At 41.6% G+C, this 49,276-nt stretch carries 57 protein-coding genes, 3 tRNA genes and 2 pseudogenes (1 of these 62 running past the window's edge); 41 read left to right on the forward strand and 21 right to left on the reverse strand.

Annotated features, from left to right (window positions below; translation table 11 throughout):
- Window positions 1–390, forward strand: partial view of a TonB-dependent siderophore receptor gene (locus MMO38_RS11410; RefSeq protein ID WP_241323625.1) — the 3' end only. It extends 1,695 nt beyond the left edge of the window; the window shows 390 of its 2,085 coding nt (coding positions 1,696–2,085); its start codon lies beyond the left edge, outside the window; the stop codon is at window positions 388–390.
- A 72-nt stretch (window positions 391–462) separates the two neighbouring features.
- Here MMO38_RS11410 and MMO38_RS11415 read toward each other — a convergent pair whose 3' ends face one another.
- The 6 genes from MMO38_RS11415 to MMO38_RS11440 form a co-directional block, all read right to left on the reverse strand.
- Complete coding sequence (locus MMO38_RS11415; protein WP_241323626.1) at window positions 463–1,407, reverse strand: metal-dependent hydrolase; 945 nt, start codon at window positions 1,405–1,407, stop codon at window positions 463–465.
- Window positions 1,408–1,683: 276 nt separating this feature from the next.
- A complete protein-coding gene (gene yihA, locus MMO38_RS11420) occupies window positions 1,684–2,460 on the reverse strand; it encodes a ribosome biogenesis GTP-binding protein YihA/YsxC (RefSeq protein WP_241323627.1) in 777 nt (258 codons plus the stop codon).
- Window positions 2,461–2,528: 68 nt separating this feature from the next.
- Window positions 2,529–2,987 carry an Rrf2 family transcriptional regulator gene (locus MMO38_RS11425; RefSeq protein WP_241323628.1) on the reverse strand — a complete coding sequence of 153 codons (459 nt, stop codon included), beginning with the start codon at window positions 2,985–2,987 and terminating at the stop codon, window positions 2,529–2,531.
- Between the two features lie 79 nt (window positions 2,988–3,066).
- A complete protein-coding gene (hmpA, locus tag MMO38_RS11430; RefSeq protein WP_241323629.1) occupies window positions 3,067–4,278 on the reverse strand; it encodes an NO-inducible flavohemoprotein in 1,212 nt (403 codons plus the stop codon).
- Window positions 4,279–4,418: 140 nt separating this feature from the next.
- Complete coding sequence (locus MMO38_RS11435) at window positions 4,419–5,966, reverse strand: helicase HerA-like domain-containing protein (protein ID WP_241323630.1); 1,548 nt, start codon at window positions 5,964–5,966, stop codon at window positions 4,419–4,421.
- 19 nt (window positions 5,967–5,985) lie between these two features.
- Window positions 5,986–7,179 carry a PLP-dependent transferase gene (locus tag MMO38_RS11440; RefSeq protein WP_241323631.1) on the reverse strand — a complete coding sequence of 398 codons (1,194 nt, stop codon included), beginning with the start codon at window positions 7,177–7,179 and terminating at the stop codon, window positions 5,986–5,988.
- A 168-nt stretch (window positions 7,180–7,347) separates the two neighbouring features.
- Here MMO38_RS11440 and MMO38_RS11445 point away from each other — a divergent pair, with 168 nt between their 5' ends.
- The 29 genes and pseudogenes from MMO38_RS11445 (at window position 7,348) to rplQ (ending at window position 21,852) form a co-directional block, all read left to right on the forward strand.
- Window positions 7,348–8,076: a type 1 glutamine amidotransferase gene (locus MMO38_RS11445; RefSeq protein WP_004673010.1), complete on the forward strand. Its 729-nt coding sequence runs from the start codon at window positions 7,348–7,350 to the stop codon at window positions 8,074–8,076.
- 227 nt (window positions 8,077–8,303) lie between these two features.
- On the forward strand, window positions 8,304–8,615 hold the full coding sequence (rpsJ, locus tag MMO38_RS11450; RefSeq protein WP_000070912.1) for a 30S ribosomal protein S10: 312 nt from the start codon (window positions 8,304–8,306) through the stop codon (window positions 8,613–8,615).
- Window positions 8,616–8,673: 58 nt separating this feature from the next.
- Window positions 8,674–9,312: a 50S ribosomal protein L3 gene (rplC, locus tag MMO38_RS11455; protein ID WP_004673009.1), complete on the forward strand. Its 639-nt coding sequence runs from the start codon at window positions 8,674–8,676 to the stop codon at window positions 9,310–9,312.
- An 11-nt stretch (window positions 9,313–9,323) separates the two neighbouring features.
- Window positions 9,324–9,926: a 50S ribosomal protein L4 gene (rplD, locus tag MMO38_RS11460; RefSeq protein ID WP_004673007.1), complete on the forward strand. Its 603-nt coding sequence runs from the start codon at window positions 9,324–9,326 to the stop codon at window positions 9,924–9,926.
- Window positions 9,923–10,243, forward strand: coding sequence for a 50S ribosomal protein L23 (gene rplW / locus MMO38_RS11465; protein WP_004673004.1), 321 nt, complete (start codon window positions 9,923–9,925; stop codon window positions 10,241–10,243). The genes rplD and rplW overlap by 4 nt, the downstream gene beginning before the upstream one ends.
- 11 nt (window positions 10,244–10,254) lie before the next feature.
- Window positions 10,255–11,079, forward strand: a complete 825-nt coding sequence (gene rplB, locus MMO38_RS11470) for a 50S ribosomal protein L2 (RefSeq protein WP_004673002.1) — start codon at window positions 10,255–10,257, stop codon at window positions 11,077–11,079.
- Window positions 11,080–11,091: 12 nt separating this feature from the next.
- Window positions 11,092–11,367, forward strand: a complete 276-nt coding sequence (gene rpsS, locus MMO38_RS11475; RefSeq protein WP_004673001.1) for a 30S ribosomal protein S19 — start codon at window positions 11,092–11,094, stop codon at window positions 11,365–11,367.
- 11 nt (window positions 11,368–11,378) lie between these two features.
- Window positions 11,379–11,708, forward strand: a complete 330-nt coding sequence (rplV, locus tag MMO38_RS11480; RefSeq protein ID WP_004672999.1) for a 50S ribosomal protein L22 — start codon at window positions 11,379–11,381, stop codon at window positions 11,706–11,708.
- A gap of 1 nt (window position 11,709) precedes the next feature.
- Window positions 11,710–12,526: pseudogene (gene rpsC / locus MMO38_RS11485) on the forward strand (30S ribosomal protein S3).
- Complete coding sequence (rplP, locus tag MMO38_RS11490) at window positions 12,466–12,879, forward strand: 50S ribosomal protein L16 (protein WP_004672996.1); 414 nt, start codon at window positions 12,466–12,468, stop codon at window positions 12,877–12,879. The pseudogene rpsC and the gene rplP overlap by 61 nt, the downstream one beginning before the upstream one ends.
- Window positions 12,879–13,076 carry a 50S ribosomal protein L29 gene (gene rpmC, locus MMO38_RS11495; protein ID WP_000849927.1) on the forward strand — a complete coding sequence of 66 codons (198 nt, stop codon included), beginning with the start codon at window positions 12,879–12,881 and terminating at the stop codon, window positions 13,074–13,076. The genes rplP and rpmC overlap by 1 nt, the downstream gene beginning before the upstream one ends.
- Window positions 13,073–13,330, forward strand: a complete 258-nt coding sequence (rpsQ, locus tag MMO38_RS11500) for a 30S ribosomal protein S17 (RefSeq protein ID WP_004672995.1) — start codon at window positions 13,073–13,075, stop codon at window positions 13,328–13,330. Before rpmC ends, rpsQ begins: the two co-directional genes overlap by 4 nt.
- Before the next feature lie 92 nt (window positions 13,331–13,422).
- The gene (gene rplN / locus MMO38_RS11505; protein WP_004657680.1) at window positions 13,423–13,791 is read left to right on the forward strand and encodes a 50S ribosomal protein L14; all 369 of its coding nucleotides are present in this window, start codon (window positions 13,423–13,425) and stop codon (window positions 13,789–13,791) included.
- A gap of 9 nt (window positions 13,792–13,800) precedes the next feature.
- Complete coding sequence (gene rplX / locus MMO38_RS11510) at window positions 13,801–14,118, forward strand: 50S ribosomal protein L24 (protein WP_004672994.1); 318 nt, start codon at window positions 13,801–13,803, stop codon at window positions 14,116–14,118.
- 15 nt (window positions 14,119–14,133) lie between these two features.
- Window positions 14,134–14,670, forward strand: a complete 537-nt coding sequence (gene rplE / locus MMO38_RS11515; RefSeq protein WP_004672992.1) for a 50S ribosomal protein L5 — start codon at window positions 14,134–14,136, stop codon at window positions 14,668–14,670.
- A 9-nt stretch (window positions 14,671–14,679) separates the two neighbouring features.
- A complete protein-coding gene (rpsN, locus tag MMO38_RS11520) occupies window positions 14,680–14,985 on the forward strand; it encodes a 30S ribosomal protein S14 (RefSeq protein ID WP_004672990.1) in 306 nt (101 codons plus the stop codon).
- 11 nt (window positions 14,986–14,996) lie between these two features.
- Entirely contained in the window at window positions 14,997–15,392 is a 396-nt protein-coding gene (gene rpsH, locus MMO38_RS11525; protein ID WP_004672989.1) for a 30S ribosomal protein S8, read from the forward strand.
- 13 nt (window positions 15,393–15,405) lie between these two features.
- On the forward strand, window positions 15,406–15,939 hold the full coding sequence (rplF, locus tag MMO38_RS11530) for a 50S ribosomal protein L6 (protein WP_004672987.1): 534 nt from the start codon (window positions 15,406–15,408) through the stop codon (window positions 15,937–15,939).
- 14 nt (window positions 15,940–15,953) lie between these two features.
- The gene (rplR, locus tag MMO38_RS11535; protein WP_004660364.1) at window positions 15,954–16,304 is read left to right on the forward strand and encodes a 50S ribosomal protein L18; all 351 of its coding nucleotides are present in this window, start codon (window positions 15,954–15,956) and stop codon (window positions 16,302–16,304) included.
- 2 nt (window positions 16,305–16,306) lie between these two features.
- Window positions 16,307–16,804, forward strand: coding sequence for a 30S ribosomal protein S5 (gene rpsE, locus MMO38_RS11540; RefSeq protein WP_001141025.1), 498 nt, complete (start codon window positions 16,307–16,309; stop codon window positions 16,802–16,804).
- Between the two features lie 6 nt (window positions 16,805–16,810).
- Window positions 16,811–16,987, forward strand: a complete 177-nt coding sequence (gene rpmD / locus MMO38_RS11545; protein WP_003653652.1) for a 50S ribosomal protein L30 — start codon at window positions 16,811–16,813, stop codon at window positions 16,985–16,987.
- 3 nt (window positions 16,988–16,990) lie between these two features.
- Entirely contained in the window at window positions 16,991–17,431 is a 441-nt protein-coding gene (rplO, locus tag MMO38_RS11550; protein WP_004672986.1) for a 50S ribosomal protein L15, read from the forward strand.
- A gap of 45 nt (window positions 17,432–17,476) precedes the next feature.
- Entirely contained in the window at window positions 17,477–18,796 is a 1,320-nt protein-coding gene (gene secY / locus MMO38_RS11555) for a preprotein translocase subunit SecY (protein WP_171063511.1), read from the forward strand.
- 20 nt (window positions 18,797–18,816) lie between these two features.
- Entirely contained in the window at window positions 18,817–18,933 is a 117-nt protein-coding gene (gene rpmJ, locus MMO38_RS11560; protein ID WP_000867907.1) for a 50S ribosomal protein L36, read from the forward strand.
- A gap of 107 nt (window positions 18,934–19,040) precedes the next feature.
- The gene (gene rpsM, locus MMO38_RS11565; RefSeq protein ID WP_004672984.1) at window positions 19,041–19,397 is read left to right on the forward strand and encodes a 30S ribosomal protein S13; all 357 of its coding nucleotides are present in this window, start codon (window positions 19,041–19,043) and stop codon (window positions 19,395–19,397) included.
- 19 nt (window positions 19,398–19,416) lie between these two features.
- On the forward strand, window positions 19,417–19,803 hold the full coding sequence (rpsK, locus tag MMO38_RS11570; RefSeq protein ID WP_001040166.1) for a 30S ribosomal protein S11: 387 nt from the start codon (window positions 19,417–19,419) through the stop codon (window positions 19,801–19,803).
- 12 nt (window positions 19,804–19,815) lie between these two features.
- A complete protein-coding gene (gene rpsD, locus MMO38_RS11575; protein ID WP_004672983.1) occupies window positions 19,816–20,442 on the forward strand; it encodes a 30S ribosomal protein S4 in 627 nt (208 codons plus the stop codon).
- An 18-nt stretch (window positions 20,443–20,460) separates the two neighbouring features.
- Entirely contained in the window at window positions 20,461–21,468 is a 1,008-nt protein-coding gene (gene rpoA / locus MMO38_RS11580; protein WP_004672981.1) for a DNA-directed RNA polymerase subunit alpha, read from the forward strand.
- Between the two features lie 18 nt (window positions 21,469–21,486).
- Entirely contained in the window at window positions 21,487–21,852 is a 366-nt protein-coding gene (gene rplQ, locus MMO38_RS11585) for a 50S ribosomal protein L17 (protein ID WP_004672979.1), read from the forward strand.
- 176 nt (window positions 21,853–22,028) lie between these two features.
- On the opposite strand, the gene MMO38_RS11590 is transcribed toward rplQ, so the two are convergent.
- The gene (locus tag MMO38_RS11590; RefSeq protein WP_241323632.1) at window positions 22,029–22,445 is read right to left on the reverse strand and encodes a hypothetical protein; all 417 of its coding nucleotides are present in this window, start codon (window positions 22,443–22,445) and stop codon (window positions 22,029–22,031) included.
- A gap of 440 nt (window positions 22,446–22,885) precedes the next feature.
- Here MMO38_RS11590 and MMO38_RS11595 point away from each other — a divergent pair, with 440 nt between their 5' ends.
- Window positions 22,886–24,376 (forward strand): NAD(P)/FAD-dependent oxidoreductase, encoded by a 1,491-nt coding sequence (locus MMO38_RS11595; RefSeq protein ID WP_004672977.1) that lies wholly within the window; start codon window positions 22,886–22,888, stop codon window positions 24,374–24,376.
- A 145-nt stretch (window positions 24,377–24,521) separates the two neighbouring features.
- Entirely contained in the window at window positions 24,522–25,022 is a 501-nt protein-coding gene (locus MMO38_RS11600; RefSeq protein ID WP_241323633.1) for a DUF2059 domain-containing protein, read from the forward strand.
- Between the two features lie 52 nt (window positions 25,023–25,074).
- Here MMO38_RS11600 and MMO38_RS11605 read toward each other — a convergent pair whose 3' ends face one another.
- Window positions 25,075–26,247 carry an acyl-CoA dehydrogenase family protein gene (locus MMO38_RS11605; protein ID WP_004672975.1) on the reverse strand — a complete coding sequence of 391 codons (1,173 nt, stop codon included), beginning with the start codon at window positions 26,245–26,247 and terminating at the stop codon, window positions 25,075–25,077.
- 189 nt (window positions 26,248–26,436) lie between these two features.
- Between MMO38_RS11605 and MMO38_RS11610 the strand changes: the two genes are divergently transcribed.
- From MMO38_RS11610 to MMO38_RS11635, 6 genes are all read left to right on the forward strand, one after another.
- A complete protein-coding gene (locus MMO38_RS11610) occupies window positions 26,437–26,694 on the forward strand; it encodes a succinate dehydrogenase assembly factor 2 (RefSeq protein WP_121928834.1) in 258 nt (85 codons plus the stop codon).
- On the forward strand, window positions 26,681–27,076 hold the full coding sequence (locus MMO38_RS11615; protein ID WP_241323634.1) for a hypothetical protein: 396 nt from the start codon (window positions 26,681–26,683) through the stop codon (window positions 27,074–27,076). The genes MMO38_RS11610 and MMO38_RS11615 overlap by 14 nt, the downstream gene beginning before the upstream one ends.
- Window positions 27,077–27,286: 210 nt before the next feature.
- A complete protein-coding gene (locus MMO38_RS11620; protein ID WP_171063509.1) occupies window positions 27,287–27,493 on the forward strand; it encodes a hypothetical protein in 207 nt (68 codons plus the stop codon).
- A 358-nt stretch (window positions 27,494–27,851) separates the two neighbouring features.
- Window positions 27,852–28,895, forward strand: a complete 1,044-nt coding sequence (locus MMO38_RS11625; protein WP_005193674.1) for a hypothetical protein — start codon at window positions 27,852–27,854, stop codon at window positions 28,893–28,895.
- A gap of 124 nt (window positions 28,896–29,019) precedes the next feature.
- On the forward strand, window positions 29,020–29,601 hold the full coding sequence (gene rrtA, locus MMO38_RS11630) for a rhombosortase (RefSeq protein ID WP_004672965.1): 582 nt from the start codon (window positions 29,020–29,022) through the stop codon (window positions 29,599–29,601).
- 179 nt (window positions 29,602–29,780) lie between these two features.
- Window positions 29,781–31,991, forward strand: a complete 2,211-nt coding sequence (locus MMO38_RS11635; protein ID WP_241323635.1) for a TRAP transporter large permease subunit — start codon at window positions 29,781–29,783, stop codon at window positions 31,989–31,991.
- Window positions 31,992–32,060: 69 nt separating this feature from the next.
- Here MMO38_RS11635 and MMO38_RS11640 read toward each other — a convergent pair.
- From MMO38_RS11640 to rnr, 7 genes and pseudogenes are all read right to left on the reverse strand, one after another.
- A pseudogene (locus MMO38_RS11640) lies at window positions 32,061–32,821 on the reverse strand (DUF2314 domain-containing protein).
- A gap of 74 nt (window positions 32,822–32,895) precedes the next feature.
- Window positions 32,896–33,768 carry a DMT family transporter gene (locus MMO38_RS11645; RefSeq protein WP_241323636.1) on the reverse strand — a complete coding sequence of 291 codons (873 nt, stop codon included), beginning with the start codon at window positions 33,766–33,768 and terminating at the stop codon, window positions 32,896–32,898.
- A gap of 60 nt (window positions 33,769–33,828) precedes the next feature.
- Complete coding sequence (locus tag MMO38_RS11650; protein ID WP_241323637.1) at window positions 33,829–34,281, reverse strand: hypothetical protein; 453 nt, start codon at window positions 34,279–34,281, stop codon at window positions 33,829–33,831.
- Between the two features lie 13 nt (window positions 34,282–34,294).
- On the reverse strand, window positions 34,295–34,501 hold the full coding sequence (locus MMO38_RS11655; RefSeq protein WP_004672960.1) for a YheV family putative metal-binding protein: 207 nt from the start codon (window positions 34,499–34,501) through the stop codon (window positions 34,295–34,297).
- A 38-nt stretch (window positions 34,502–34,539) separates the two neighbouring features.
- Window positions 34,540–36,579, reverse strand: coding sequence for a M3 family metallopeptidase (locus tag MMO38_RS11660; protein WP_241323638.1), 2,040 nt, complete (start codon window positions 36,577–36,579; stop codon window positions 34,540–34,542).
- A 155-nt stretch (window positions 36,580–36,734) separates the two neighbouring features.
- Entirely contained in the window at window positions 36,735–37,334 is a 600-nt protein-coding gene (locus MMO38_RS11665; protein WP_241323639.1) for a dihydrofolate reductase family protein, read from the reverse strand.
- Between the two features lie 21 nt (window positions 37,335–37,355).
- On the reverse strand, window positions 37,356–39,785 hold the full coding sequence (gene rnr, locus MMO38_RS11670; protein ID WP_241323640.1) for a ribonuclease R: 2,430 nt from the start codon (window positions 39,783–39,785) through the stop codon (window positions 37,356–37,358).
- A gap of 258 nt (window positions 39,786–40,043) precedes the next feature.
- Here rnr and MMO38_RS11675 point away from each other — a divergent pair.
- From MMO38_RS11675 to MMO38_RS11685, 3 genes are all read left to right on the forward strand, one after another.
- A tRNA-Ser gene (locus tag MMO38_RS11675) sits at window positions 40,044–40,133 on the forward strand.
- Window positions 40,134–40,146: 13 nt separating this feature from the next.
- A tRNA-Arg gene (locus MMO38_RS11680) sits at window positions 40,147–40,223 on the forward strand.
- Window positions 40,224–40,270: 47 nt separating this feature from the next.
- Window positions 40,271–40,347, forward strand: a tRNA-Arg gene (locus MMO38_RS11685).
- A 121-nt stretch (window positions 40,348–40,468) separates the two neighbouring features.
- Here MMO38_RS11685 and MMO38_RS11690 read toward each other — a convergent pair.
- From MMO38_RS11690 to MMO38_RS11715, 6 genes are all read right to left on the reverse strand, one after another.
- Window positions 40,469–41,506, reverse strand: a complete 1,038-nt coding sequence (locus MMO38_RS11690) for an AbrB family transcriptional regulator (RefSeq protein WP_241323641.1) — start codon at window positions 41,504–41,506, stop codon at window positions 40,469–40,471.
- A gap of 166 nt (window positions 41,507–41,672) precedes the next feature.
- Window positions 41,673–43,169 (reverse strand): tripartite tricarboxylate transporter permease, encoded by a 1,497-nt coding sequence (locus tag MMO38_RS11695; protein ID WP_004672953.1) that lies wholly within the window; start codon window positions 43,167–43,169, stop codon window positions 41,673–41,675.
- 14 nt (window positions 43,170–43,183) lie between these two features.
- A complete protein-coding gene (locus MMO38_RS11700) occupies window positions 43,184–43,627 on the reverse strand; it encodes a tripartite tricarboxylate transporter TctB family protein (protein WP_004672951.1) in 444 nt (147 codons plus the stop codon).
- 101 nt (window positions 43,628–43,728) lie between these two features.
- Window positions 43,729–44,724 carry a tripartite tricarboxylate transporter substrate binding protein gene (locus MMO38_RS11705; protein ID WP_241323642.1) on the reverse strand — a complete coding sequence of 332 codons (996 nt, stop codon included), beginning with the start codon at window positions 44,722–44,724 and terminating at the stop codon, window positions 43,729–43,731.
- 558 nt (window positions 44,725–45,282) lie between these two features.
- Complete coding sequence (locus MMO38_RS11710) at window positions 45,283–46,392, reverse strand: porin (RefSeq protein WP_241323643.1); 1,110 nt, start codon at window positions 46,390–46,392, stop codon at window positions 45,283–45,285.
- A 589-nt stretch (window positions 46,393–46,981) separates the two neighbouring features.
- A complete protein-coding gene (locus tag MMO38_RS11715) occupies window positions 46,982–49,270 on the reverse strand; it encodes a hypothetical protein (protein ID WP_241323645.1) in 2,289 nt (762 codons plus the stop codon).
- Window positions 49,271–49,276: the final 6 nt, after the last annotated feature.

Here is a 49,276-nt window from a genome sequence, read left to right on the forward strand (position 1 = left end):
TTCAAAGGTGATCGTTACAATAAAAATGGTACGCTTAAATCAAGAAATGGCGATCGTGTACCTTATACGCCAGAATGGGTTGCAAATTTAGGTTTCGGTTATAGCTATGCGGGTTTACGTACCCAGCTTAGCGCGAACTATATGGGTTCGCAGTTTACTGATGAGCTCAATACCAAACCAATTGTAGAAAATACATCAGGTTTCTTTACTGGGAAAATTGATGCTTATACAACCGTTGATTTAACCTCTCGCTATACACTCAATGATCAAGTTGAATTCTATGGCGCAGTGAAAAACTTGGAAGACAAGCGATATATGGCAAGCTTGCGTCAAGGGATTTATGTAGGCCCTGAGCGTTCATTTGAAGCAGGCGTTCGCTATCGCTTCTAATTACATTTGTTCATAAATAAAAGCCCTCATCCTAAGATGGGGGCTTTTTGTATTGATTTAGCATAATTTCGTTTAAGCAGCTGGTTGTAAAGCACGTTTCGCAGCAGGAGAGTTGTTTAAATAGTTGACCGCATCTTGGGTATTTCCTTCTTTGACAGGATCATACCACGGCATGAGGTAATCAATTTGTTGTGAAATTAACCAAAGTGGGTTTGGTAATATTTGATCATCGTTGCGTCCCTGTTTATACCATTCTAACCAAATCCAAGGTTTGAACGGACTCGGTTTCTTATCGGCAAAACGAGGGTCTTGACCCATGATGTGTGCTGCGCCATCCACCCATAAGCCAAGTACGCCAATAATCACCGCAACGCTGAGATAGTAACGAGCGATATAACCACCACCGAGATGACGATAAAGATCAAAGGCAACGGTACGGTGTTCGATTTCTTCTGAACCATGCCATTTGATTAAATCAATCATTTCTGGGTCAGCACCAAGCTCTTCCCAGCGTTTGTTATACAACGCATATTTACCAAGCACGCAAGTCATATGCTCAACAGTAGCGATAACACCTAAACGGAACAGATCCCATTGATGATCAAGTATTTTTGGGACTTCTTTGCCAAAAGGTTTATCCGCTAAAGCTTTGTTAAATACAAAGTCCATAATGTCGAGGTTGCGTTGAATATCAATATTGCGTTGGCTTAGATATTCTTTGTTTGCCGAGGTATGTGCAACCGCATGCATGGCTTCTTGGCGAATAAATGCTTGTACATCTTCTTTCAGTTTTGGATCGGTAATTTCAGGCAAAACTTTATTATATAAACGACAGAACCAAAACTCACCTGCGGGTAAGATATTGTTAATTTCATTAATAAAATAACTAGCGAAAGGTTGATTTGGAATCCAATCTACAGGCGTTTTTTCCCAATCAAACTTTACTTTGCGAGGGAGAATTTTATAGTCAATCGAAGAACCAAGAACTTTGTTCTTCACAAATGATAGTAATTTCATCGTTTAGTCCTAATCGATAGTGCAATGAACCAATAGTATGGAGTATATGAAAATACGCCACCTATTGTGTTTAGCAATTCAGGACAATTAAAATTTATTTTATGCATCAAGTTGCATGAAATGCAATATGAGGGGTTTTTGAGACTTTATTCTCGTCGTATGTTTTACGAAACCTTGTTTCTCATCACGCAGTTTCGCAAAATATATCATGCATGGTCTAAAAAATTGCGCCGTATGCGGCACATGCTGCAAACATCTATGTAAGATTTACAGATACTATTCTTCAAGATCAGCATCTGTAGCTTCTGGAATTTGATCGAGGTCAAATTCAGTCGCTTGGTCGAGTGTATAATTCAAACGGCCACCCATCACACTTGCCAGTTCTTCTAAGCCAATTTTATTGAGTGATGAAAACAGTTGAATCGAAAAGTCTAGCTTCATCTTTTTCAATTGTTGTTTCACATCTAATAAGGTTTTATTGGCAGGTCCACGATTGAGTTTGTCCGCCTTGGTTAAAAGGATGTGCACAAATAAATGACGTGAATGCGCCCATTCCAACATCATTAAGTCAAAATGCTGCAATGGATGACGAATATCCATCAATAACACTAACCCTTGTAAGCTTTGGCGATGGATTAGATAGTTTTCTAATTCTTTTTGCCAAACCAGTTTCATCGCTTCAGGTACGGCTGCATAACCGTAACCCGGTAAATCGACTAAACGTTGGTCAGGATTACCTAGGCTAAAAAAGTTGATCATTTGGGTACGACCCGGTCTTTTCGATGCACGAGCCAATTGTTTTTGATTGGTCAGCGCATTGATTGCACTGGATTTACCTGCATTTGATCGACCAGCGAAAGCAATTTCATAGCCTGTATCTTCTACGCATAAAGCAAGCTTTGGCGCACTCATTAAAAACTCAGCTTGGCGTAACCAATTTAAAGACTGGTTTGCATAAAGTGTTAATGCAGGATCAGTCTGTTTCTCATAACTGATTTTTTCTTTTGGGGCGAGTTTAGCTTTGGTATCTTTCGATTGTTGACGCTGACGCATAGAAGCTTACTTTAAAATTTGAAATAGCGAGATCCATTATAAAGGATGTCGGAGATTCGTGCGAATCCTCATGACGAGGCTTTTGGAATGAGTTGTAAAAAATCAATATTTGAATGCTGAGACGAGGGGAGAATACTGTGTTGCAATACTTCTCCCACGGTATATTGATCAAGACTTTGATAAAAGCTCTCCAATGCTTGATCTAAAATTCCTTTAAGTCCGCAGTGCGCACGTAAAACACAAGGTGGGGTATTGCATTCTACAATTTGCTGATGACCTTGTAAGATGCGAACGATCTCACCGAGTTTTAGATTTTTAGCTTCTGGATTGAGGCGAATACCGCCGCCTTTACCACGTGTGGTAATGATCCAGTGTTGCTTCCCCATAAAGTGAACAATTTTAACCAGATGGTTTTGCGAAACATGTAAATCTTGAGCAATATCTGCAATCGTATACGGTACATCACTCGGGCGAGCGACATACATCAAAATTCTAAGTGCATAATCAGTAAACTTATTGAGTTGCATGGTATTTCACTCAATCTAATGCTTTAAATACAAAGGGCTAGTCTATCATAGACTAGCCCTACGCAAAATGCAGCGCCGATTAGTTGAGTTTGACACCACCCGTGCCAAAAGCCTCGCTATGGATATTTTCTGCTGCAATGCCACGAGCGATCAGTGCTTTATGCTGTTCTGCCATAAATGGCATTGGGCCACATAAGTAATAATCTGCACTTGTCGGTAATAATGCAGCATCCATCGAACTTAAATCTAAGCGCCCTACAATGTCGTAATCTTCCCCGAGTACATCATCCGTATGTGGAAATTCATAAGCCGTAAATGTGCTGAGACGTGGATACTTGGCTTTAAGTTCATGAATATGTTTTTTCATCGCATGAACTTGGCTGCTACGACATGCATGGATAAAACTGACAGGTTGTGGCATATCCAAAGTCACCAATTGATTGAGCATGGCAATCATTGGGGTTAATCCGACACCACCACTAATGAAGACATTGCGCTTGTTACTATTCATTAAGTAGAAATTCCCTGTTGGTGCAGACACTTCAATTTCTGAGCCTTCAGCTAAACCATGTAATGTACTTGAAACCCAGCCACTTGCTAACTCACCTTTTTCATCTTCGCGCTTCACAGATATTCGTAAATAATCCGATTGTGGACTAGTGGATAAAGTGTATTGGCGTGGTTGTCTGAGATTTAGCTCAGGCACAAAGACACGAACAGAGATGTATTGACCTGCTTCATATTGTGGTAAATCACCGCCATCGACTGGCGCAAGATAGAAGGAGGTGATTTCATCACTTTCAACGACTTTCTTGGCGATTTTAAAATTGCGCCAGCCTAACCAACTGCCTTTATTTTGCTGATGTTGCTCATATATGGCTTTTTCAGTGCTGATGAATAGATCAGCCAATTGACCATAAGCAGCCGCCCAAGCGTCAATAAGTGGATCTTGCATTGAAATATTCAGAACTTCACTGATGGAGTGGAGGAGGTTTTCACCCACAATGCCGTAATCTGGTGATTGAATATTTAGGCTGACATGTTTGTGTGCAATCAGTTCAACCACAGGTAAAAGCACGGAAGGATCTTCAATATTTTCAGCATAAGCGAGGACTGCGCCAGCAAGTGCCTGTGCTTGTGCACCACTACGTTGATGCCCCATATTAAAGGTTTCTTTTAATTCAGGATTATTTCCTAACATGCGGTTATAAAAATAGCCCGTTAACGCGATACCATTTTCACGCAGTACAGGAACAGTGGCTTTTACAAGGTCAATTTGCTGCGGAGTCATTTTAGATCTCTCTTGGCTATCGTTTATAAGATGTATTTAAAATATACCTTTAATTTTGCATTTGCAATATGTATTTAAAGAAAACCATAAAAAAAATAAGGGATAATAAATTATCCCTTGATTTATAAATGAATAAAGCTTTATTTCCCAAATAATGAACCTAATAGCCCACGGACAATTTTTTGTCCTGAACTCCCACCTAAACTACGCGCGGCACTCTTGGCAAAAGTCCCGACAATGTCTTGGGTCATTTTGGCGCGTTGTTGGGCTGCTTTTTCCTCAGCACGTTGTTGCTCACGGGCTAAACGTTCTTGCTCTTTGAGTTGTTGTTTTTCGGCAGCTTCTTGTTCTTTGATTTGTTGCTTTTCGAGTTCAGCTTGCTGTTTTTGTTGCTCACGTTCCGCGACTTTGTTTTGCAGCATTTCATAAGCACTATCTCGATCAACTGCCTGATCGTATACACCTGCAACGATACTCTGCGCAATAATCACTTGGCGTTCTTCGACGGTGATGGGGTTAAATGATGAGTAAGGTGGCATCACCCAGCCACGTTCTACAATCTGCGGCGTACCTTGTTCATCTAGACAACTAATCAATGCTTCACCCACTGCAAGTTCAGTAATGGCTTGATCCACTTTAAAGTCTGGATTGGCACGGAAGGTATCAGCCGCAGTTTTGACTGCTTTTTGATCCTTCGGTGTAAATGCACGTAATGCATGTTGTACTCGATTTCCCAATTGACCTAATACGCTTTCAGGTAGATCCAGTGGGTTTTGGGTGATGAAGTAGATCCCAACGCCTTTGGAGCGAATTAAGCGAACCACTTGCTCGATTTTTTGCTGTAAGGCTGGGCTGGCATTATCAAATAATAAATGTGCCTCATCGAAGAAGAACACCAATTTAGGTTTATCCATATCGCCGACTTCAGGCAGTTGTTCAAAGAGTTCTGACAACATCCAAAGTAAGAAGGTGGCATATAGTTTTGGGGTATTCATGAGTTTATCGGCAGCTAAGATATTGATATAGCCATGACCGTTACTATCAGTTTGAATGAAATCCAGAATATTTAGACTGGGTTCGCCAAAAAACTGCTCGCCACCTTGATCGCCCAATGCCAATAGATTGCGCTGAATCGCACCGATACTTGCAGGAGATAGATTGCCGTATTCTGCTTTCAATTCGGAAGTGTGTGCGCTGACATAACTCAGCATCGATTTAAGATCTTTAAAGTCGATGAGTAATAAGCCTTGATCATCGGCAATGCGGAACACGGCTGAGAGTACACCTTCTTGGGTGTCATTTAGATTGAGCATGCGTGCTAACAGCAATGGGCCAATTTCTGAGATCGTGGTGCGAATCGGATGTCCTTGTTGCCCAAATAAATCCCAAAAGATCACAGGAGATGCTGCAAATGCGACGCTGTCTACTTTGAGTAGGTTGAGGCGTTCTTCAAATTTTGGACTACTGCTGCCTGCTTTGGCGAGACTTGAAACATCACCTTTGGCATCGGCCAAGAATACAGGGATGCCAAGCCGAGAGAAGCTTTCTGCAAGAACTTTGAGCGTAACAGTTTTACCTGTACCCGTTGCACCTGCGATCAAACCATGTCGGTTGGCAAATTTAGAATGTAGAACAATATCTTGTGTTGTATCTGTGGTTTTTTTCGCAATAATGATGGGTGTGCTCATTCTTCACCTATTCTTCGTGTTATTCCAGTTGTTTTAGTGCATTTTGAATATCTTGGATCAAATCTTCGGGATGTTCTAGTCCTATACAGAAGCGAACCAATAAACCTTGTTGTAAATGTGTATTTTCAAGTGTGCGCATTTGTTTTAAGTCGTACAGCATAACTAAGCTAATAGGCCCACCCCAACTAAAACCTAGTTTGAAAAGGTCTAAGCTATCGCAAAACTTTCGAACGGCTGCAAGGTCATATTCAGGTTTAAAGATCACGCTGACTAAACCAGCGCTTTTGCCTGTGTTACACACGTCCTTCCAGAAGCAATGACCCGCTGAATCGGGGTTGCTTGGATGCAGTACTTGGCTGAATTGAGGTTGGTGTTTTAACCATTCGAGTAGCTTATTTGCATTTTGTGCTTGTTGTTCATAACGTAAAGACATGTGTGCCAAGCTACGCTGGATTTGTGCGGTGTCATCACCAGAAACAGAGATGCCTTGTATCGCATGCATACGGAACAGTTTGTGGTGTAACGCTTGATCACGTGTTACGACCGAGCCCATGAGTATGTCACCGCCGCCGCTTGGATATTTAGTCAATGCATGAACGGTGATATCCACTGAAAGATGTTCATCTGAAAAATCAAAGGCATTAAAGGCAAGTCCAGCACCCCATGTATTATCTAGCACTGTTAGCACATTCGCTTGTTGAGCCTTTTTGACTAAGTGCTTTAAGTCTGGAAACTCAAGAGTGATCGAGCCAGCAGCTTCTAACCAAATCAGTTTGGCTTTATTTGTAGGTTGAAAGCTGTCTGCATCAATTGGATTGTAAATCTTAACGGTGATGCCATAACGATCTTGTAGGTTGTTTAAATGTTCTAAATTAGGGCCATAAATATTATCGGCGACCCAGACTTCATCGCCTGCGCTTAATACTGCACTATTCACTAAATTAATCGCAGATAAACCACTTGGTGCAAGTAGGCAATAACTGCCGCCTTCGATTTGAGCGATATTGTCTGCCAGAGTGAATGTGGTTGGAGTGCCATGGGTGCCGTAACTATAGTCATAAGCATCGGTCCAGTGGCGATCAAAAAGGTGCGCAGTGGATTGGAAAATAATAGTGGATGCACGAAATAGGGGAGGTTGAACCGTCTCAATGTATTGAGGGGCTTGGCGTGGTGCATGAACGAGGTCAGTTTGTCTATTTTTATGTGTAGTCATGGGGCAAAATCAAAGCGATATAATGAATTAGGTTAAGAGAAAATAAGCAAAGCTGCCAGTGATTTGCATGTTTTGTACAGAATCGGTACAGATAGAACACTCTGACTTAGAACTGGCTTTATTTTTGCTAAGAATTATTATCATTCTAACTAAAATAGGTTTTAGCGCATGAAGTCGCATTTAAGAGTGCATTATTTTCAGCACATCGCAGGTGAAGGTTTTGGAAGTTGCTACGATTACTTAAAGGCAAATCAAGCAAAAATTACCGCAACTGAATTTTTCGCTTTACCCGTTGATTTACCACTCGAATTGGAAGCATTGCCAAGGGTAGATGAGGTCGATCTGCTGATTATTATGGGTGGAACGATGAGCGTCAATGATGAGGTGAATTATCCTTGGTTGAAGCTAGAAAAAAGATGGTTGCGTCGTTATCTGGCAGCAGGTAAGCCAGCGATTGGTTTGTGTTTGGGTGGTCAGTTGATCGCAAATGCGTTGGGTGCGGCAGTGAGTCGAAATCCTCATCAGGAATTGGGCTGGATGGATGTCGGCAGAGCGACGCATATCCCAGAAAATTGTTTTCAAATTCCTGAGAAAATTAACATTATGCAATGGCATAGTGAGACTTTCGAAATACCACGCGGTGGTGTGCATTTGGCTGAAAATAGCGTGTGTCGCAATCAGATGTACCAGATTGGGCGCAATGTGCTTGGTTTTCAATTTCATCCTGAAATTACGCCGCATGCTTTACATCTTTTGATCGAGAATGAGGAAGATGCGGCTGTATTTAATGGTGAGTACGTACAACCGATATCTGAGCTAAAAAGAACCCTGAAAAGCAAATTTGAGCAAGGAAATCGTTTGCTTAATCAAGCGATAGACTACGTAGTGAGCGCATAAGGCAGGTTAAAATCTAAAAATAAAAAAGAAGAATTGCATAAGACTTAAACAATCGCTATAATGAGCGTCCCTCAATAGGAGGGCGTTTACTGCGAGTAAAGTAGTAAATGCATGACAGTCGTGGCATCGATCACGACCATAGTGATTTTCACTGCCCTTGACACTTACCTAAAAGGTGAGGTGCGTCATGGGTGATTCTTTATATATTTGGCTTGGAGTTTACTGGTATGTCTAACCAGAGAATTCGTATCCGTTTGAAGTCTTTTGATCATCGTCTGATTGATCAATCTGCTCAAGAGATCGTAGAAACCGCTAAGCGTACTGGCGCACAAGTGTGTGGTCCAATTCCGATGCCTACTCGCATCGAACGCTTCAACGTTCTTACTTCACCACACGTCAACAAAGACGCACGTGATCAGTATGAAATCCGCACATACAAACGTTTGATCGATATCGTTCAACCAACAGATAAAACTGTTGATGCATTGATGAAGTTAGATCTTGCTGCTGGTGTAGATGTTCAGATCGCTTTGGGTTAAGGCTTTCGGTTGATTAACGTTTAAGTTAATTAGGCCGCTTTTTTAGAGGTTTATGCACATGGCTATTGGTTTAGTCGGTCGCAAATGTGGTATGACTCGCATCTTTACAGATGCTGGTGTATCTGTACCTGTTACAGTTATCGAAGTCGATCCAAACCGCATTACGCAAATCAAAACACTTGAAACTGATGGTTATCAAGCAATTCAAGTAACTACTGGTGAACGTCGCGAATCGCGCGTAACTAACGCTCAGAAAGGTCACTTCGCGAAAGCGGGTGTTGCTGCTGGTCGTTTGGTTAAAGAGTTCCGTGTTACTGAAGCTGAGCTTGACGGTCGTGAAGTTGGTGGTTCTATCGGTGTTGACATGTTTACAGTTGGTCAAGTAGTTGACGTAACTGGTCAATCAAAAGGTAAGGGCTTCCAAGGTGGTGTTAAGCGTTGGAACTTCCGTACGCAAGATGCTACTCATGGTAACTCGTTGTCTCACCGTGTTTTAGGTTCTACAGGTCAAAACCAGACACCTGGTCGCGTGTTCAAAGGCAAGAAAATGGCCGGTCACTTAGGTGATGAACGCGTAACAGTTCAAGGTCTTGAGATTGTATCTATTGACGCTGAACGTTCTGTTTTAGTTGTTAAGGGTGCTATTCCTGGTTCAACTGGCGGTGACGTTATCGTGCGTCCTACCATCAAGGCCTGAGGGGAAATACTGTGAATTTAAAAACTGTTTCCGGCTCTGCTGTTGAATTGTCTGAAGTTGCTTTCGGACGTGAATTTAACGAAGCTCTTGTACACCAAGTTGTTACAGCTTATTTAGCTGGTGGTCGTCAAGGTACTCGTGCTCACAAATCACGTGCAGATGTTTCTGGCGGTGGTAAAAAACCATTCCGTCAAAAAGGTACTGGTCGCGCTCGTGCGGGTTCTATTCGTAGCCCAATCTGGGTAGGTGGTGGTAAAACTTTTGCTGCTCGCCCACAAGATTGGTCTCAAAAAGTAAACCGTAAGATGTATCGCGGCGCAATGCAATGTATCTTAGCTGAACTTGTTCGCCAAGATCGCCTTGTGTTAGTTGAAGAGTTTGCTGTTGCAGCTCCAAAAACTAAAGAATTGCTTGCTAAACTTAACGACTTGAATGCAACTCGTGCATTGATCATTACAGATGCTGTAGATGAGAACTTGTATCTTGCAGCGCGCAACCTTCCACACGTAGATGTGGTAGATGCAACTGCGATTGATCCTGTTAGCTTGATCGCATTTGATAAGGTTGTAATGTCTGTAGCTGCTGCTAAGAAAATTGAGGTAGAACTCGGATGAACAACGAACGTATCTATCAAGTCCTTCAAGGACCAGTATTCTCAGAAAAAGCACAAGTTTTAGGTGATACTGCTGGTGTTCAAGTGTTCAAAGTTGCGCTTAATGCCAACAAACTTGAAATCAAAAAAGCAGTTGAGCAACTCTTTGGTGTTGAGGTTGTTAAAGTAAACACAACAATCACTAAAGGTAAAACAAAACGCTTTGGTAAAACATTAGGACGTCGTTCTGATGTGAAAAAAGCATACGTCACCCTGAAAGCTGGCCAAGATGTTGAAATGGCTGACTTGGGCGATACCGCTGAAAACGCAGCGGAATAAGGACGAGAATTATGCCAATTCAAAAATGTAAGCCAACGTCTCCAGGACGTCGCTTTGTAGAGAAAGTGGTTCATAGCCATCTCCACAAAGGTGCACCTTATGCGCCGTTGGTTGAAGCAAAAAAACGTACTGGTGGTCGTAATAATAATGGTCACATCACTACACGTCATGTAGGTGGTGGTCATAAACAAAACTATCGTATTGTTGACTTTAAACGTAATAAAGATGGTATTCCTGCGACTGTAGAGCGTATTGAATACGATCCTAACCGTACAGCTCATATTGCTTTAGTTCTATATGCTGATGGTGAACGTCGTTATATCATTGCGCCAAAAGGCCTACGTGCTGGTGATAAAGTTCAATCTGGTAACGATGCTCCAATTCGTCCAGGTAACTGCTTGCCGCTTCGTAACATGCCAATCGGTTCTACCTTGCACAACCTTGAACTTAAAATCGGTAAAGGTGCTCAATTAGCACGTTCTGCTGGTACTTCAGTTCAGTTGTTGGGTCGTGATGGTTCTTACGCTATTGTTCGTTTACGTTCAGGTGAAATGCGCAAAGTCCATGTTGAATGTCGTGCTGTAATTGGTGAAGTTTCTAACCAAGAAAGCAACCTTCGTTCATTGGGTAAAGCTGGTGCTTCACGCTGGCGTGGTATTCGTCCTACCGTTCGTGGTATGGCGATGAACCCGGTTGACCATCCACACGGTGGTGGTGAAGGACGTAGTAAAGGTATTCAGCCTGTAAGTCCATGGGGTCAAAAAGCTAAAGGGTACAAGACACGTACCAATAAGCGTACGACTAAGATGATTATTCGCGACCGTCGCGTCAAGTAAGGAATCTGAATAATGCCTCGTTCATTAAAAAAAGGTCCATTCGTCGACGCACATTTGTTCGCTAAAGTTGAAGCTGCTATTGCTGCTAACAACCGTAAGCCGATCAAAACTTGGTCACGTCGTTCAATGATCCTACCAGACTTTGTTGGTTTAACAATTTCTGTTCACAATGGTCGTAACCATGTTCCAGTAATTATTTCTGAGCATATGGTTGGTCATAAACTCGGTGAATTCGCGCCAACTCGTACCTATCGTGGTCACGGTGTTGATAAGAAGTCTAAACGTTAATAGGTGCTATGATGGAAGTAACTGCAAAATTACGCGGTGCCGCTATCTCGGCACAGAAAGCACGTTTAGTTGCTGATTTGATCCGTGGTAAATCGATCGCGCGCGCGCTAGATATTCTAAATTTCAGCAACAAGAAAGCGGCTGTGCTTGTTAAAAAAGCACTTGAATCTGCGATCGCGAATGCTGAACACAATAACAGCTTAGATGTTGATGACCTTAAAGTAACTACGATTTACGTTGATGAAGGTGTAAGCCTTAAGCGTATCATGCCACGTGCTAAAGGCCGTGCAGATCGTATTACTAAGCGTACTTGTCACATCACCGTTAAGGTAGGGGTTTGATATGGGTCAGAAGGTTCATCCAATCGGTATCCGCCTGGGTGTTGTGAAACGCCATAACGCTAACTGGTATGCGAGTCCGAAACAATACGCTGAATATTTACTTAAAGATCTTCAAGTTCGTGAGTTTTTAAATAAAAAACTTAAGAATGCGATGATTAGTAATATTCTTATCGAACGTCCTACTGGCGCTGCTAAAGTAACTATTAGCACTGCCCGTCCAGGTATCGTAATCGGTAAAAAAGGCGAAGATATCGAGAAATTACAGCGCGAACTCACCACTATTATGGGTGTTCCAGCTCAAGTAAGCATCAATGAAATTGATCGCCCAGACTTGGACGCGCGTTTAGTTGCTGAAGCAATTGCTTCACAATTAGAAAAGCGTGTGATGTTCCGTCGTGCTATGAAGCGTGCGGTACAAAACACAATGCGTGCTGGCGCTAAAGGTATCAAAGTTGAAGTTTCTGGTCGTTTAGGTGGTGCAGAGATTGCTCGTACTGAATGGTATCGTGAAGGTCGTGTACCTTTGCATACACTTCGTGCAGACATCGACTACGCAACTGTACGTGCTGAAACAACTTACGGTACGATTGGTGTTAAAGTTTGGATTTTCCGTGGCGAGATCTTAGGTGGCATGAAACAAGTCATGAACCCTGCTCCTGCTGAAGATCGTCCAGCTAAACGTGGTCGTGGTCGTGGTGAAGGTCAAGAGCGTCGTGGTCGTCGCGGTGACCGTGCTGCTGACAAGGGAGAATAATCCATGTTGCAACCTAAACGTACCAAATTCCGTAAAGTGCACAAAGGCCGTAATACTGGTCTAGCGCATCGTGGTAGTACAGTATCATTTGGTTCGATCGCAATTAAAGCAACTGAACGTGGTCGTATGACTGCGCGTCAAATTGAAGCTGCGCGTCGTACCATTAGCCGTCGTATTAAACGTGGTGGTAAAATCTTCATCCGTGTATTCCCGGACAAACCAATTACTGAAAAACCATTAGAAGTTCGTATGGGTAAAGGTAAGGGTAGTGTGGAATACTGGGTTTGTCAGATTCAACCAGGTAAGATCCTGTACGAAATTGAAGGTGTTAGCGAAGAGTTAGCGCGCGAAGCATTTGCTTTGGCTGCAGCTAAACTTCCGTTTAAAACCACTATCGTGACTCGGACGGTAATGTAATGAAAACTAAAGATCTACGTGAAAAATCGGTAGAAGAGTTGAAAGCTTTGCTTGATGAGCAACAGCTTAACCAATTCCGTCTTCGTATGGCGAAAGCAACTGGTCAATTGGGTAAATCGCACGAAGTGCAAATTGCTCGTAAAACTATTGCTCGTATCAAGACACTCCTTACCGAAAAACAGGGGAACGGACAATGAATGAAAAAACAGTCCGCACGTTAACCGGCAAAGTCGTAAGCGACAAAATGGACAAGTCTATTGTTGTGCTTATTGAACGCCGCGTTCAACACCCGTTGTATGGCAAATCAATCCGCCGTTCAACTAAATTACACGCTCATGATGAGAACAACGTTGCTAAAACTGGCGACCTAGTGACCATTAAAGAAAGCCGCCCAATTTCTAAAACTAAAGCTTGGGCTTTAGTGGAAGTCGTTGAAGCAGCTGCTGAGTAATTAGACGTTCTTGTTGCATCATCGGGCGATTTCGAGTACTCTTTGAGCCTTTCGAAATTGTGACCGGTGATGCTCGGTTTTGGAGTAGGGCAATGATTCAAACCGAAAGTATGCTCGACGTAGCAGACAACAGTGGTGCACGCCGCGTACAATGTATCAAAGTACTAGGTGGTTCACATCGTCGTTATGCTTCTGTTGGCGACATTATTAAAGTTACTGTAAAAGAAGCAATTCCACGCGCACGTGTTAAAAAAGGTGACGTAATGAATGCTGTAGTTGTTCGTACAAAGTTCGGCATTCGTCGTCCAGATGGATCTGTGATCCGTTTTGATGATAACGCTGCTGTTATTTTGAACAACAATAAAGCTCCGATTGCTACTCGTATCTTCGGACCGGTGACTCGTGAACTTCGTACTGAACAGTTCATGAAAATCATTTCATTGGCTCCTGAAGTTCTATAAGAGGCAATCATGGCTAAGATTAAAAAAGGCGATCAAGTAATTGTGATCGCAGGTAAAGAGAAAGGCAAACAAGGTATCGTTTTGTCTGTTTCTGAAGATCGAGTTAAGGTTGAAGGCCTTAACTTAGTGAAGAAGCATCAGAAGCCAAACCGTGTAACTGGCGCCGAAGGCGGTATTGTTACTCAGGAAGCTTCGCTTCATATTTCAAACGTGGCAGTTTTTAATGCTACAACCCAAAAGGCTGACCGTGTTGGTTACCAAGTGATTGATGGCGCTAAAACGCGTGTATTCAAATCAAATGGTGAATCAGTGGCGACAGCGAAGTAATAGGTTGAAAAGGCAATGGCCAGACTTAAAGCACGTTACAATGACGAACTTAAAGCAAAGTTACTAGAAGAACTTGGCATTAAGAATGTGATGGAAATTCCTCGCATCACAAAAATCACCCTTAACATGGGTGTAGGCGCAGCTGCAACTGATAAGAAATTATTAGATGGCGCTGTTGCTGATATGCAACTCATTGCTGGTCAAAAACCAGTTGTGACGCTTGCTCGTAAATCGATTGCTGGTTTCAAAATCCGTGATGGTTGGCCAATTGGTTGTAAAGTTACTTTACGTGGCGACCAAATGTACGAATTCTTGGATCGTTTGATCTCTATCGCAATCCCTCGTATCCGTGACTTCCGTGGTTTCTCAGCGAAATCATTTGATGGTCGTGGTAACTACTCTATGGGTTTAAAAGAGCAAATCGTTTTCCCTGAAATCGATTTTGACAAAATTGATCGTATCCGTGGTTTAGACATCACGATTACGACCACTGCTCGTAGCGATGACGAAGGCCGTGCGCTTATGCGTGCATTCGGCTTCCCGTTCAAATAAGAGGTCGATATGGCTAAGAAAGGTATGATTAATCGCGAATTGAAACGCGAACAGACAGTTGCTAAATACGCTGCAAAACGTGCTGAATTAAAAGCAACGATTGCAAATGTAAATGCAAGTGAGGAAGAACGTTTCAATGCGATGTTAAAGTTACAGGCATTGCCACGTAATGCATCTCCAGTGCGTCTTCGTAACCGCTGTGGTTTAACTGGTCGTCCTCATGGTTACTTCCGTAAGTTCGGTTTAGGCCGTAACAAATTACGTGAAACAGTAATGCAAGGTGATGTACCGGGCGTTGTTAAGGCAAGCTGGTAAGGAGCGACTAAATGAGTATGCAAGATACCGTTGCCGACATGCTAACCCGTGTTCGTAACGCACAAATGGCAAAGAAACAAACTGTTTCTATGCCTTCTTCTAAGTTGAAGGTTGCTATTGCAAACGTACTTCAACAAGAAGGTTATATTTCAAATGTAGAAGTTGCTCAAGAAGAGATTAAATCTACTTTGACAATTACGTTAAAATATTTCGAAGGCAAACCAGTTATCGAAACGGTTAAACGTGTAAGCCGTCCAGGCCTACGCCAATACCGTGGTAAAGATAAACTACCTAGCGTTAAGCAAGGTTTGGGTATTGCAATTGTTTCTACAAGCAAAGGCATCATGACTGATCGCGCTGCACGTGCTGCAGGCGTTGGTGGTGAAGTTATTGCTTTTGTTTCTTAATAGGTGATTCCTCATGTCTCGTGTGGCTAAAGCCCCAGTAACTGTGCCGAATGGTGTAACAGTTACTCAGAACGGCCGGCAGGTCGAAGTGAAAGGCAGCAAAGGTACATTGTCTTTCAACCTGCATGCGCTGGTCGAGCTAAAACAGGAAGAAGGTAATCTTCAACTTGCTCCGGCTAAAGAGTCGAAAGACGCTTGGATGCAAGCTGGTACTGCTCGCGCTGTATTGAACAACCTTGTAAAAGGTGTTAGTGAAGGCTTCGAACGTAAGTTACAGCTTGTTGGTGTTGGTTATAAAGCTGCGGTTAAAGGTACTGTTGTAAACCTTAACCTTGGTTACTCACACCCGATTGACTACGCTTTACCTGAAGGTGTAACAGCGGAAACTCCAACTGCAACTGAAATCGTATTGAAATCAGCAAACAAGCAGTTGTTAGGTCAAGTGGCGGCGGAAATCCGTGCATATCGTTCTCCTGAACCATATAAAGGTAAAGGTGTTCGTTATTCGGATGAAGTTATTCTTCGTAAAGAAGCTAAGAAGAAATAAGGCGCGAGGTTCTTATGAACGAAAAGAAACAAACCCGTTTGCGTCGTGCGAAAAGCACACGCTTGCACATTCGTGCATTGGGTGCGACTCGTTTGTGTGTAAACCGCACTCCGCGTCACATCTATGCTCAAGTTATTTCAGCAGATGGTGGAAAAGTTTTAGCGCAAGCTTCAACTTTGGATGCATCTTTGCGTAGTGGTGCGACTGGTAATATCGATGCAGCAACTAAGGTTGGTGCTTTAATCGCAGAACGTGCTAAAGCAGCTGGCGTTACTAAAGTTGCATTTGACCGTTCTGGTTTTAAATATCATGGTCGTATCAAAGCCTTGGCTGATGCTGCTCGTGAAGGCGGCTTGGAGTTCTAATCATGGCGAAAGTTGAACAAAACGAAGGTCTCGTTGAAAAGCTGGTTGCCGTTGATCGTGTAGCCAAAGTTGTTAAGGGTGGTCGTATCTTCTCTTTCACAGCATTAACTGTTGTGGGTGATGGTAATGGGCGCGTAGGTTTTGGTCGTGGTAAAGCACGTGAAGTTCCAGCTGCTATCTCTAAAGCACTTGAAGCTGCTCGTCGCAACATGATTACTGTAGACCTTGCGGGGACTACTTTACAGCACCCTGTGAATGCTCGTCATGGTGCAAGCCGTGTATACATGCAGCCTGCTTCTGAAGGTACTGGCGTAATTGCTGGTGGCGCGATGCGTGCTGTTCTTGAAGCTGCTGGTGTACATAACGTACTTGCTAAATGTTACGGTTCTACTAATGCTGCTAACGTAGTAAACGCGACTTTCAAAGGTTTGCGTGATATGACTTCTCCTGAGAAAGTCGCTGCGAAACGTGGTAAATCAGTAGAAGAAATTCAAGGGTAATCAATCATGAAAACGATTAAAGTTACCCAGACTAAATCTTCTTCGCATCGTTTAAAAAATCATAAACTTTGCCTACAGGGTTTAGGTCTGCGTCGTATTGGTCATACTGTAGAAGTGCAAGATACGCCTTCTAACCGTGGTATGGTCAACAAAGTTTACTATATGGTTAGTGTAGAGGAATAAGCCATGACTCTGCGTTTAAATGAACTTGCACCAGCAGAAGGTGCTAAGCGTGACAACCGTCGTTTAGGCCGTGGTATTGGTTCAGGCGTTGGTAAGACTGGTGGCCGTGGTGTCAAAGGTCAAAAATCACGTAAAAGCGGTGGTACTCGTCCAGGCTTTGAAGGTGGTCAAACAGCACTTTATCGTCGTTTGCCAAAATTCGGCTTCACTAGCCAAATTGCTTTGAAAACTGCTGAAGTACGTTTGTCTGAGTTGAATAAAGTGGAAGGTGATGTAGTTAGCCTTGAAACTTTAAAAGCTGCGAATGTAGTTCGTCGTGACCAAATTCGTGCTCGCATCGTGCTTTCAGGTGAAATCACTCGCGCGTTCACTGTACAAGGTGTTACGTTGACTAAAGGCGCTAAAGCTGCTGTTGAAGCAGCTGGCGGTAAGGTCGAGGAGTAATCTCGAGTGTCTATGACTCCTAGTTCTTCAGGTCATGTTAACATGATGAAAGGCCAACCATTTCATGTGAAATACCGTGAAATTATTCGTCGATTAATGTTCTTGATTGGCGCGTTGTTGGTCTTTCGACTAGGAGCGCATATTCCGTTGCCAGGCATTGACAGTGTGGCACTAGCGAGCTTTTTTAAGGCTAATGAAGGTACCTTCTTAGGCTTATTTAATATGTTCTCTGGTGGCGCATTGGAGCGCATGTCAATTCTAGCGTTAGGGATTATGCCGTACATTTCTGCATCAATTATTGTGCAGTTGATGTCTACGGTGGTTCCTTCGTTAGAAGCTTTGAAAAAAGAAGGCGAGCAAGGCAAACGTAAAATCAATCAATACACACGTTACGGCACCTTATTTCTTGCACTCGTGCAGGGTATAGGGATGTGTGCTGGTTTGATTAGTCAGGGTATTACTTTGACATCAGGCTTGGCATTTTATGTTCCAGCAGTGACTTCGCTTGTTGCAGGAACAATGTTTTTGATGTGGTTGGGAGAACAGATTACCGAACGTGGTGTTGGTAATGGTATCTCAATGATCATTTTTGCAGGTATTGTGGCTGGTTTGCCAAATCTTGTAATTCAGTCGTTCTCGTCTGTTCAGAATGGTCAAGGTAGTTTAATTGGATTAGCTGTCTTCGGTTTATTATCGTTAGCAGTTCTCGCTGCGATTGTGTTTATTGAAAAAGCACAACGTCGTATTCCAGTGAACTATGCTCAAAAACAGCAAGGTCGTCGGGTGTTTACTGCACAGCAAACGCATTTGCCATTAAAAATTAATATGGCGGGTGTTATTCCAGCGATTTTCGCAAGCTCACTGTTATTATTTCCAGCGAGTTTGGGGCAATGGTTAGGGAGTGCTGATCCAAATGCAGGGATTGTAAAACGTAGTCTGCAAGACTTGGCATTGGTGTTATCGCCTGGACAGCCGTTGTATTTGATGCTCTTTGGCGGGTTAATTATTTTCTTCTGTTATTTCTATACGGCACTCGTTTTTAGTCCGAAAGAAGTTTCAGAGAATCTAAAACGTAGCGGAGCATATGTGCCTGGTATCCGTCCAGGTGAGCAAACGGCTCGTTATTTAGATCATATTCTTAACCGTTTGACGTTTATTGGTGCAATTTACATTACCGTGGTGTGTTTAATGCCAATGGTTCTGCAAAGTTCGTTTGGTATTCCATTCCATTTGGGTGGGACATCATTGTTGATTGTTGTTGTCGTAGTCATGGATTTCATGGCACAACTTCAAGCACACCTTACTTCGCATCAATATGATAATCAAACGTTAATGAGAAAAACGACTGCTCATCCGAAGGGATAAGCGCACTTAGAGGTTTCATCATGAAAGTACAAGCTTCTGTAAAGAAAATTTGTGGTAGCTGTAAAGTTATCCGTCGTAATGGGGTTATTCGCGTAATTTGTAGCGCAGAACCTCGTCATAAGCAGCGTCAAGGTTAATTTAATTAAGACCTGTTGATTTCAGTAGGCTAATTAGGTTATTATCCGCCCCTCAAGATTTTTGTGGGGCGGTTGATTATCTCTGCTGCCTTTTTGGAGAAAAGTGAATGGCTCGTATTGCCGGTGTAAACATTCCGGATAACAAGCATGCTGTTATCTCCCTCACGTATATTTTTGGTGTCGGCCGCCATACAGCTAAGAATATCTTAGCTGCTGTTGGTATTGCTGGAACTACAAAAATCCGTGAGTTGGACGATGCACAGCTTGATGCGATTCGTGCAGAAGTTGCTAAGGTTCCAACCGAAGGTGATTTACGTCGCGAAATTTCCATGAACATTAAACGTTTAATGGATTTAGGCTGCTACCGTGGTCTTCGTCATCGTCGCAGCTTGCCTGTCCGTGGTCAACGCACCAAAACTAACGCACGTACCCGTAAAGGTCCGCGCAAACCGATTAAAAAGTAAGATTTCTGGAAGCTAAAAGATGGCTAAAGATACTCGCACACGCAAGAAGGTCACTCGTACCGTCTCTGAAGGTGTTGCACACATTCACGCTTCTTTTAATAACACCATTGTAACGATTACCGATCGTCAAGGTAATGCATTGGCTTGGGCTACCTCTGGTGGACAAGGCTTCCGTGGTTCACGTAAATCAACTCCGTTTGCTGCTCAGGTAGCTGCTGAAGTTGCTGGTAAAGCAGCTTTGGATTACGGTTTGAAAAACCTAGACGTCCTTGTAAAAGGTCCTGGTCCAGGTCGTGAGTCTGCGGTTCGTGCATTAGGCGCAGTGGGTTATAAAATTAACAGCATTACCGATGTGACGCCAATTCCTCACAACGGTTGCCGTCCACCTAAAAAACGTCGCGTGTAAGGAGAAACATTCATGGCTCGTTATATTGGTCCAAAATGCAAACTCTCTCGCCGCGAAGGGACAGACCTGCAACTTAAATCAGGCGTTAAACCGTTTGATGTTAAAACCAAAAAGCACAATAAAGCACCTGGTCAACATGGTGCGGCTCGTGGTGGTAAGCAATCTGAGTATTCACTACAATTACGTGAAAAACAAAAAGTACGTCGTATGTACGGTGTGTTAGAACGTCAATTTAGTAATTACTATAAAGAAGCTGCTCGTGTGAAAGGCGCAACAGGTGAAAACTTGTTGAAATTGCTCGAAAGCCGTCTTGATAACGTTGTTTATCGCATGGGTTTTGGTTCTACACGTTCAGAAGCTCGTCAGTTAGTCAGTCACCGTTCTATTACTTTAAATGGTCGTCGTGTAAACATTGCGTCTATTCAAGTAAAAGCGGGTGATGTAATTGCGGTACATGAAGGTGCTAAGCAACAATTGCGTATTAAAAATGCAATTGAATTAGCTGCTCAACGTGGTACACCTGCTTGGATGGAAATTGATCATTCTAAGTTGGAAGGTACGTTCAAAGCTGCACCAGATCGTTCTGATTTACCTGCTGAAATCAACGAAAGCTTGATTGTAGAATTGTATTCTAAATAATCCTTGAGGTAGCAATAAATGACGCGTACTGCAAACGAGTTTCTAACTCCGCAAGCGATCAAGGTCGAAGCGGTGAGCGGGACCTCGGCAAAAGTGATTCTGGAACCTTTAGAGCGTGGCTTTGGTCATACTCTAGGTAATGCTTTACGTCGCATTCTATTGTCTTCTCTGCCTGGCGCTGCTGTGGTAGAGGTAGAAATAGAAGGCGTCGAGCACGAGTACAGTACTTTAGAAGGCTTGCAGCAGGACATCGTCGAGCTCTTGCTGAACCTAAAAGGATTGTCTATTAAGCTGTTCGATCAAAACGAAGCATATTTGACATTAGAGAAACAAGGTGCAGGTGACGTAACAGCAGCTGACCTTCGTTTACCTCATAATGTTGAAGTGGTTAACCCTGATCATTTAATTGGTACTTTGAGTTCTTCTGGTTCATTAAAAATGCGCCTTAAAGTTTCTCAAGGTCGTGGTTATGAAACATCTGACTCTCGTTTCCCGGAAGGCGAAACACGTCCTGTAGGTCGTTTACAGTTAGATGCTTCTTATAGCCCGATTAAGCGCGTGTCTTACACAGTTGAAAATGCTCGTGTAGAACAACGTACTGATCTTGATAAGCTAGTGATCGATCTTGAAACTAATGGTACTGTTGATCCAGAAGAAGCAATCCGCAAAGCGGCAACAATCTTGCAACAACAAATTGCAATTTTTGTTGATCTTCAGAAAGATCAAACACCTGTGGCTCAAGAACCTCGCGAAGAAGTTGACCCAATCTTGCTTCGTCCAGTAGATGATCTCGAGCTAACTGTTCGTTCTGCTAACTGTTTGAAGGCAGAAAATATTTACTACATTGGTGATCTTGTTCAACGTACTGAAGTTGAGTTGTTAAAAACTCCAAACTTAGGTAAAAAATCGTTAACTGAGATCAAAGATGTTTTGGCATCGAAAGGTTTACAACTCGGCATGCGTTTAGAGAACTGGCCACCAGCTAGTCTCCGTATGGATGACCGTTTTGCCTATCGTAGCCGTTAATTAAGTAGGACTATCACCATGCGTCATCGTAATAGTGGTGTGAAATTAGGCCGTACAAGCAGCCACCGTAAGGCGTTGTTCCAAAATTTAACAAATGCTTTAGTTGAGCACGAGTTAATTAAAACAACTTTGCCTAAGGCGAAAGAACTTCGCCGCGTTGCTGAGCCTTTAATCACTTTGGCTAAAAACGATACAGTAGCAAACCGTCGTTTAGCGTTTGCTCGTACTCGCTCTGCAGCAACTGTTGGTAAATTATTTACCATTCTTGGCCCTCGTTACAAAGAACGTAACGGCGGTTATCTTCGTGTTCTTAAAGCGGGCTTCCGTGCAGGTGATGCTGCACCGATGGCTTACGTTGAACTCGTTGACCGTGAAGTAAAATAATACTTCTACGTGTAGAACAGTTGTTCAAAAAAGGTTGGCGAAAGCCAACCTTTTTTATTGTGTATTTTAAAAAATTGAAATATCTCAGCCCTTTTCAATAAAAAATTAATGTAATAACTATTTTTTAATATTTATGAAATAGGTTTTGTATAGATAAACCTTAAATGAAGAGCATTTTACTTTTTCAATTGTCCAGAAATCCAATATCCATGATTAGAACAAGTCTTTGGAATTATAGGCGTAACATTTGTTGGTTCTAGATCGTGTAAACCACCACTCAAGGTTATTTGGTCACCAATAAATATAGACTTACCTGTAAAACCCTCAATGATAGTAATTTTTCCATCAAAAGAGTTTTCTAATTTACTATCATGATGCCAAATGATTAAAGGACCTGAATCATTCCCTAATCGAATACAGCCATTTTTATCTACATATAATGAAGAATGAACAGATGAAAGCATTGAAATATTATTTCTGCTTTTATTTATGATTAATACCGGTGTCGTAAAAAACTTTATGGGAGCTTGATTTATACACCCTGAAAATAATATGCTCAAAAGTAGAAAAATAGATAAATATTGTATTTTCATATGGTTCTATATAGTCATTGAACTCTAAACTTTAGTTTAAATTATCTAAAATTGTAATACAGCTTATACGAAATCTTTGATGTGTTACCTGAAGCATCAAAAAACTTATTGTAAGCAGTTTTAGAGTTCAGTGCGCTAGAATGCCTCTAAAGTCTTTATATTGTCTGGCGCTCTTTATTTGGTCAGTATTACACTTTTCTTTTCATCATAAGTTAAAACTAACTAGCTAAAGCATCTAGATAGGAGTGGTGTATAGCTAAGCTAACTCTTGATTGGCTAAAACAGACACCCAGTCGGAAAATTCGAGATGTATGAGCTCCAATTTTTCTGCAAAATGTCCCGAACTGATATAAAAAAACCGATGAATGACTAAACTTGACATTGTGTATTGTCAAATTTGTGCTTTAATAAACTCATGATTTCTACTAGGTATAAAAAAAATGGAAAAGCAAGTTGATGTTCTAATTATTGGCGCAGGAATCTCTGGGATTGGCTCTGCTGTGCATATTTCTAAAAACTGTCCACAACGTAGTTTTGAAATCTTAGAGCGTCGTGAAAGTTTTGGTGGAACTTGGGATTTATTCCGTTATCCAGGGATTCGCTCTGACTCTGATATGTCAACTTTTGGTTTTAATTTTAAGCCATGGGCGAAAGAAAAAGTTTTGGCAAGTGGTCCAGAAATCAAGGGTTACCTCGCTGAAGTTATTAACGAATTTAAGTTAAAAGAAAAAATTCATTTTGGTCATCGTGTCCTTTCTGCAAACTATGATTCTGCTAAGAAAAAATGGTTGGTTGAAATAGAAGACAGCAACAAGAAAAAACAAACTTGGTCAGCAAATTTTGTAATGGGTTGTACTGGCTACTACAATTATGATCAAGGTTATGCACCAACATTTCCTCATCAAGAAGATTTTAAAGGTCAATTGATCCATCCACAGCATTGGCCAGAAAATTTAGATTATAAAGGTAAGAAGGTTGTTATCATCGGTAGTGGTGCAACAGCTATTACTCTCGTTCCTTCAATGGTGAAAGGTGGAGCAGGGCATGTCACGATGTTACAGCGCTCACCCTCGTATATTGCAAGCATTCCTTCGATTGACTTTATTTATGAAAAGACCCGTAAATTTATGTCAGAAGAAACTGCATATAAATTTACCCGCGCACGTAATATCGGGATGCAACGTGCAATTTATGCACTTGCACTAAAACATCCGAAAACAGTACGTCGTTTATTGTTGAAAGGTATTGAATTACAGCTTAAGGGTAAAGTAGATATGAAACACTTTACACCTAGCTACAATCCTTGGGATCAACGTTTATGTGTTGTACCTGATGGTGATTTGTTCAAAGCACTGCGTGAAGGTCAAGCCAGTGTTGAAACGGATCAAATTGAGAAGTTCACTGCGAATGGCGTATTATTGAAGTCTGGAAAGCACTTGGAAGCTGATATTGTCATTTCTGCAACAGGTTTAGAAATTCAGATTCTAGGTGGTGTGAAAGGTTCGATAGATGGTAAGCCAATGAATACCTCTCATCATATGCTGTATCAAGGTGTGATGGTCAGTGATGTTCCGAATATGGCGATGATCATTGGTTATATCAATGCATCTTGGACTTTAAAAGTGGATGTTGCTGCTGACTACATTTGTCGCTTGCTCAATCACATGGACCAGAATGGCTTTGACGAAGTCATTGCTTTGGGTAACCAAGCTGATTTAATGGAAGATACTGTAATGGGGAGCTTGTCATCAGGTTATATCGCCCGTGCTGCTGATGTAATGCCTAAACAAGGTCGTCGTGCCCCTTGGAAAGTAACCAACAACTACCTTGCTGATCGTAAAGAATTGAAAAATGCGAAATTTAATGATGGCGTTTTACAATTTAGTAAACGTGACGAGCAAGCAGATCGTAAACCAAAATTAGTGTCATAATGGTTTAATTGAAGTAAACAAGCCTTATGCAAATGCATAGGGCTTTTTGTTTAAATGTTGAATGGATATTTTTTAAATAATTTAAATAATTTAAATATCGAGTATATTGAGCACATTAAAAAAATTGATCAGCAAGGAAAGTGTGATGAAGCAAATACTAATTTTGGGGACTTTATTATTGAGTACTTTTTCTTTTGCAAGTGATGTCAAACAAAAAGAAGTGATCGCGCAAAAGTTGGTGTCTATTGATGGAACAGAGCAAGGTCTGCAAAGTACTGACAAGATGATTTTAGAGCAAATCCGTATGCGTTTGCCGAAAGATATACCAGAAAGCTTTTATGTGGATTTAGTTAAAAACTTAAATAGTGAGCAAAGAAAGCAATTTATTGTTCAGCGCTATGTCGAAACGTTTAGTCAAAAAGAATTACAAGCGGCATTAACTTTTTATCAATCTACTGAAGGAAAAGTTTGGGCAAAAAAAGCAAGTGAGGTGGGGAGCGAGGTTGCACATTTCACCACACAACATGCACGAACTGCTTTGAACACGACCATGCAGCAGCATATTGAAAATCCGACGGTAAAACAATTAATGGCACGGATGAATCCTATATCTAGTCAACCTTCTGATAAGGTTGAGCCAAAGTAAATGCAAAAGGAATAGTGCTGATGCACTATTCCTTTTTTGGTTTCGGTTTTGATTACAAGGTACGTGAAATAAGTTCTTTCATGATTTCATTGGTACCCGCATAGATACGGTTGGCACGGTTGTCGATATAAGCACGTGCAATTGGATATTCCAGCATATAGCCATAACCGCCATGTAATTGTAAGCATTCATCTACAACTTTTGAGAACATGTCAGAGATTTTGTATTTAGCTGCTGCTGCTGCATCCACCCCTAAATTTTCTTCTAGCTGTAATTCCATGCAACGATCTAGGTAGGTACGACAGAAATCAATTTCAGTTCGTAACTCTGCCAGTTTAAAACGAGTGTTTTGGAAGGTACTAATTGCTTTGCCAAATGCTTTACGGTCTTTGGTGTATTGCACTGTATGAGCAAAGGCAGCTTCAGCACCTGCTTGGCAAATGATCGCAACCAGCATACGTTCCCACGCAAGCTCTTTCATCAGCATCATGAAGCCCATACCTTCCATACCAAGAAGATTTTCTTTGGGTACACGCACATCATCAAAGAACAATTCACAGGTATCTTGACCTTTCATGCCGATTTTATTCAAAGGTTTACCTTTACTAAAACCTGCGCGGTCTGCTTCAACAATAATCAGAGATAAGTTGGCTGAACCTTTTTCATTGTTGCCTGTTTTACAGACGACAATAGCCATGTCACAGAGATAGCCGTTGGTAATAAAGATTTTAGAGCCATTAATCACATATTCATCGCCATCAAGCACGGCTGTGGTGCGAACGGCTTGTAAATCTGAACCTGTTCCTGGTTCTGTCATCGCAATCGCTGTAACGGCTTCACCTGTTGCCATTTTCGGTAGCCATTGTTGTTTTTGCGCGTCATTGCCAAAGTTATTGATATAGTTGGCAACGATATCTGAGTGCAAAGAAAACCCTGTGCTTGAGTCCATTGCATAAGCTTGCTCTTCAATCAGAATCATGCTGTACAGTCGATCTACACCTGAGCCACCATATTCTTCAGGCATGGTGGTGCAGAGTAAGCCAAGTTCACCTGCTTTATTCCACAAATCACGATCGACGTGTTGTTGTTGCTCATATTTTTCAATATTTGGAACAACTTCTTTTTCATAAAACTTACGGACGGTTTCGCGAAATGCTTCATGATCGGAAGTAAATAGTTTACGCGGTAACATATTTGGAATTGGACGAATAGCACCTGATTGCATTTGTTATTTTTTCCCTAGTCTATTGGATTTAAAAATCATCCTTATCACGATACAAGAAATCGAAAATATTGAACAATGTGATCAATGCTCAATTTGATTGATGTATTTGGTCACTTGAGAAAAATCTCTGCGAACTTTATGGGACGATCGAGTACACTATGGGGAAATTGTTGCGTAGTGGAACAAAGCATGTCTGAAGAAATGACACTGGAAGAACGTAAGGTAATTTATCGTGCACGTCGGGGATTAAAAGAAATCGATGTGTATTTTGACCCTTATGTTAAAAATTACTATCTCAGTGCAGATGTCGCGGAAAAAGCATTATTTGCAGAGTTGGTCGATCAAGAAGATCCTGATTTGCTAGATTGGTTTATGGAGGTAGGTGAGCCACCGCGCACCGAATTGAAGGACTTCATTTTGAAATTAAAACACTATGTACATGGCTAACCGTGTTTTTGAGTTGCAATACAGTCGCTTTGCTATTGTTTTGCAACTCTTTATTTTTATTATCATTATATGTTTATTATATCGATTGCTCTCTATACCGTTATGGTTGCTCAGCATTGTTATCATGGCGGTTGCTTGGTTTGTATTTCAAAAAAAACCTCAAATACAACGCTTTGAATATTTAGACGGTCAAGAATGGTCTTTTTGTTTCCGTCATTTGCCTCACTCGATTCAACATAGAAAAATCCGACAGATTATTGATCACCAATGCTATATCGTGATCTATTTTTATGATCCTTTGCATCCCCCATGTATCATTTGGTGGGATCAATTGTCAGTTTCACAGTGGAAAAACCTGAAAATACTGGCAAAACTTGCTTGATTGTTAGACAACTCCATGGTCGTGTGTTTTAAATAAAATAATAATATTCAATATCTTATGTGATTTTATCACTTGTGTGTTCTAAATTGTTAGATTAAATACTCTAAAATTTCCTGAAAATTATGATTGTCCGACAATATGGCGATCAAGTTGGGTGCGTTTTGGTTAAAGTACAAACACCAACGTAAAGTATGGTGGAGGTCCAAAATGATGGAAATTCCAACATGGTCGTTTCTGGTGATTGCAGTCATTTTTGCAATTGTAGTAGGAAGAGCAGGAACTTTACTCAGGGAACTTCTTGAGTCACATCAATCTAAGATTGGAGTGAACAAGAGAAAGAGATTGAAGGTGTCATCAATATATCATACTCCCATGAACATTGATGATGAGCGCCAATCTAGTGTCTATCAAAAGTAGACACACAAAGTGTAGGAGGTCTCTATGGAGATTTCAATGTGGATGTTTCTAGTAATTGCAATCGTTATGGCGATTGTTGTAGGAAGAGCTGGAACGTTACTTAAGGATTATTTTCAACAAAACTAAAATGTAAAAAGTTTCACGATTTTACCAGTTAATAAGTAGCATGTGCTGAACCGTCGCAATGCTACTTTTTTTTGCCTGAAATTCCTGTATTCCCAAATATCTGTCAATTCATTGTTCTGTGAAGTGTGTCAAGATATCTATGTCAAAATTAGAGCAATTACTCTTTAACTCGAGTATGGCATCTGATAAGGTACGATTAAAAGGAAAATAAATTAATTAGAGGACAGGAAGTATGTCTAGACTGCATAAAGTTGGACAGGGCGTGGCGGTTGCGTTTTTAACAACATCGATGTTAACAGGGTGTTCGTATGTGATTAAAACTGGGGCAAATGTTGCTCTAGGTTTTGGTGAAAGACATATTGTACCGCCAATTTTAGCAATGGATGATGCTGAAATGGTGTGTAACTCGGGGAATGCTTTAACGCCGGCTGTGATGTCGACCAAAGAGATGGGGGCTGATCCAACGCGGATGGCGGTATTGTTGTATACAGCATCTGGTGTTTGTGCTGAAAATCAAGCATTGGAAGCAGAACTACGTTATTTGCGAGCAGCAAAAGCAGGACAAATTACTGAAGCACAAGATGCGCGTATCGAACAAAAACGTTGGGCAGCGATTGCGGCTCAACGTCAATATACCAGTTATCAGCTTTTCGCAAACCGCTGGGAAACGAAATATAAATATAAATTAGGCGACTCCTGCCCAACTATGCGTAATGATCTAGATCAAACGGTGTATTTGCTAGGGATGGTAAATGGCTTGCAAGCAATGACCAATGATATTAATTCTGGTGGTTCAGTCAACGTACCTAAAGATATCGCAGGGATTGTTGAGCGCGGCATGGCCTGTTTGGATAATGAAAAATATTGGGGTGCGCCAATGGCGACCCGTGCAGTGATTTGGACCTTATTACCTGGTGCTGGCGATGGAAAACCTGAACCTTATGCAACCATGAAAGAGTCAATGCAAATTGGTGAGAAAAAAGGTGTTCGTTTAGCGCATGCATTATATGCTGTTGCCGCTCAAGCAAGCGGTGATGATGCGAAAATGCGTGATGCGTTACGTTCTTATGCTGCTGCCTCAGGTGAAGACAAACCAGCAAATCCTCAATTTAGACTAGTTGACCAAATGGCTGGCTTGATGGTGCGTGGTATTGCAGACCGTTATTGGACTGAAAATACGGGTGTACGAGCAAGTGATGAGGGCTTATCTTCATTTTGGGATGAAGAAAAACAAAGTTCATCAGAATTAGATGCATTATTCGATGGTGATGAATAACGATCTGTTCCAGCAGTAAACCTGTTGAGTAACTTGAATTAAACGACCTTTTACAGTTCTCAGTGAACAAATTATTTATGATTTGTGCATCGTAAAAGGTCTGTTTTTGAAGAGGTGTAGATAAATGAAAGATCAAATATGGATACGGAAAGTCATTTTGATCGCTGTATGTATTTCAATATCAGCGAGCTTACAAGTCTTTGCTGATCATTTTATTTATTGGAAACCGAGTTTACTCACAGAGTTCTGGCGTTTATGGACGGCGCATTGGGTGCATGTTGGATGGATGCATTTTTTATTGAATATGTTGGCATTCGCATGTTTGCCGTTCATTTTCCCTCATGTACTTAATCGACATTTATGCGCACTGTTATTGATCCTGCCGCCATTTATCAGCCTCATTTTTTATTTTTATTTGCCTTATATTGATGCTTATGCTGGATTGTCTGGTGTTCTGCATGGTTTATATACTGCGGTGAGTTTGGTGTATTTGCAGTATCCGAAAGAACGTAAGTTTGCCATATTAGTTTTGGTCTTGATTGCTGCAAAGTTACTTTGGGAAAATACCTTTGGACAAGCAGGCACAGCTCAGTTAATCGGTAGCCCCGTGTTAACGGAGGCACATTTGATTGGTGCGATTGGCGGTGTGTTAAGTGGTTTAGCTTATTTATCGATAAAAAGGAAAGGTAGAACGCAGGCAAATTGATAAAAACAACCTATAAAAAAGTGATTGTAGTCATTCTTTTTTGGAAAAGATTGCTGCAAATTTAAGCGGTTTAAAAGGGACTGGTGATTCAAAGGGTAAATTCATTTATCTATCAACCATGGATATCGCATGATTCAACATCTTTGGATGGATGTTGAAAACAATAAATTGGAATAGACATGCAAAATGATCAAGAGAAAAAGTCTGGATTAGGTCTACTGAGTTATATCTGGACAGAGTGGATATCAGCCTTTGTTATTCTCATCTTACTCTTAGTAACACTCGTGATTGGTACGGGTGAGATGATCCATGGGCAGTTATTACGTATGGGTGAACGTCTGTACGGCGATCCGAATATTGGGATGCAATATTCGTTTCTACGGGCTGAACCGAGTAAGCCAACCTGTGATCGTAACCCAAATATCGATGCACAAGTTCAAGAGCAAATGAAGATCAATGCTGCGGATGAGTTTGCAAGCATGTTCGGTGTTGCTTCAGAATCTGATGTTCGTTCTTCATTACTGGCTGCACAACAACAGTGTGAAGAAAAATATGTATTCTATGATAAAGCAATGGCGCATATTGAAGCGAATCCGAGTGTTCGTACCTATCGTACGATAGAGACGTCCTTTTTCGGCATTTTTAAATTTGGCTCTGAAAACCGTGCATTATTGTTAGTCATTATGGTGGTGTTTGCTGCTATTAGTGCCACGATTAAATCACATCATATTGGATTACGTAGCCCAGCAACCCGAATCGATTTCCGTATTTATAATACGGCAATGGTATTAGGTAATGGTTTACTTACTTCTTCCGTGATTAGCCAATACAACTCGGTACTTAATTCTGGTGTACCTTTTGCCTCTGGCATGAATGTGATTTATTGGTTATGGATGATTTTATTTGGATCATTGACCTTAATTAGTCTATTCCATTTGATTAAATCACCACCGCCAACTCGTGAAGGAGGTAATGTTGGTTTAGCCTTCTTGAGTATCCCGTTATATGCTTATATGGCGATTAACACTGGGGTTGCATTTACTTTCTTCATGGACTATCCAATGGGGCAAGGTATTTATCTGGGGCAGTTGGTTGAATTGTCGAATATTTTCTTGAATTTAGCCTTGTTTATTTGGGCGGGTATGTTGCTCAAGCAAACCCGTATTGTTGATTTATTCCTCAATATCTTACGTCCTTGGAATCTGGCTCCAGAGACTTTAACTTGGTTGATCCTTATTGCAGCGGCATTACCAACAGCCTATACAGGTGCATCAGGTATTTTCGTTATTGCAGCCGGTGCGATTATTTATAAAGAAGTGTGGAATGCGGGTGGTCGTCGTCAGTTTGCATTGGCAGCAACAGCACTCTCTGGTTCATTGGGTGTGGTATTACGTCCATGTTTATTAATCGTTGTCGTAGCATCTTTAAATAAAGAAGTGACAACTGATTTACTTTATACACATGGTATGTATGTCTTCTTATTGACTTCAACCTTGTTCTTAATCATTTCTTTGTTCTTTGCAGAGCAAAAATTCCGCATTTCACCGCCGAAAATTGCTTTGCCTAAATCATTGCGTGCGTTTGTTCCTGTAGCACCATATATCGTAATCTTTATTCTGATTTGGTTATTCTACAAACATGCATTGTCAACGGATCTAAATGAATTTACAGCACCAGTGATGATGCCAGTAATTCTATTGTTGATGGTATTGTTTGATAAGTTGCGTAAAGAACCTGCGCCACTAGCGCCAGTTGGGCATTGGGACAGTACGTTAAACACGTATACTGCGCCGCCAGATGGTTCACAACCTACACCGAAAGTGAATCCTGCAGATGATCCTCGCAACCCAGAGCGTAAAGTTCCATTTGGAAAAGCTTTACATCTCTCAACAACTGAAACAGTCGGTCATATTGGTGCCTTGATTATCCTCATGGCATTGTCTGTCAGCGTAGGTGGTTTCTTAGAACATATTGAAGTGATGGAAGCATTCCCGCGTGACATCAGTAGTATGTTTATTGTGATCAGTTTAGTGGTTGTGTTCATGGTTCTCGTCGGGATGATCATGGATCCATTTGGTGCGGTAATTTTGATTTCTGCAACGGTTGCACCTGTGGCTTATCAATATGGTGTAGATCCTGTTCATTTCTGGATGATTGCATTGGTTGGTTTTGAGTTAGGCTATGTCACACCACCTGTTGCCTTGAATCACTTATTGGCACGACAAGCAATTGGTGATGATGAAGTACGAGCAGCCGACGAAGAAGTGAAGCATTTGTCCTTCTACTATCGTTTCGAGCGCTGGATATTGCCATTATTGGTAATGGTCCCAGCAATCCTGATTGTTGCGTATATTCCTTATTACTTTAAGTTGTTTGGTTGGTACCAATAAGCAGTGAATAAAAAAGCACCTTCGGGTGCTTTTTTATTTTCTGTATATAATTTAGTTGCTATAGGTGGGTTAAAGCTCCTCTAATAGTTTTTTTATATGTTCCCATCCCATTTTACAAGCAAGGTCTAAGGCGGTCATTGATTGATTATTCAAAACTAATTTATCTATATCATGTTCTAGCAACGCTTGAACAAATAAAAAATTTCCTGCAATGACTTCGCGGTGTAATAGTTGATTGCCATGTTCATCTCTTTCATGAAGAACGGCTGGGTTAGTATGGATAAAGTTTAGAAAACTATCCAACATACTCTCACACATTGGATGTTCAATTAAATTTTCAGGGTGCATCTCTTGATCATAGACCAATAAGGTTTTATTAGGATTACCAAAATTTATTCCCCAAGCATTATCATATTCTTTTTGCTCAGAGTCATTTAACTGCTTACGATATTCTTGAATCGTAAAGCCTCCATGGACTTGATCTTGAGCTAAAAACATCCAGTCAACGATCGTTTCAAATGGTCGTTCTACCTTTTCACCTGCTTGTGTATTTTTGATATAGTTTGGTTGATTCATTAAATGACCAGAAATAGTATTTCCATCAAAATCAATTTGGTTTATCCACATATACTCAACTAAAGGGGAGTCGGGAAAATCAATATGCTCTTGTGTAAAGGCACATTTAACGTAAGCAAGCTCGAAAGCAGGAACTATTCTTCGATATTCCCAATAAAGTTCACGCCAAAGTATTTAAAGTTTTCTTGGGCTTTCTCGAAGGCTAAGATCATTTCAGGGGATTCATTTTCAAAAATAGTATTTCTTATATTCATTGACTTGAATTTTCCGAATTTGTATTGGTTACTAGTTTATCTAAAATAATGAAGTATTCTTAGCGATTGAGAATTCACTTCTTGTCTTTTTGTATAAATGGGCTACATAACAAAATCGCCACTAGAATAAAAGCAAACCCAATCAAACTATATATATCGGGGATTTCTTGCCAAAGAAAAAATCCCCAAATGCCAGCAAAAATGATCGCCATATAATTCACTGGCGCAATCTGACCAGCAGGTGCAAGACGATAAGCGTGTGACATAAAGATTTGGCTGGTATTGGCAAGGATACCTGCACTGATTAGGAAAAATAACTCTTTGAGGTGATATGGGCGCCAAACCCAAAACATCGGAATCACCGAGAGGAATGAACCAATCAAGCAGAAATAAAACACAATTCGTTCAGGTGGCTCTGTCCGAGTAAGTGCTCGTACGGTGACAAAAGCCAGTGCAGCAAAGAGACTTGATCCCATCCCAATCACTGCAATCCAGTTCAGCAAGCCTTGATCAGGTTTGGCAACAAAAATAACTCCAATCAATCCTAACGCTGCAGCACAAAGCATCGCTGCTGTGATTCGTTCTTTTAAAAATAACCATGCGATGAGTGGAATAAAAATGGGCGATGAATAAGTAAATACCATGGCGTTGGAGAGTTTTAGATGTGCAATGGCATAGAAAAACCCATACATAGCTGCAAGCCCGATCAAACTGCGCCATGTATGCATCCATAGTTTTTCTGTTTTTACAAAACCAAAACCTTGTTGAAAGATGAAGGGGACAAACAGAATGAGTCCAACGATGTTTCGGAAAAAGACGATTGTATAGTTATCAACGGTATGGGATGCATAGCGAATACAGATCCCCATCACCGAGAATAAAAGTGCAGAGAGCATGAGACATGCAATGGCAATGGGTACTGGATAGCGCTGACCGATACTGGACATAAAATAACAATGCTAGAAGGTGATTTACATTCTAGCAAAATGGGGATCGCGAAAACGCTTTTAAGATGATTGAGCTTGCTGAATTTGAGCCTCTAATAATTTAATTTGTTCCTCTTTCAGCCTGAGTAGAGCATCGACATCTTCATGTTGCTGTTTTAAATCTTTTTGCTGATCTTTTAATTGATGGTGAATATCATCTAATTTAGCGATTTCTTCTTTGGCTAAGCTGTCATTGGTCGGTAATGGTTCCTTTATTAATGACTCTTGTACTAATTGAATCGGTGCAGCAGCTTCGCTCTCCGTCATTGTAGTGATCTCAGAGGCAGCGCTACTTACTTCATCTGGTGAAGCAATTGTTTCCTCAGCGATAGGTTGGTCTGAGTTCGTACTGGGCTGTAGATTCTTCTGTGTCAAAAACCATTGTATTGCAAAAAACAAAACCACAATAATGCTAATGCCAGCAATGATCATCCACAATAACTTGGTGTTTTTGGTTTGGCTTGGTGACGTCATTTTTTTTAACCTTCTAGTCAAAATGACGAGGTTTGAACTGTATCACCCCAATTTCATCTGGCTCTGCGATTTCAGGTTCATCCACTTGAGTTGGCCGTTTTTCGCTATAAGCACATTCGATACATTCAATCCACTCGTCATCCACAGTAGTGATCTTAACCACACGATCTAACGCACCACATTTGGGGCATTTTGCACCCGCGATGAACTGTCTTTTCATGTCAGTTAATACCACCCTGTGAACAATAATGACGTAGTTTAAGCGGTTTTATCAGCGTTCGTCCAACCTTGATGACGCAATAATGCATCTATTTTCGGTTCTCTTTTTCGGAAATTGCGAAACGCATCAAGTGCAGTCTCTTTTCCGCCAACTGCTAGGATAAACTGTCGAAACTCTTTTCCTGTCTCGGTATTAAAAATACCTTCATTTTCGAAGCGATCAAAGGCATCACTCGCTAAAACTTCAGCCCATTTATACGAGTAATAACCTGCAGCATAGCCGCCTGCAAAAATATGGCTGAAACTGTGTTGGAAACGGTTATAGGCAACAGTTGGAACAACGGCAAATTTACTGCGAATATCATCCAAGGTATTCTGAATCTGCTGGCTGTTTAATGCAGGCGCTTGACGGTGAATAGTGAGGTCAAACAAGGCAAACTCAATTTGACGCAAGGTTTGCATTCCTGACTGGAAAAACCGTGCATTCAGTAATGCCGATAATAATTCCTGTGGCAAGGTTTGCTTGGTTTCAGTATGTTCACTGAGAACATCTAAGCTTTCGTTATCCCACGCCCAGAATTCCATAAACTGACTTGGTAACTCCACAGCGTCCCATGCGACGCCGTGTGTACCTGCAACCGAGATATTATCCACTTCTGTGAGCATGTGATGTAAGCCATGACCAAACTCATGGAATAGCGTAATCACTTCATCATGCGTGAGCAAGGCAGGCTGATCACCAATTGGTGGAGTAAAGTTACACACCATATAACAGACTGGTTTTTGTAGACCATTCGCAGTTTGTACACGAGAACGGAAACCACTCATCCAAGCACCACCACGTTTACCGTTGCGGGCATATAAGTCAAAGTAGAAACCACCAATCACTTGACCTTGATCTTCAATTTCAAAATAACGCACATCATTTTGCCAAACAGCTGCTTGGCGTTCGATGATTTGGATGTCATACAGGCGTTGCACGATCTGAAATAAACCTTGAACAACTTTTGATGCAGGGAAATACGGTTTGAGTGCTTCTTGAGATAAATTAAATTGTTGTTGTTTCAGCTTTTCAGAATAATAGGTTGCATCCCACGGTTTTAATTCATCAACGCCATCTTGTTGGGCAATGCTTTTAAGTTCGGCAATTTCAGCCAATGCAGGCGCACGTGCATGTTCAGCCAAATCAACTAAGAACTTATCGACTGTTTCAACATCAGGCGCCATTTTGCTAGCAAGTGAGTATTCTGCAAAATTATTAAAACCAAGTAATTGTGCCATTTCCTGACGCAGGCTGAGGATTTCTTCCATGACAGGCGTGTTGTCAAACTCGATTTTATCAGATTGCTCAGATGCACGTGTTACATAGGCCTTATACAACTCTTCTCTTAATGCTCGATCATCGGCATAGGTCATAATCGCGAAATAAGCAGGGAAGTCGAGTGTCGCAACCGCTTGGTCAAGCTCACGTTGTTGTCCATATTGTTTCAGTAACTCGATGCTGCTTTGTGGTAAGCCCTTTAGTTGTGATTCATTTAAAGGTTTGAAGTAAGCTTGAGTTGCATCCAGCACGTGGTTAGAGAAATCTGAAGAGAGTTGAGATAAACGTGCTGAGATTTCAGCATAGCGTTTTTTGGCTTCGCCTTCGAGTGCCACACCTGAAAGTTTAAAGTCGCGTAGCGCCAGTTTAATAGCACTTTGTTGTGCTTCGCCGAGGGTTTGGAACGCAACGCTATCATGAACCTGTTGGTAGGTTTGATAGAGCGCCGCGTGCTGTCCAAGTTGTGTGTAGTATTCGCTTAAACTCGGTAATAGCGATTGATATATCTCACGGGTTTCAGGATTGTTCATGACGGCATTGAGATGCGATAAAATGCCCCATGCTTCACTCATGTTATTTTCAAGCTGGTCAACTTCGGTCAATGTTGCCAATTGAGTTTTGGTATCTTGAGGGGCTTCATTTAGGCGATTTAAGAAGTTCTGACCATTTTGAATACTTTGTTCAATCTGTTGTTTTAAGTCGGCAAGTTGAATTTGATCAAATTGAGGAACTGGAAGCGTTGCTTGCTGTAGTGTCATTCTATTTTTGCCATATCATCTTTAAACATAGTTATAGATGTAGGGGTGATGACATCAGAAATCAAGTTGAAGGTATGATTTATTAGGCTAACTTCTGGTTTTGGCTGAGAAAAGAGGTTCAATCGCCAAACAAATTCACGCCTGGTGGTCTCTTGCTATTTTATGATGCGATATTTTATATGTGTTACCAAATCTGTGCCACTTTGCTCCAGTATTTCAAAATCTATTGGCGGTACATCGTCGAACAAACGTTGACCTTGACCGACGATGACTGGAACGATATGTAGCCATAACTCATCAATAATACCTGCTTTCAAATACTGATTAACGGTATTGGCACCACCTGCAATTGCAACATCTTTTTCACCAGCGACTGCTTTTGCTTTTTCCAGAGCACTTTGTATTCCATCAGTCACAAAATGAAAGGTCGTACCACCTTGCAAAGCTAGATCCTCCCGAGCAATGTGGGTAAGAACAAATACAGGAGCATGGTATGGCGGTTCTTCGCCCCACCAACCTGCCCATGTATTATATTCTGCACCACTTGGGCCGAACATATTACGTCCCATAATAAAAGCGCCAGCAGAGGTTAAACTGGCAATTTCATGCTTATGCTGAGCAGCTTGTTCAAACAACCATTTACACAGACTTTGATGAATATTAGGTAACTCACCGAAAGGCTTATCTTCAGTCATATTCAGGCCAGCAACGAAACCATCAACGGATATACATATACCGCATATTACTTTTCCCATACTGGCCTTCCTATTCATGATTTAAGCGTCTTGCTTTACCTTCGCATTGGACTTTTTCTTTTTCGGTTTTGCTTTCTTCTTCACCTTTTCTTTGCTTTCAGGCTTAGAAGCGCTCTTTTTGCTTGGTTTCTTTGCGTAAGGACTAGCTTTGTCCTTATTCTTCTTTTTAGCAACGGGCTTTTCACCATCTTCACTGAGTTGAGCGATGATAGGTGCTTTGCTAAATACTTCTTCAGTGGTTAGGGTTTTGTTTGAAGCAGTACGTGGTGCTTTTTGACGAATCACACGACCCAAATGTGTCAATTGCTGAATCAGTTGGAAGTCGATTTTACGTTCTTCCAAGTTCACGCCAGCGACTTTGATCTTGACTTCATCACCTAAACTAAAGGCTTGACCACGGTTTTGACCGACCAGACTTTGGCTGGCTTGATCATAGAGGAAATAATCCTCACCGAGTTGGCTGACATGGATCATACCGTCCACATACAAGTCTTTGAGGGTGACAAATAAACCAAACTCAGTCACAGCACTAATCAGACCAACAAACTCGTCACCTAAATGCTGTTGCATATAGTGGCATTTCAACCATGTGGTCACACTACGCGAAGCTTCATCGGCACGACGTTCAGTTTGAGAGAAATGCTCACCTGCATCATCCAAGGCTGCACCAGAAAGCGTGTGAGGCTTTTGTTGCAAATGCGTTTTAATGGCACGATGAAGTAATAAATCGGGGTAACGACGAATTGGTGAGGTGAAATGCGTATACGCTTCATATGCCAAACCGTAGTGACCAGAGTTTTTTGCGCCGTAATAGGCTTGCATCATCGAGCGCAATAACACCGCATGAATACTTGGTGCATCGAGTCGATCCTTGGTCGCTTCGATTACGCGTTGATAATCTGCTTGGGTCGGTTGTTCTGGGAATGGTAGACCGAGTAATTTCACAAAATCACGCACTTTTTGAATACGTGAAAATTCAGGTGCTTCATGCACACGATAGAGCATCGGAATATCATGTTCTAAAGCGTATTCTGCTGCCGCGACATTGGCGAGCAACATACATTCTTCAATCAGTTTGTGTGCAACATTGCGCGTACGTGGCAAGATTTCTTTGATGCCACCCAACTCATCAAAAGTCATGTAGGTTTCAATGGTTTCAAATTCCATTGCATGACGTTCTGCACGTAAGCCTTTTAGGGTTTGATAAAGTTGGAACAGGGTGTTCAGTGATTTATGAATGCTTTTATCTTGTGGAATCGCATCTGTTGTACCATCTAAATATTCACTGACTTGGGTATAAGTCAAACGTGCTTTGGAGTGCATTACCGCAGGGTAGAATTCGTAACCTGTCACTTTACCTGCACGAGACAGTTTTAAATCACAGACCATACATAGGCGGTCAAGATGCGGATTTAAAGAACACAGTCCATTTGACAACGCTTCAGGCAACATAGGCAAAACAAAGTGTGGGAAATAAACTGATGTCCCACGGTCTTCAGCTTCTTCATTCAAAGCTGAATCTAAACGGACATAATGACTGACATCTGCAATTGCCACCACCACACGATAGCCACCACCAGGACGTTTCTCCGCATACACGGCATCGTCAAAGTCACGCGCATCTTCACCATCAATGGTAACTAATGGCAGATCGCGCAGATCAACACGTCCTTTATGGTCTTGTGCAGACGGCTCTTTGAAGCTTTCAGCTTCTTTGATGACCGCATCTGGAAACTCGTAAGGCAATCCAAACTCTAAAATCGTTTGAGGAATAATAATTTCGGTATCAGCTTTGTCTGCCATGGATTGAATCACATGACCCGTTGCTAGCTCTTCACGCGTTGGATAGTCATCAATTGCAACACGCAACATGTCACCAACTTTTGCATTGGCATGTTCAATCAGTTCTTTTTCTAAGGTGATTGGTTGGTGCTGATTGGGATTACTGGGTTGAATAAAATATTCACCATCATGTTCAATGACTTTACCAATAATCTGTTTAACGCGGTGTTGAACTACTTCGCTAATAAAACCCCAAGCTTTGCCTTTACGATCGACGGAGGTCTGACGAACCTTGACGCGATCGCCATTAAAGACCAATCGTAATTCACGTTCAGCCAAGAGGATGTCGTTTTGCCCTGCGATATTGGCAGTACCTAGACCTTTACTATTGATATATACCGTTGCCTCATGGCTCGGGAGGTCTGTTGCTGGCTGAAATTTATAGCCATCCTTCATTAACTGACCATCACGCACCATCGCACTTAAACGATGGTTTAATGCATCAATACTTTTTTGATCTTGAAGATTAAAGCATTCGACGAGTTCTGCATGAGATTGAGCAGTTTGTAATTGTTCTAATGTGGTTAAAATAAGAGTTCGGCTCGGAATCGGGTTGTCATAACGTTCGGCTTCTGCTTTTGCTTCGGGATCGCCCCAGTTTTTAATCATATCGTTTCATTTCACATCTGGCAGATCGCTTTAGCATAAGTCATTCAAACTTCGACTGCACGTCAAAGATTGCAAGTTTCTGTTTACGCCACGGATCTTTATAAAAGAGAAGTCTATATTAACAAGCGTTGAGGCAAAAAATGCTGAAAAAATACCAAAATCGTTTAAAAAATATTTGATTGATATAAAAAAACAGAAAAAAACAGGATCTTCCCTTGTGTAAAGGAGTTTTAGTTTGTATTATTGCGCTCGTGTTACGGTGAGATGGGTGAGTGGCTGAAACCACATCCCTGCTAAGGATGCGTACGGGTAACTGTACCGAGGGTTCGAATCCCTCTCTCACCGCCATTTTTTACTTAATGCGCTCATAGCTCAGCTGGATAGAGCACTTGGCTACGAACTAAGGGGTCGGGAGTTCGAATCTCTCTGAGCGCACCAAGTAAATATTGCACAAGTAACACATGCCACATTGGCACATAAGTAATGCGCTCATAGCTCAGCTGGATAGAGCACTTGGCTACGAACTAAGGGGTCGGGAGTTCGAATCTCTCTGAGCGCACCAACTTAATGAAAAACACCGCTTAATTGCGGTTTTTTTGTGCCCGAATTTTCTGAGCAAATACTTTTGAACTAAACGGTGATCAACAATAAATGTCGTCTGATTTTTTAAAAGATGATTTCTTTCATTTCTTTTGCAGCACTTTTTCAAAGAAAAGGTATAAATAGCCTACAGTTCCCAATACGCCAACCATACGCACCACATGAAATGCAGTCACCAAAGGCACACCTAGTTGTAATACATTTGCGGTAATGGTCATTTCAGCGACACCACCGGGTGCGAGACCTAAGCCAAGTGTCGGTAGAGGAATATCTGTCCATCGCATTAGGAGGTATGCAACTAAGCCTGTGAGTACCAATGCGCCAAGATTACAGAGCGCGACAATACTCAGATAGTGTGGCGCGGTTTTAAAAAATCCAGCTTTAAATTTATTGCCAAGTGACCAGCCGAGTAAAACTTGTCCCAAGTGTACAATGGGATCTGGTATAGCTGAGAGGTGGATATTTTGTGCGGTAAAAAAAATAGCAATCAGTAATGCGCCAAAGGTCCACGGGTTGGGGAGTTTGTAGTGCTGGAAAATACGACTGGCGAGATAAGATAAGATCACCAAAAGGACCAAACCAAACCAATTCATTTCCATATTACGGTCGATGTGATGGTCATCAAAGCCATGCCATCCCATAAACTGATAGGAGAACGGGACAATCACCACCACTATGAGTACGCGTAACGTATGTGCTGATGCAACTTTGTCTACTTTGGCTTGGTAGTGTTCTGCTAAATGTGACATTTCATTTGCCCCGCCAATCGCGGAAGCAAACCAAGCTGTTTTAAAATCGACTTTGCCCCAACGTTGTAAGATGACAGCACCAATCCCACCTAATATTAACGCGAACAGTAGACCTATCAATAATGCGAGCCAATTTTTTGCAATCAGATGCAGCATTTCGGGCGTGAAATACAAACCTAAAGTCAGTCCGATAATGGATAAACCGATACTGCGTGCAGCACTGTGGCATTCGATTGGGGCGTGATTAATTTTCAGTAATGCGGTAATAAACAGTGATCCCAGTAGCCAAGGGATGGGCAAGTGCAACCACTGTGCAAGGTGAGCACCAAGAAAGGCGATGGCTAGACTCAAAGCATACTTTAGATATTGCATTGAATGAGATCACATAAACTAGAACAATGCGTAATCGCAGAGTAGACCAATCGTAATGAGGTAATCACGAGACTTCTTTCATCACTAGTTAAACCCTCTTTGTTCTTCCTCTATCGGGAGAAACAAAAAAGGGTTTGTAAAAGAAGTCTACGATTGGTCGGTAATATTAAATTGCTTTATGGCGATTGCGTAACCAACGAATTAACGGCAACACAATCATGATACCCGCCAACATCCATAAGGTCTTGGTAATATAGCCATCAAATAGGATGGATAGTTCACCTTGCGAAATGGAGAGTGCGCGGCGCAAGCTAGATTCCATGAGTTCACCTAACACGAACCCGAGAATGAGTGCTGATAAAGGGAAATTAAGTTTACGTAAAATATAACCAAAAATACCTAAAATCACCATGAACACAAGGTCGAAGACTGTGCTATGGATGGCATACACCCCCACGAAGCTGACTGCGGCGATGGCTGGGAGCAAAATAAAGTTTGGCACACTCAGTAACTTAGCAAAGAAGCGAACCAATGAGATGTTCATAATGAGTAGTAATACACTGACCACAAACAATGAGGCAATCAGTCCCCAAACAATTGTTGGTTGTTCGGTGAATAACTGTGGACCAGGGGTGATGTTATAAAGCGTTAAAGCACCCAACATCACTGCTGTTGTGCCTGAACCGGGTACACCTAGGGTGAGCATCGGAATAAATGAACCACATGCTGAAGCGTTATTGGCAGCTTCTGGTGCTGCAATACCACGCAAATCACCTTCACCAAATTTGCCATCTTTTCCTGCGAGTTTACGTTCGCTGGTATAAGACATTGCACTGGCGATGGTTGCACCCGCACCGGGTAAAATACCAACAATAAAGCCAAGCAAAGAACTGCGAATCGTTGTGCCTAAGGTGAACGTAAACTCTTTGAGGTTGAATAAGCTGCGCTTGCCTTGTCCTAAAGCTTTTTGTCCAACCGTTGTTTTTTCCAGCATGATTAGAATTTCGCTGATACTGAAAAAACCAATCACAATTGTTGTAAATTGTACGCCGTCGCTTAAATTGACTGAACCAAAGGTAAAACGATATACACCAGTGACAGCATCAACACCTACGGTCGCAAACAATAAACCGATCAATGCTGCAATGGCTGTTTTAATGGGTTGGTCGCCCACTAAGCCACTTAAACACGTTAGTGCGAATACCATTAAAACGAAATATTCAGCAGGCCCGAAGACAATTGCCCATTTTGCTAAAAGTGGTGCAAATAACACGATTCCCGTGATTGCGATTAAGCTGCCAATAAATGAGCTCATAGCTGAAAGTGATAGCGCAATCCCTGCCTTACCTTGTTTAGCGAGTGGATATCCATCCATCGTCGACATAATGGCGGCGGCATCACCAGGCACATTGATGAGAATCGCGGAAATACGACCTCCGTATTCACAGCCCAGATAGACCGCTGCTAATAGGATTAGCGCACTTTCAGGTGGGAGGCCCAATGCATAAGCAAACGGGAGCAGTAATGCGACACCATTGATTGGGCCGAGTCCGGGTAATAGTCCAACAATTGTTCCAATAAATGCACCGATGAGCGCGATCATTAGGTTTTGAGGTGTTAATGCGACTTGAAAGCCGTACATTAAATATTCATAAACTTCCATTTATTCTTCCTTGATTAACTAAAAAATCCCAATGGCAGCGGTACATCTAATACGTAGTCAAATAACCCGTATAAAAGACAACCAAAGACAATGCCTGAGATTAGTGATGCTTTGATGCTTCCTCCAAAAAGGGTGCCGACAAGGAAAAACATGATGGCGGTCGCAATAGGAAACCCTAAGAATTCAAAAGTTACCGCGTAAATCAGCATAAACAGCATCAATAAGCCGATTCTTTTTAGAATTGAAGGTGTGTAGCCTAAATCAATGAACTCAGCTAATTTTTGAGGTCTAAATGTTAGATAAAAACAACTTACAATCAGTAGTAATAGGAGCAGTACGGGATAGGGGCGCGGCCCTAAAGGGTCATACGCAAAAGGGGCGACATAGCCCCAAGCTAAATAAAGAAGACCTAAACTGACGAGTCCCAAAGTCCCTGAAAAAATCCTTTCTGCGGACATAAATAATTCCTTTTCTGTACTAAAATTCAGGAGCATTTCAATACTGAGTTTTTTCGCTATAGCAAAATGTGAGGATTGAAATGCTCTAATCGCTTTAAGGGTTATTTTGTAACGAGATCGAACTCTTTTGATAAATCTCTGAGTTGATTAGTTTGCTGCATGACAAATTTATCTAACTCTTCTCCAGTCATAGAAAGCGGGAGTAAATCGAATTGTTCGCGAGATTTTTCAAACTTCGGATCAAGCATCATTTTTTCAAATGATGTTTTCCACCATTGATAGGCTTCGTCACTAACTTTTGGGCCGACATAGTAGCCACGAACCACAGGCCATTGGATGTCGAAACCTTGTTCTTTTGCTGTTGGTATATCAGCCAAAGCATTTGGTAGGCGCTCAGGTGCAAATACCGCGAGTGCACGTAACTTACCTGATTTGACATGAGGAATAACTTCCGCAACACCTGCGCTAACCACTTGGATGTGGTTGCCTAAAACAGATGTGACGGCTTCACCACCGCCTTCTAACGCAATATAGGTCATTTCTTTTGGATTCACGCCAGCAGCTTTAGCGAGCATCGCGGTTTGCATCCAATCTTGACCACCAACACTACCGCCAGCGCCGAAACTTACTGATTTAGGGTTTTTCTTAAGGGCGGCAACGAGGTCATTCAGGTTTTTATAAGGAGATTCCGCATTGACTGCAACCACGCCATAGTCAGTGCCTACAATGGCTAACCAACGAACATCTTTTTCAGTATATTGACCGAATTTTCCTTGTGAGAGATTCAGTAGCGAACCTGTGGAAAAAGCCACAATAGCATTGTCATTGGCAGGGTCGTTGGCGACGATTTTATTGTATGCAACTGCACCGACACCACCAGGCATGTAGGTGACACGCATTGGGGATTTTAGTATTTCGGTTTCTTTAAAGGCATTTTGTGCCAACTTACAAGTGAGGTCAAAACCACCTCCTGGTTTTGCTGGTGCAATACATTCTGGGCGTTTAGGTTCGCCGATTTCGCCTTGTTTTTTGCTGCATGCCGTTAGACCTAATCCTAAGGTCAGTAAAGTACCAGTTAATAGAATGCCTTTTAACATTTTAAGTGTTTCTCCATAAACGGTTATATTCATATGCAAACTTTGGGTGTGCATATTTTTATATAGGCTTCGTTGCCTAGATTTTTAAAAGACGGGGGAGAGGTATTTTAAACCTTACGACACTCTCTACCACTTTTGCATAGCTTTAATTTGAATTGTGGAATCCGTTGTTTATCATAAAAAATAAACAGAAAAAGAATATCATTATCTTATCTATGGTTATGATTCATTTTTAAAATACATGCAAAGTAGTTATTTATTTTAGAAATACTAGGTGCTGCTAAATTATTATAGAGTGATATAAGTCGATGATTTTATTTTTAAATATAAGAGTGAATGTTTTTTGAAAAATGGGTGGGTGGTGATTGATATTTGAGCGATGCGTGATATGGATTTGTGATAATTGGTTGAGGATGATGAATAAGCGAAGATTAAAGCCTGCTTTATTATTAAATTTTTGTATTTGATTTATTGAAAATTATTGATGGGTTTAAATAATGAATAGGTATTAAAAAAGCCAAAACTGATACAATTTTGGCTTTTTATTCGTGGTGGAGCTTAGAACTTAAACTCTAAGCCAGTACCAACAACAGGTTGCTTATCTTTTGCATCTGCTTGTTTGAAAGTTGCATAGGCTGTATAGCCATAGGCTTTCACTTGCTTGTTAAATGAATAATCTACGCCTGCCATAATTTGCTTGGCATCATAATCGGCATCATCATTTTTAAAGCTGGTCGAATTTTGACTGTATTGTGCTTTTAGATTCCATTTCTCAAGGTTTGGGAGTCGATATTCTGCACCGACCAGCCAACCTATGGAATCATCAATATTGTTTGCGCCGGCAGTATTGCCTTTTGCTTCTTCAACCTCAGATTTTTGGATTAATGCTTTTAAAGCGAGTCCATCGATTGGTTTGATACGCCCTGTCAGACGTAAAGTGTTAGCTGCTGCAAAGACTTTATCTATGTCGGTATGTGTATCTGTTGCATTGAGGAAACCGCGTCCTAAAAAGTTGCTTGGAATCGCTTTGTCGTAGGCAATCGCTGCCAAGAAGATTGGATCTGCATAGGTGATTGATGTTGACCATGCATCACCTAAGCCCCCACCATCAACAGTTACGCCACCTTGATTGCTTTTGATCCCTTGTGCTTCACCTGTTGCAAGTAAAGCATTGAATTCAATATTGGCTTCTTTACCAACTGCAAATTTGGGGGATTCATATACCACAGTATTATTGATGCGGTTTTCACCTGGCATGATACTTGTAATGTCGGCTGTGTTGCGGACGTAGTTATTGAAGCTATCAACAGCGCTGGATAATTTTTTTAATGGTGAGTTGTTTTTACCGACTTTAAGTGTTCCGTATTTGTCATCCTTTAAGCCAACATAGCGATCACGTTGCGACCAATCGGTTCCATCCCCATCCGCATTAAATGCCCATTCGATTAGGTAAACAGCGCTGAGGCGTTCGGTTAATTTTTCTTCGCCTTTAAGTCCGAGGAATGAGCTGTTGCTGTTTACTTTCCATACATCTCGATCAGATTTGGTTGCATTGTTTTCTGGTAGGTAGTCGAGACTGGCATCGATTTCGCCATAGATCTTTGGAGCAGCGATTGCTGAGCAGGTGGTGATGCTTAATATACTGGCAATTAAAAAATTAATTTTCATTTATGTCATCCTAACAATTTAAAATTATGAATAAGCAACCGTCATCTCATTTAAATAAATGAAATATAAAATAGACCATGCTGTTTAAACGAAAATATTTATAAAGAAATCAATAAATTTAAATCCGTGTGGCATAAGTCTTGAGCTGTGTTTTCATAATTAAATACTTACACTCAAAGATTAAGTGTAGGCATCTAAGCAATCCTTCGCTAAAGAATAGATTTAATGCACGAGGCATGGCCTGTGAACTTATTCAGTGTGGATTTTATTGTATTTAAAGTGAGGTCGGCATTTAATTTTTTGATAAGGGTGATGGTGATATTTAGTTTTATGATAAAGATGTGATTTGTACCTTTATTTTGATTTTTCATTAATGTATTTTTTAATATAAATATATTAGACCTTAGTCTAGTATATTCGCTGGAATTTATCTTAAATAAGGTGTATTTATTATTAAGCATAAATTTTATTTATGACTTTTTATTAGACCTCTTTATTTAGATTTTTTGTATTTCTCCCATCTGGGGGGTGAAAAAATCTAATACAAAAAACCGCTGAAATATCAGCGGTTTTTTGTATTTAAACAGGATTAGAAAAGGTTGGTACTTTCAAATAGTTGTTCAGTGAGATTGATGTTTGAAACTGAAAGATGGTCAGTAAGGTTTGTACCTGAGCTGCTAAGAGAGAAACCTTGAGAAGACGTTGTTGCACCTAGAACAGAATCTAAGATGCTATCTACACCATTACTGCTGCTACAACCACAGTCACCGACATTAACTGAAAGTAATCCAGTTAAGTTTCCAACGATATCGCCACTGAGGATACCTGTGATTGAACCCAGAGGACCACCATCACCGCCAATACCACCGATGATGCCACCACCAAGCAGATCTTCACCAACAACATGTTGGATAATATCAGCAGCAGTTGAACCATTATTGATGAGTGTACCGATCACGCCAGTAGCATTACCCATCGCGCCACCAAAATCAGCGCCAGCTAAATCAGAGATTGCTTCAAGTGTACCGTTGACGGTATCGCGAGAAGTTTCAAAAGTGAGTGTGCCAAGATTTGCGAGATCACCAACAGGATGTTCTGCTTGAGGGAATACGCCGATGATTGTGTCAGCGACAGTATTAATGCCTGTATTGATGATTTCAGTTTTGAGGCTTTCAACGCCTTGAAGAATATCAATACCAGTTTGGATGACACCTGTTACAGGGTTATTGCCAAGATCACCACCAGCAATGCCACCAATAATACCCGTTAAGATATCGAGCGGGCTGCCACCGTCACCACCCGTAATACCACCGATAATGCCAGTGATTGGACCTAATGGACCACCATCACCGCCGCCCGTAATACCACCGATGATTCCTGTAATTGCACCTAATGGACCACCGTCACCACCAATACCACCGGTGATGCCATCAAGAATGCCACCGCCAAGTAAATCCTCACCAATAACGTGTTGGATGATATCTGCAGCAGTTGAACCATTGTTGATGAGTGTACCGATAACACCAGTAGCATTACCAAGCGCACCAGCAAAATCAGCGCCAGCTAAATCAGAGATTGCTTCAAGTGTACCGTTGACGGTATCGCGAGAAGTTTCAAAAGTGAGCGTGCCAAGATTTGCAAGATCACCGACAGGATGTTCTGCTTGAGGGAATGCTCCAATAATTGTGCCAGCAACAGTGTCGATACCTGTATTGATGATTTCAGTTTTTAGGCTTTCAACACCTTGAAGCACATCGATACCTGTTTGGATAACACCCGTTACAGGGTTGTTGCCAAGATCACCGCCAGTAATACCACCGATAATGCCAGTGATTGGACCAAGAGGACCGCCATCACCGCCACCTGTAATACCACCGATAATGCCTGTGATTGGACCTAATGGGCCACCATCACCACCGCCAGTAATACCACCGATGATTCCAGTGATTGGACCTAGTGGACCACCATCACCGCCACCTGTAATACCACCGATGATGCCTGTGATTGCACCTAGTGGACCACCATCACCGCCGCCAGTAATACCACCGATAATGCCTGTGATTGGACCTAATGGACCACCATCACCACCACCCGTAATACCACCGATAATGCCAGTGATTGGACCAAGAGGACCACCATCACCACCACCCGTAATACCACCGATAATACCTGTGATTGCACCTAATGGACCGCCGTCACCGCCAATGCCACCTGTGATGCCATCAATAATTCCACCACCAAGCAGATCTTCACCGATGACATGTTGGATAATATCAGCAGCAGTTGAACCATTATTAATGAGTGTGCCGATAACACCAGTAGCATTATTTAGAGCACCAGCAAAATCAGCGCCAGCTAAATCAGAGATTGCTTCAAGTGTACCGTTGACGGTATCGCGAGAAGTTTCAAAAGTGAGCGTGCCAAGATTTGCAAGATCACCGACAGGATGTTCTGCTTGAGGCAACGCCCCAATAATTGTGCCAGCGACAGTGTCGATACCTGTATTGATGATTTCAGTTTTGAGGCTTTCAACGCCTTGAAGAATATCAATACCGGTTTGGATGACACCCGTTACAGGGTTGTTGCCAAGATCACCACCCGTAATACCACCGATAATGCCAGTGATTGGACCTAGTGGACCACCATCACCGCCACCTGTAATACCACCGATGATGCCAGTGATTGGACCTAATGGACCACCATCACCGCCGCCAGTAATACCACCGATAATGCCAGTGATTGGACCAAGAGGACCGCCATCACCGCCACCAGTAATACCACCGATTATTCCTGTGATTGCACCTAATGGGCCACCATCACCGCCAATGCCACCTGTGATGCCATCAATAATTCCACCACCAAGCAGATCTTCACCGATGACATG

This window comes from Acinetobacter sp. NIPH 1852 (assembly GCF_022549455.1).
Classification (GTDB): domain Bacteria; phylum Pseudomonadota; class Gammaproteobacteria; order Pseudomonadales; family Moraxellaceae; genus Acinetobacter.

What these genes read in the sequence shown, in the direction of transcription:
- MMO38_RS11415 (WP_241323626.1), bottom strand. Translation starts at nt 1,407, where the DNA reads ATGAAATTACTATCATTTGTGAAGAACAAAGTTCTTGGTTCTTCGATT.
- yihA (WP_241323627.1), bottom strand. Translation starts at nt 2,460, where the DNA reads ATGCGTCAGCGTCAACAATCGAAAGATACCAAAGCTAAACTCGCCCCA.
- MMO38_RS11425 (WP_241323628.1), bottom strand. Translation starts at nt 2,987, where the DNA reads ATGCAACTCAATAAGTTTACTGATTATGCACTTAGAATTTTGATGTAT.
- hmpA (WP_241323629.1), bottom strand. Translation starts at nt 4,278, where the DNA reads ATGACTCCGCAGCAAATTGACCTTGTAAAAGCCACTGTTCCTGTACTG.
- MMO38_RS11435 (WP_241323630.1), bottom strand. Translation starts at nt 5,966, where the DNA reads ATGAGCACACCCATCATTATTGCGAAAAAAACCACAGATACAACACAA.
- MMO38_RS11440 (WP_241323631.1), bottom strand. Translation starts at nt 7,179, where the DNA reads ATGACTACACATAAAAATAGACAAACTGACCTCGTTCATGCACCACGC.
- MMO38_RS11445 (WP_004673010.1), top strand. Translation starts at nt 7,348, where the DNA reads ATGAAGTCGCATTTAAGAGTGCATTATTTTCAGCACATCGCAGGTGAA.
- rpsJ (WP_000070912.1), top strand. Translation starts at nt 8,304, where the DNA reads ATGTCTAACCAGAGAATTCGTATCCGTTTGAAGTCTTTTGATCATCGT.
- rplC (WP_004673009.1), top strand. Translation starts at nt 8,674, where the DNA reads ATGGCTATTGGTTTAGTCGGTCGCAAATGTGGTATGACTCGCATCTTT.
- rplW (WP_004673004.1), top strand. Translation starts at nt 9,923, where the DNA reads ATGAACAACGAACGTATCTATCAAGTCCTTCAAGGACCAGTATTCTCA.
- rplB (WP_004673002.1), top strand. Translation starts at nt 10,255, where the DNA reads ATGCCAATTCAAAAATGTAAGCCAACGTCTCCAGGACGTCGCTTTGTA.
- rpsS (WP_004673001.1), top strand. Translation starts at nt 11,092, where the DNA reads ATGCCTCGTTCATTAAAAAAAGGTCCATTCGTCGACGCACATTTGTTC.
- rplV (WP_004672999.1), top strand. Translation starts at nt 11,379, where the DNA reads ATGGAAGTAACTGCAAAATTACGCGGTGCCGCTATCTCGGCACAGAAA.
- rplP (WP_004672996.1), top strand. Translation starts at nt 12,466, where the DNA reads ATGTTGCAACCTAAACGTACCAAATTCCGTAAAGTGCACAAAGGCCGT.
- rpmC (WP_000849927.1), top strand. Translation starts at nt 12,879, where the DNA reads ATGAAAACTAAAGATCTACGTGAAAAATCGGTAGAAGAGTTGAAAGCT.
- rpsQ (WP_004672995.1), top strand. Translation starts at nt 13,073, where the DNA reads ATGAATGAAAAAACAGTCCGCACGTTAACCGGCAAAGTCGTAAGCGAC.
- rplN (WP_004657680.1), top strand. Translation starts at nt 13,423, where the DNA reads ATGATTCAAACCGAAAGTATGCTCGACGTAGCAGACAACAGTGGTGCA.
- rplX (WP_004672994.1), top strand. Translation starts at nt 13,801, where the DNA reads ATGGCTAAGATTAAAAAAGGCGATCAAGTAATTGTGATCGCAGGTAAA.
- rplE (WP_004672992.1), top strand. Translation starts at nt 14,134, where the DNA reads ATGGCCAGACTTAAAGCACGTTACAATGACGAACTTAAAGCAAAGTTA.
- rpsN (WP_004672990.1), top strand. Translation starts at nt 14,680, where the DNA reads ATGGCTAAGAAAGGTATGATTAATCGCGAATTGAAACGCGAACAGACA.
- rpsH (WP_004672989.1), top strand. Translation starts at nt 14,997, where the DNA reads ATGAGTATGCAAGATACCGTTGCCGACATGCTAACCCGTGTTCGTAAC.
- rplF (WP_004672987.1), top strand. Translation starts at nt 15,406, where the DNA reads ATGTCTCGTGTGGCTAAAGCCCCAGTAACTGTGCCGAATGGTGTAACA.
- rplR (WP_004660364.1), top strand. Translation starts at nt 15,954, where the DNA reads ATGAACGAAAAGAAACAAACCCGTTTGCGTCGTGCGAAAAGCACACGC.
- rpsE (WP_001141025.1), top strand. Translation starts at nt 16,307, where the DNA reads ATGGCGAAAGTTGAACAAAACGAAGGTCTCGTTGAAAAGCTGGTTGCC.
- rpmD (WP_003653652.1), top strand. Translation starts at nt 16,811, where the DNA reads ATGAAAACGATTAAAGTTACCCAGACTAAATCTTCTTCGCATCGTTTA.
- rplO (WP_004672986.1), top strand. Translation starts at nt 16,991, where the DNA reads ATGACTCTGCGTTTAAATGAACTTGCACCAGCAGAAGGTGCTAAGCGT.
- secY (WP_171063511.1), top strand. Translation starts at nt 17,477, where the DNA reads ATGAAAGGCCAACCATTTCATGTGAAATACCGTGAAATTATTCGTCGA.
- rpmJ (WP_000867907.1), top strand. Translation starts at nt 18,817, where the DNA reads ATGAAAGTACAAGCTTCTGTAAAGAAAATTTGTGGTAGCTGTAAAGTT.
- rpsM (WP_004672984.1), top strand. Translation starts at nt 19,041, where the DNA reads ATGGCTCGTATTGCCGGTGTAAACATTCCGGATAACAAGCATGCTGTT.
- rpsK (WP_001040166.1), top strand. Translation starts at nt 19,417, where the DNA reads ATGGCTAAAGATACTCGCACACGCAAGAAGGTCACTCGTACCGTCTCT.
- rpsD (WP_004672983.1), top strand. Translation starts at nt 19,816, where the DNA reads ATGGCTCGTTATATTGGTCCAAAATGCAAACTCTCTCGCCGCGAAGGG.
- rpoA (WP_004672981.1), top strand. Translation starts at nt 20,461, where the DNA reads ATGACGCGTACTGCAAACGAGTTTCTAACTCCGCAAGCGATCAAGGTC.
- rplQ (WP_004672979.1), top strand. Translation starts at nt 21,487, where the DNA reads ATGCGTCATCGTAATAGTGGTGTGAAATTAGGCCGTACAAGCAGCCAC.
- MMO38_RS11590 (WP_241323632.1), bottom strand. Translation starts at nt 22,445, where the DNA reads ATGAAAATACAATATTTATCTATTTTTCTACTTTTGAGCATATTATTT.
- MMO38_RS11595 (WP_004672977.1), top strand. Translation starts at nt 22,886, where the DNA reads ATGGAAAAGCAAGTTGATGTTCTAATTATTGGCGCAGGAATCTCTGGG.
- MMO38_RS11600 (WP_241323633.1), top strand. Translation starts at nt 24,522, where the DNA reads ATGAAGCAAATACTAATTTTGGGGACTTTATTATTGAGTACTTTTTCT.
- MMO38_RS11605 (WP_004672975.1), bottom strand. Translation starts at nt 26,247, where the DNA reads ATGCAATCAGGTGCTATTCGTCCAATTCCAAATATGTTACCGCGTAAA.
- MMO38_RS11610 (WP_121928834.1), top strand. Translation starts at nt 26,437, where the DNA reads ATGTCTGAAGAAATGACACTGGAAGAACGTAAGGTAATTTATCGTGCA.
- MMO38_RS11615 (WP_241323634.1), top strand. Translation starts at nt 26,681, where the DNA reads ATGTACATGGCTAACCGTGTTTTTGAGTTGCAATACAGTCGCTTTGCT.
- MMO38_RS11620 (WP_171063509.1), top strand. Translation starts at nt 27,287, where the DNA reads ATGGAAATTCCAACATGGTCGTTTCTGGTGATTGCAGTCATTTTTGCA.
- MMO38_RS11625 (WP_005193674.1), top strand. Translation starts at nt 27,852, where the DNA reads ATGTCTAGACTGCATAAAGTTGGACAGGGCGTGGCGGTTGCGTTTTTA.
- rrtA (WP_004672965.1), top strand. Translation starts at nt 29,020, where the DNA reads ATGAAAGATCAAATATGGATACGGAAAGTCATTTTGATCGCTGTATGT.
- MMO38_RS11635 (WP_241323635.1), top strand. Translation starts at nt 29,781, where the DNA reads ATGCAAAATGATCAAGAGAAAAAGTCTGGATTAGGTCTACTGAGTTAT.
- MMO38_RS11645 (WP_241323636.1), bottom strand. Translation starts at nt 33,768, where the DNA reads ATGTCCAGTATCGGTCAGCGCTATCCAGTACCCATTGCCATTGCATGT.
- MMO38_RS11650 (WP_241323637.1), bottom strand. Translation starts at nt 34,281, where the DNA reads ATGACGTCACCAAGCCAAACCAAAAACACCAAGTTATTGTGGATGATC.
- MMO38_RS11655 (WP_004672960.1), bottom strand. Translation starts at nt 34,501, where the DNA reads ATGAAAAGACAGTTCATCGCGGGTGCAAAATGCCCCAAATGTGGTGCG.
- MMO38_RS11660 (WP_241323638.1), bottom strand. Translation starts at nt 36,579, where the DNA reads ATGACACTACAGCAAGCAACGCTTCCAGTTCCTCAATTTGATCAAATT.
- MMO38_RS11665 (WP_241323639.1), bottom strand. Translation starts at nt 37,334, where the DNA reads ATGGGAAAAGTAATATGCGGTATATGTATATCCGTTGATGGTTTCGTT.
- rnr (WP_241323640.1), bottom strand. Translation starts at nt 39,785, where the DNA reads ATGATTAAAAACTGGGGCGATCCCGAAGCAAAAGCAGAAGCCGAACGT.
- MMO38_RS11690 (WP_241323641.1), bottom strand. Translation starts at nt 41,506, where the DNA reads ATGCAATATCTAAAGTATGCTTTGAGTCTAGCCATCGCCTTTCTTGGT.
- MMO38_RS11695 (WP_004672953.1), bottom strand. Translation starts at nt 43,169, where the DNA reads ATGGAAGTTTATGAATATTTAATGTACGGCTTTCAAGTCGCATTAACA.
- MMO38_RS11700 (WP_004672951.1), bottom strand. Translation starts at nt 43,627, where the DNA reads ATGTCCGCAGAAAGGATTTTTTCAGGGACTTTGGGACTCGTCAGTTTA.
- MMO38_RS11705 (WP_241323642.1), bottom strand. Translation starts at nt 44,724, where the DNA reads ATGTTAAAAGGCATTCTATTAACTGGTACTTTACTGACCTTAGGATTA.
- MMO38_RS11710 (WP_241323643.1), bottom strand. Translation starts at nt 46,392, where the DNA reads ATGAAAATTAATTTTTTAATTGCCAGTATATTAAGCATCACCACCTGC.